Annotated in this window: 53 protein-coding genes and 2 tRNA genes (1 of these 55 running past the window's edge); 31 read left to right on the top strand and 24 right to left on the bottom strand. The window is 32.4% G+C overall.

Annotated features, from left to right (window positions below; genetic code table 11):
• Positions 1 to 228 precede the first annotated feature (228 nt).
• The 5 genes from thrS to E5167_RS14420 all read left to right on the top strand — a co-directional run bounded on the left by thrS (position 229) and on the right by E5167_RS14420 (position 6842).
• On the top strand, positions 229 to 2175 hold the full coding sequence (thrS, locus tag E5167_RS14400; protein ID WP_136844870.1) for a threonine--tRNA ligase: 1947 nt from the start codon (positions 229 to 231) through the stop codon (positions 2173 to 2175).
• 58 nt (positions 2176 to 2233) lie between these two features.
• Positions 2234 to 2749 carry a translation initiation factor IF-3 gene (infC, locus tag E5167_RS14405; protein WP_136844871.1) on the top strand — a complete coding sequence of 172 codons (516 nt, stop codon included), beginning with the start codon at positions 2234 to 2236 and terminating at the stop codon, positions 2747 to 2749.
• A 51-nt stretch (positions 2750 to 2800) separates the two neighbouring features.
• Complete coding sequence (gene rpmI / locus E5167_RS14410) at positions 2801 to 2998, top strand: 50S ribosomal protein L35 (RefSeq protein ID WP_136844872.1); 198 nt, start codon at positions 2801 to 2803, stop codon at positions 2996 to 2998.
• Positions 2999 to 3090: 92 nt separating this feature from the next.
• Complete coding sequence (gene rplT / locus E5167_RS14415) at positions 3091 to 3435, top strand: 50S ribosomal protein L20 (RefSeq protein WP_136844873.1); 345 nt, start codon at positions 3091 to 3093, stop codon at positions 3433 to 3435.
• Between the two features lie 152 nt (positions 3436 to 3587).
• Positions 3588 to 6842 carry an amidohydrolase family protein gene (locus tag E5167_RS14420; RefSeq protein WP_136844874.1) on the top strand — a complete coding sequence of 1085 codons (3255 nt, stop codon included), beginning with the start codon at positions 3588 to 3590 and terminating at the stop codon, positions 6840 to 6842.
• A 110-nt stretch (positions 6843 to 6952) separates the two neighbouring features.
• On the opposite strand, the gene E5167_RS14425 is transcribed toward E5167_RS14420, so the two are convergent.
• Positions 6953 to 7180 carry a hypothetical protein gene (locus E5167_RS14425; RefSeq protein WP_211242158.1) on the bottom strand — a complete coding sequence of 76 codons (228 nt, stop codon included), beginning with the start codon at positions 7178 to 7180 and terminating at the stop codon, positions 6953 to 6955.
• 106 nt (positions 7181 to 7286) lie between these two features.
• On the opposite strand from E5167_RS14425, the gene E5167_RS14430 reads away from it, so the two are divergent.
• Genes E5167_RS14430 through E5167_RS15580 form a run of 8 tightly spaced genes read left to right on the top strand, consistent with a single transcriptional unit; the run spans position 7287 to position 14828 of the window.
• Positions 7287 to 9299 carry a tetratricopeptide repeat protein gene (locus tag E5167_RS14430; RefSeq protein ID WP_136844875.1) on the top strand — a complete coding sequence of 671 codons (2013 nt, stop codon included), beginning with the start codon at positions 7287 to 7289 and terminating at the stop codon, positions 9297 to 9299.
• Complete coding sequence (locus tag E5167_RS14435; RefSeq protein WP_136844876.1) at positions 9296 to 9946, top strand: hypothetical protein; 651 nt, start codon at positions 9296 to 9298, stop codon at positions 9944 to 9946. Before E5167_RS14430 ends, E5167_RS14435 begins: the two co-directional genes overlap by 4 nt.
• A 2-nt stretch (positions 9947 to 9948) precedes the next feature.
• Complete coding sequence (locus tag E5167_RS14440) at positions 9949 to 12186, top strand: caspase family protein (RefSeq protein ID WP_136844877.1); 2238 nt, start codon at positions 9949 to 9951, stop codon at positions 12184 to 12186.
• Position 12187: 1 nt separating this feature from the next.
• Positions 12188 to 12409 carry a hypothetical protein gene (locus E5167_RS14445; protein ID WP_136844878.1) on the top strand — a complete coding sequence of 74 codons (222 nt, stop codon included), beginning with the start codon at positions 12188 to 12190 and terminating at the stop codon, positions 12407 to 12409.
• 52 nt (positions 12410 to 12461) lie between these two features.
• A complete protein-coding gene (locus tag E5167_RS14450) occupies positions 12462 to 13322 on the top strand; it encodes a toll/interleukin-1 receptor domain-containing protein (RefSeq protein WP_136844879.1) in 861 nt (286 codons plus the stop codon).
• 12 nt (positions 13323 to 13334) lie between these two features.
• Positions 13335 to 14015, top strand: a complete 681-nt coding sequence (locus tag E5167_RS14455; protein ID WP_136844880.1) for a hypothetical protein — start codon at positions 13335 to 13337, stop codon at positions 14013 to 14015.
• Positions 14016 to 14055: 40 nt separating this feature from the next.
• Positions 14056 to 14496: a sulfite exporter TauE/SafE family protein gene (locus tag E5167_RS15575; RefSeq protein WP_262709590.1), complete on the top strand. Its 441-nt coding sequence runs from the start codon at positions 14056 to 14058 to the stop codon at positions 14494 to 14496.
• Positions 14475 to 14828: a TSUP family transporter gene (locus E5167_RS15580; RefSeq protein ID WP_262709591.1), complete on the top strand. Its 354-nt coding sequence runs from the start codon at positions 14475 to 14477 to the stop codon at positions 14826 to 14828. Before E5167_RS15575 ends, E5167_RS15580 begins: the two co-directional genes overlap by 22 nt.
• Here E5167_RS15580 and E5167_RS14465 read toward each other — a convergent pair.
• From E5167_RS14465 to tgt, 6 genes are all read right to left on the bottom strand, one after another.
• A complete protein-coding gene (locus tag E5167_RS14465) occupies positions 14825 to 16084 on the bottom strand; it encodes an asparagine synthetase B (RefSeq protein WP_211242159.1) in 1260 nt (419 codons plus the stop codon). The two genes, E5167_RS15580 and E5167_RS14465, sit on opposite strands and share 4 nt — an antisense overlap.
• 128 nt (positions 16085 to 16212) lie before the next feature.
• Positions 16213 to 17751 carry a replicative DNA helicase gene (dnaB, locus tag E5167_RS14470; RefSeq protein WP_136844881.1) on the bottom strand — a complete coding sequence of 513 codons (1539 nt, stop codon included), beginning with the start codon at positions 17749 to 17751 and terminating at the stop codon, positions 16213 to 16215.
• A 232-nt stretch (positions 17752 to 17983) separates the two neighbouring features.
• Positions 17984 to 18937, bottom strand: coding sequence for an acetyl-CoA carboxylase carboxyltransferase subunit alpha (locus tag E5167_RS14475; RefSeq protein ID WP_136844882.1), 954 nt, complete (start codon positions 18935 to 18937; stop codon positions 17984 to 17986).
• 157 nt (positions 18938 to 19094) lie between these two features.
• Positions 19095 to 19985, bottom strand: coding sequence for a DMT family transporter (locus E5167_RS14480; RefSeq protein WP_136844883.1), 891 nt, complete (start codon positions 19983 to 19985; stop codon positions 19095 to 19097).
• Positions 19972 to 21048, bottom strand: coding sequence for an LptF/LptG family permease (locus E5167_RS14485; RefSeq protein WP_136844884.1), 1077 nt, complete (start codon positions 21046 to 21048; stop codon positions 19972 to 19974). Before E5167_RS14485 ends, E5167_RS14480 begins: the two co-directional genes overlap by 14 nt.
• A 3-nt stretch (positions 21049 to 21051) precedes the next feature.
• Complete coding sequence (tgt, locus tag E5167_RS14490; protein ID WP_136844885.1) at positions 21052 to 22182, bottom strand: tRNA guanosine(34) transglycosylase Tgt; 1131 nt, start codon at positions 22180 to 22182, stop codon at positions 21052 to 21054.
• A 169-nt stretch (positions 22183 to 22351) separates the two neighbouring features.
• Here tgt and E5167_RS14495 point away from each other — a divergent pair, with 169 nt between their 5' ends.
• The 3 genes from E5167_RS14495 to E5167_RS14505 all read left to right on the top strand — a co-directional run bounded on the left by E5167_RS14495 (position 22352) and on the right by E5167_RS14505 (position 24892).
• Positions 22352 to 23197: a transketolase gene (locus tag E5167_RS14495; protein ID WP_136844886.1), complete on the top strand. Its 846-nt coding sequence runs from the start codon at positions 22352 to 22354 to the stop codon at positions 23195 to 23197.
• Positions 23198 to 23213: 16 nt separating this feature from the next.
• Positions 23214 to 24167: a transketolase family protein gene (locus E5167_RS14500; RefSeq protein WP_136844887.1), complete on the top strand. Its 954-nt coding sequence runs from the start codon at positions 23214 to 23216 to the stop codon at positions 24165 to 24167.
• Positions 24168 to 24307: 140 nt separating this feature from the next.
• Positions 24308 to 24892, top strand: coding sequence for a porin family protein (locus E5167_RS14505; protein ID WP_136844888.1), 585 nt, complete (start codon positions 24308 to 24310; stop codon positions 24890 to 24892).
• An 86-nt stretch (positions 24893 to 24978) separates the two neighbouring features.
• Here the strand turns inward: E5167_RS14505 and E5167_RS14510 are convergent, their stop codons facing one another.
• On the bottom strand, positions 24979 to 26004 hold the full coding sequence (locus E5167_RS14510; protein ID WP_136844889.1) for an FKBP-type peptidyl-prolyl cis-trans isomerase: 1026 nt from the start codon (positions 26002 to 26004) through the stop codon (positions 24979 to 24981).
• Positions 26005 to 26082: 78 nt separating this feature from the next.
• Between E5167_RS14510 and E5167_RS14515 the strand changes: the two genes are divergently transcribed.
• From E5167_RS14515 to E5167_RS14525, 3 genes are read left to right on the top strand one after another with little or no spacing between them, the layout of a single operon-like run.
• Positions 26083 to 26466 carry an RNA-binding S4 domain-containing protein gene (locus E5167_RS14515; RefSeq protein ID WP_136844890.1) on the top strand — a complete coding sequence of 128 codons (384 nt, stop codon included), beginning with the start codon at positions 26083 to 26085 and terminating at the stop codon, positions 26464 to 26466.
• Positions 26450 to 27040, top strand: a complete 591-nt coding sequence (locus E5167_RS14520; RefSeq protein WP_136844891.1) for a methyltransferase domain-containing protein — start codon at positions 26450 to 26452, stop codon at positions 27038 to 27040. The genes E5167_RS14515 and E5167_RS14520 overlap by 17 nt, the downstream gene beginning before the upstream one ends.
• Positions 27040 to 27543, top strand: a complete 504-nt coding sequence (locus E5167_RS14525; RefSeq protein ID WP_136844892.1) for a phosphoribosyltransferase family protein — start codon at positions 27040 to 27042, stop codon at positions 27541 to 27543. Before E5167_RS14520 ends, E5167_RS14525 begins: the two co-directional genes overlap by 1 nt.
• Here the strand turns inward: E5167_RS14525 and E5167_RS14530 are convergent.
• Complete coding sequence (locus E5167_RS14530) at positions 27535 to 28056, bottom strand: shikimate kinase (RefSeq protein WP_136844893.1); 522 nt, start codon at positions 28054 to 28056, stop codon at positions 27535 to 27537. The two genes, E5167_RS14525 and E5167_RS14530, sit on opposite strands and share 9 nt — an antisense overlap.
• A gap of 130 nt (positions 28057 to 28186) precedes the next feature.
• Between E5167_RS14530 and E5167_RS14535 the strand changes: the two genes are divergently transcribed.
• The 7 genes from E5167_RS14535 to E5167_RS14565 all read left to right on the top strand — a co-directional run bounded on the left by E5167_RS14535 (position 28187) and on the right by E5167_RS14565 (position 33394).
• Positions 28187 to 28259: transfer RNA gene (locus E5167_RS14535), tRNA-Lys, on the top strand.
• Between the two features lie 57 nt (positions 28260 to 28316).
• Positions 28317 to 28400 (top strand) — tRNA-Leu (locus E5167_RS14540).
• 81 nt (positions 28401 to 28481) lie between these two features.
• On the top strand, positions 28482 to 29381 hold the full coding sequence (locus E5167_RS14545; RefSeq protein WP_136844894.1) for a MerR family transcriptional regulator: 900 nt from the start codon (positions 28482 to 28484) through the stop codon (positions 29379 to 29381).
• 54 nt (positions 29382 to 29435) lie between these two features.
• Positions 29436 to 30953 (top strand): phytoene desaturase family protein, encoded by a 1518-nt coding sequence (locus E5167_RS14550; RefSeq protein ID WP_136844895.1) that lies wholly within the window; start codon positions 29436 to 29438, stop codon positions 30951 to 30953.
• The gene (locus E5167_RS14555) at positions 30937 to 31776 is read left to right on the top strand and encodes a phytoene/squalene synthase family protein (RefSeq protein WP_136844896.1); all 840 of its coding nucleotides are present in this window, start codon (positions 30937 to 30939) and stop codon (positions 31774 to 31776) included. Before E5167_RS14550 ends, E5167_RS14555 begins: the two co-directional genes overlap by 17 nt.
• An 8-nt stretch (positions 31777 to 31784) precedes the next feature.
• On the top strand, positions 31785 to 32234 hold the full coding sequence (locus E5167_RS14560) for a sterol desaturase family protein (protein WP_136844897.1): 450 nt from the start codon (positions 31785 to 31787) through the stop codon (positions 32232 to 32234).
• 14 nt (positions 32235 to 32248) lie between these two features.
• Positions 32249 to 33394 (top strand): lycopene cyclase family protein, encoded by a 1146-nt coding sequence (locus E5167_RS14565; protein ID WP_136844898.1) that lies wholly within the window; start codon positions 32249 to 32251, stop codon positions 33392 to 33394.
• On the opposite strand, the gene E5167_RS14570 is transcribed toward E5167_RS14565, so the two are convergent.
• The 10 genes from E5167_RS14570 to E5167_RS14615 form a co-directional block, all read right to left on the bottom strand.
• Positions 33381 to 33947 (bottom strand): TlpA family protein disulfide reductase, encoded by a 567-nt coding sequence (locus E5167_RS14570; protein ID WP_136844899.1) that lies wholly within the window; start codon positions 33945 to 33947, stop codon positions 33381 to 33383. The genes E5167_RS14565 and E5167_RS14570 overlap by 14 nt on opposite strands.
• A gap of 104 nt (positions 33948 to 34051) precedes the next feature.
• Entirely contained in the window at positions 34052 to 35332 is a 1281-nt protein-coding gene (locus E5167_RS14575; protein ID WP_136844900.1) for an OmpA family protein, read from the bottom strand.
• Between the two features lie 87 nt (positions 35333 to 35419).
• Complete coding sequence (locus tag E5167_RS15490) at positions 35420 to 36709, bottom strand: thrombospondin type 3 repeat-containing protein (RefSeq protein ID WP_136844901.1); 1290 nt, start codon at positions 36707 to 36709, stop codon at positions 35420 to 35422.
• A gap of 287 nt (positions 36710 to 36996) precedes the next feature.
• Positions 36997 to 38244, bottom strand: coding sequence for a spondin domain-containing protein (locus E5167_RS14585; RefSeq protein WP_136844902.1), 1248 nt, complete (start codon positions 38242 to 38244; stop codon positions 36997 to 36999).
• A 91-nt stretch (positions 38245 to 38335) separates the two neighbouring features.
• A complete protein-coding gene (locus E5167_RS14590; RefSeq protein WP_136844903.1) occupies positions 38336 to 39007 on the bottom strand; it encodes a Crp/Fnr family transcriptional regulator in 672 nt (223 codons plus the stop codon).
• A 120-nt stretch (positions 39008 to 39127) separates the two neighbouring features.
• Positions 39128 to 41398, bottom strand: a complete 2271-nt coding sequence (locus E5167_RS14595) for an aconitate hydratase (protein ID WP_136844904.1) — start codon at positions 41396 to 41398, stop codon at positions 39128 to 39130.
• Positions 41399 to 41614: 216 nt separating this feature from the next.
• Positions 41615 to 42568 carry an AAA family ATPase gene (locus E5167_RS14600; RefSeq protein ID WP_136844905.1) on the bottom strand — a complete coding sequence of 318 codons (954 nt, stop codon included), beginning with the start codon at positions 42566 to 42568 and terminating at the stop codon, positions 41615 to 41617.
• A gap of 3 nt (positions 42569 to 42571) precedes the next feature.
• Positions 42572 to 44002: a peptidylprolyl isomerase gene (locus tag E5167_RS14605; RefSeq protein ID WP_317130394.1), complete on the bottom strand. Its 1431-nt coding sequence runs from the start codon at positions 44000 to 44002 to the stop codon at positions 42572 to 42574.
• Positions 43986 to 44843: a peptidyl-prolyl cis-trans isomerase gene (locus E5167_RS14610; protein ID WP_136844907.1), complete on the bottom strand. Its 858-nt coding sequence runs from the start codon at positions 44841 to 44843 to the stop codon at positions 43986 to 43988. The genes E5167_RS14605 and E5167_RS14610 overlap by 17 nt, the downstream gene beginning before the upstream one ends.
• Positions 44844 to 46787: a peptidylprolyl isomerase gene (locus tag E5167_RS14615; RefSeq protein WP_136844908.1), complete on the bottom strand. Its 1944-nt coding sequence runs from the start codon at positions 46785 to 46787 to the stop codon at positions 44844 to 44846.
• Between the two features lie 159 nt (positions 46788 to 46946).
• On the opposite strand from E5167_RS14615, the gene E5167_RS14620 reads away from it, so the two are divergent.
• The 4 genes from E5167_RS14620 to E5167_RS14635 all read left to right on the top strand — a co-directional run bounded on the left by E5167_RS14620 (position 46947) and on the right by E5167_RS14635 (position 51778).
• Positions 46947 to 47405, top strand: a complete 459-nt coding sequence (locus tag E5167_RS14620; protein ID WP_136844909.1) for an SRPBCC family protein — start codon at positions 46947 to 46949, stop codon at positions 47403 to 47405.
• 14 nt (positions 47406 to 47419) lie between these two features.
• Entirely contained in the window at positions 47420 to 48754 is a 1335-nt protein-coding gene (locus E5167_RS14625; RefSeq protein WP_136844910.1) for an alpha-L-fucosidase, read from the top strand.
• Positions 48755 to 48791: 37 nt separating this feature from the next.
• The gene (locus tag E5167_RS14630) at positions 48792 to 50333 is read left to right on the top strand and encodes a serine hydrolase (protein ID WP_136844911.1); all 1542 of its coding nucleotides are present in this window, start codon (positions 48792 to 48794) and stop codon (positions 50331 to 50333) included.
• 176 nt (positions 50334 to 50509) lie between these two features.
• The gene (locus E5167_RS14635) at positions 50510 to 51778 is read left to right on the top strand and encodes an aminotransferase class V-fold PLP-dependent enzyme (protein WP_136844912.1); all 1269 of its coding nucleotides are present in this window, start codon (positions 50510 to 50512) and stop codon (positions 51776 to 51778) included.
• 175 nt (positions 51779 to 51953) lie between these two features.
• Here the strand turns inward: E5167_RS14635 and guaB are convergent, their stop codons facing one another.
• On the bottom strand, positions 51954 to 53426 hold the full coding sequence (gene guaB / locus E5167_RS14640) for an IMP dehydrogenase (protein WP_136844913.1): 1473 nt from the start codon (positions 53424 to 53426) through the stop codon (positions 51954 to 51956).
• 149 nt (positions 53427 to 53575) lie between these two features.
• Between guaB and E5167_RS14645 the strand changes: the two genes are divergently transcribed.
• Entirely contained in the window at positions 53576 to 54829 is a 1254-nt protein-coding gene (locus tag E5167_RS14645) for a sterol desaturase family protein (protein WP_136844914.1), read from the top strand.
• 145 nt (positions 54830 to 54974) lie between these two features.
• On the opposite strand, the gene E5167_RS14650 is transcribed toward E5167_RS14645, so the two are convergent.
• The 4 genes from E5167_RS14650 to E5167_RS14665 all read right to left on the bottom strand — a co-directional run.
• A complete protein-coding gene (locus E5167_RS14650; RefSeq protein WP_136844915.1) occupies positions 54975 to 55481 on the bottom strand; it encodes a ferritin in 507 nt (168 codons plus the stop codon).
• Between the two features lie 61 nt (positions 55482 to 55542).
• Positions 55543 to 56043: a hypothetical protein gene (locus E5167_RS14655; protein ID WP_136844916.1), complete on the bottom strand. Its 501-nt coding sequence runs from the start codon at positions 56041 to 56043 to the stop codon at positions 55543 to 55545.
• The gene (locus E5167_RS14660; protein ID WP_136844917.1) at positions 56043 to 56570 is read right to left on the bottom strand and encodes an FMN-binding protein; all 528 of its coding nucleotides are present in this window, start codon (positions 56568 to 56570) and stop codon (positions 56043 to 56045) included. The genes E5167_RS14655 and E5167_RS14660 overlap by 1 nt, the downstream gene beginning before the upstream one ends.
• 84 nt (positions 56571 to 56654) lie before the next feature.
• Positions 56655 to 57671, bottom strand: the 3' portion of a protein-coding gene (locus tag E5167_RS14665) for a hypothetical protein (RefSeq protein WP_136844918.1). It continues 147 nt past the right edge of the window; 1017 of the gene's 1164 nt are visible here — the last part of the coding sequence; its start codon lies beyond the right edge, outside the window — the gene reads right to left on this strand; its stop codon occupies positions 56655 to 56657.

The raw sequence follows: 57671 nt of genomic DNA on the forward strand, positions 1-57671 counted from the left end.
TACACCGCATTTTTATCCTCACAAGTCTTTTCTTATTCTTTTTTATAACTCAATACTATAAACACTATAACTCAACTAATTATCACATGAAAAAATTCCATACCAAACCAAAGCGAAGGGAAAGGTCATAACGAATAAACTTAAATACACTAAAAAATATACCTTATATATATATTGTATGTCATTTATTATCCTATTATCTTTGCGCTTATAAATTTATAACCACCTATGATCGAGATTACTTTACCAGATGGCAGCGTAAGAAGTTATGACAATAACATTACTGCAATGGATGTTGCAAAAGATATTAGCGAAGGTTTTGCAAGAAATGTTATTTCTGCAAAGTTTAATGATGTAACTATCGAAACTTCTACTACTTTAACCACCAATGGTAACCTTGTTTTATATACATGGAGAGAGGACGAAGGCAAAAAAGCTTTTTGGCATTCATCGGCACATATTTTGGCTCAAGCTTTAGAAGAACTTTACCCTGGTGTAAAACTATCTATAGGACCAGCTATTGAAAATGGTTTTTATTATGATATCGACTTAGGAAATAGAAGTATTTCTGATAAAGATTTTAAAGCTATTGAAGATAAAATGTTAGAAATTGCTCGTGGCAAGCATGAGTTTAAAATGAAATCGGTTTCTAAAGCAGATGCACTATCATTATATAAAGAACAAGGAAATGAATATAAAGTAGAACTTATTGAGAATCTTGTGGATGGTGAGATTACATTTTGTGATCATTCTACATTTACTGATTTGTGTCGTGGTGGACATATTCCAAATACAGGAATTGTTAAAGCTGTAAAAATATTGAGTGTTGCTGGTGCCTATTGGAGAGGTGATGAAAACAATAAGCAACTTACTCGTGTTTATGGCACTTCATTTCCTAAACAAAAAGAACTAAAAGAATATTTAGAGCTTTTAGAAGAAGCAAAAAAGCGCGACCATAGAAAGCTTGGAAAACAACTTGAGCTGTTTACTTTTTCGCAAAAAGTTGGTCAAGGGCTACCTTTGTGGTTACCTAAAGGTGCTGCTTTACGTGCTCGTTTAGAAGATTTTCTAAAAAAAGCACAACAAAAAGCTGGTTACGAAATGGTAGTAACACCTCATATTGGTCAAAAGGAATTATATGTAACTTCTGGTCATTATGCTAAATATGGAGAAGATAGTTTTCAGCCAATTAAAACGCCAAAAGAAGATGAGGAGTTTTTACTAAAACCAATGAACTGTCCACATCATTGTGAAATTTATAATGCTAAACCTTTTAGCTATAAAGAACTTCCAAAGCGTTATGCCGAATTTGGAACCGTATATAGATATGAACAAAGTGGAGAATTACATGGATTAACAAGAGTTAGAGGTTTTACTCAAGATGATGCTCATATTTTTTGCACTACTGACCAATTAGATAAAGAGTTTAAAGAAGTGATTGATCTTGTGCTTTATGTATTTGGCTCATTAGGTTTTGAAAATTTTACTGCACAGGTTTCGGTAAGAGATTTAGATACTCCAGAAAAATACATTGGTGATCCAGAAAATTGGGAGAAAGCAGAACAAGCTATCATCAATGCGGCGAAGGACAAAGGATTAAATTATGTAATTGAAAGTGGAGAAGCGGCTTTTTATGGCCCTAAATTAGATTTTATGGTAAAAGATGCCTTAGGTAGAAGTTGGCAACTTGGTACAATTCAAGTTGACTATAATTTACCTGAACGTTTTGATTTATCTTATAAAGGCAGTGATAATGAACTACATAGACCTGTAATGATCCATAGAGCTCCGTTTGGAAGTATGGAACGCTTCGTAGCTATTTTACTAGAACATACAGGTGGGAATTTCCCTTTATGGCTAATGCCTGAGCAAGTTATTATTCTGTCTATTAGTGAGAAATATGAAAAATACGCCGAAAAAGTTTTAAATTTGTTAGAAAATAACGAAATTCGCGCCCTCATTGACAATAGAAATGAAACCATGGGAAAAAAAATTCGGGAAGCCGAAATGAATAAAATCCCATATATGATTATTGTTGGTGAAAATGAAGAAAACGAAAATAAGATTAGTGTTCGTCAACATGGTGGAGAAGACTTAGGCATGATAAGTGTAGAAGATTTCTCAAAAATTGTTGAAACAGAAATACATAAAACATTAAAACAATTTAAAGTATAACTAAAATTTTTAAGCCATAGCAATACGTAGAAGAAGAAATAGAGGTCCAGCTAGAATAATTAAGGAAGACCAACACAGGATTAATAGAAAAATAACATCACCAGAAGTTCGCTTGGTTGGTGATAATGTTGAAATAGGTGTTTATAAAACATCACAAGCATTAGCAATAGCTGATGAACAAGGTTTAGATCTTGTTGAAATATCACCAAAGGCAAGCCCTCCTGTGTGTAAAGTTATGGATTATAAAAAGTTTCTTTATGAACAAAAGAAACGTGATAAGGCTTTAAAATCTAAAGCTACGAAAGTAGTTGTAAAAGAAATTCGTTTTGGTCCAAATACAGATGACCATGATTACGAATTTAAAAAGAAGCATGCAGAAAAGTTCTTAAAAGATGGCGCAAAGCTTAAAGCATTTGTGTTTTTTAAAGGACGTTCAATTGTATTTAAAGAACAAGGTCAAATCTTATTATTGCGTCTAGCACAAGATTTGGAGGAGTTTGGAAAAGTTGAACAGATGCCAAAATTAGAAGGAAAAAGAATGATTATGTTTATTGCTCCAAAAAAGGTAAAGTAAACAAAATCAATAATAGTATAAGCGAAGTGAATTTAAATAAAGAGGAGAACAATGCCTAAAATGAAAACCAAATCTAGTGCCAAAAAACGTTTTAAGTTAACTGGAACTGGAAAAATCAAAAGAAAGCACGCTTTTAAGAGTCATATATTGACAAAAAAATCTAAAAAGCGTAAGCTAGCTTTAACTCACAGTACATTAGTACATGAGAGCGATGAAGCAAACATTAAGCAACAATTACGTTTAAAGTAATTAACGCTTAGGTTAAAATTATTTATAAACCATGGAGTTAGGCTTTTACAAGAGTTGATTTTCAACCGCCTACTACAAAAAAATTTAAAATTATGCCAAGATCAGTAAATTCAGTTGCAAAAAGAGCCAGAAGAAAAAAGGTTCTTAAGCAAGCAAAAGGTTACTTTGGAAGACGTAAAAACGTTTGGACAGTAGCAAAAAATGCGGTTGATAAAGCGATGCAATACTCGTATAGAGACCGTAGGAACAAAAAAAGAACATTCCGTGCATTATGGATTATGCGTATTAACGCAGGAGCTAGACAACACGGATTGTCATATTCACAATTTATGGGAAAATTAAAAGCTAACAACATCGAATTAAACCGTAAGGTTTTAGCCGATTTAGCTATGAATAATCCTGAAGCTTTTAAAGCAATTGTAAATAAAGTAAAATAAGGCGTTTTGCCTATTGTATAATATATTTCGCTTATTAAAGTCCGATTCAAATGAATCGGACTTTTTATTTTATAAAACTTTTGTGAATAACTAATTTCAAAATCAAGATTCATTTTTAGTATCTTTCAAATTCATAAAAATTTTCTCATAAAATGAATCGAATTCAACAATTACTAATTGCCCTGTTTTTAATTTCTACAACCATTTCTGCTCAAGAAAAAGATAAGAAATGGGATGTATCAAATCCAGAAGGTGAATGGAATTTTAAAGAAGTACCTCTAAACACTAATGAAGGCACTTGGATGAACGTAGATGTTAGTCCTGATGGAAAAAAAATTGTTTTTGACCTCCTTGGAGATATTTTTATTATGAACTCCAATGGTGGAAAAGCTACAGCCTTAAGAACAGGTTTAGCCTTTGAAATACAACCACGCTTTAGTCCCGACGGTAAAACCATTTCATTTACCAGTGATGCTGGCGGCGGCGATAATATTTGGACTATGAATATAGATGGTAGTGATGCCAAACAAATCACCAAAGAAAATTTTAGACTTCTAAATAATGCCGTTTGGATTCCAGACGGAGAATATATAGTCGCAAGAAAGCACTTCTCTTCCACTCGTTCGTTAGGTGCTGGTGAAATGTGGATGTATCACTTATCTGGTAAAAGTGGTATTCAAATCACTAAACGTAAAAACGACCAACAAGACGTAAACGAACCTAGTATCTCAAAAGATGGACGCTATATGTATTATAGTGAAGATGTCTATCCTGGAGGATTTTTTCAATATAACAAAGATCCCAATAGTCAAATTTATGTCATCAATCGTTATGATTTTGAAACAGGAAAAACCGAAAGAATTACTGGAGGTCCAGGAGGAGCTGCAAGACCTCAAATATCTAATGATGGAAAAAAACTAGCATTTGTGAAGCGTGTGCGTACAAAAACAGTCCTTTATATTCATGATTTAGAAACAGGTGAAGAATGGCCAATTTTTGATGGACTCAATAAAGACCAACAAGAGGCTTGGGCAATTTTTGGAGTGTATAGCAATTATAGTTGGACACCAAATGACGATAGTATTGTGTTTTGGTCTGGTGGAAAAATCAATAAAGTAAATGTGAATACGCTGCAAGTAACCAACATTCCTTTTGAAGTTAACACAAAAATAAAGATTGCTAAAGCAATAGAGTTTGACACACCAGTTGCGCCAAATGAATTTAATGCAAAAGTAATTAGAGATGTAAAAACATCGCCTGATGGCAAAGCTATTGTATTTAATGCTTTAGGTTATTTATATACAATGAAATTACCTAAAGGTAAACCAAAACGTTTAACACAAGGAACAGATTTTGAATTTGAACCTTCTTATTCTTCTGATGGCTCACAAATAGTTTATGTGACTTGGAATGACGAAAATCTAGGAGCCATTTATTCTGTTTCTTCAAATGGAGGTACGCCTAAAAAATTAAACTCTGAAAAAGGAATATATAGAAACCCATCATATTCAAACAACGATTCTAAAATTGTTTACAGAAAAGAAGGTGGTAATGGTGACCAAGGGAGAACTTTTACTAAAAAAACAGGACTATATGTTATGAGTGCAGATGGTTCCAATAATAAGTTCTTAACACGTCAAGGAGATTATCCTATGTTTTCTCAAAATGATAAAAGGATAATCTTTCAGAATGGAGGCACCTTTGGTGGTGCATTAACCAAGCAATTAAAGAGTGTAGATTTAAATGGAAAAGATGAAAGAACACATATAACATCTAAAAACGGAAACAGGTTATTACCAAGTCCAGATGGAAAATGGGTGGCATTTATTCATTTATTTAAAGTATATATGGCTCCAATGCCACAAGCAGGAAAATCACTTGATTTAACTGATAAAACAAGCTTTGTTCCAGTCACTCAATTAACAAAAGATGCTGGAATTAATCTACATTGGTCTAATGATAGCAAAACCATTCATTGGACTTTAGGCAACGAGTACTACTCTGCTCCTGCTTCATTAGACACAAAACTGGTTACAAAACCAAAAGTGACCATAAATCTTGAAGTTGAAACAGATAAACCTAGTGGTAGAATCGCATTTAAAAATGCTCGAATTATTACAATGGAAGGTGATAAAGTTATTGAAAATGGAACAATTGTCATTAACCAAAATAAAATTGAAGCTATAGGAATCGCTTCGGAAGTTTCAATCCCTTCAAATGCTAAAGTCTATGATATTTCTGGAAAAACGATTATGCCAGGAATTGTAGATGCACATGCACACATAGGAGGTTTTAGAGATGGTTTAACAACTCAAAAGCATTGGCAATTTTATGCAAATTTAGCTTTTGGTGTTACTACTGCACATGACCCTTCAGCAAATACACAAGCTGTTTTTGCTTTATCGGAATTACAAAAAAACGGAACCTTAGTAGGTCCTAGATTGTATTCAACTGGTCATATTTTATATGGTGCCGAAGGTGATTTTAAAGCTGTAATTAATAGTTTAGATGATGCTCGTTCTTCAATTAAACGCACCAAAGCATTTGGTGCATTATCAGTTAAAAGTTATAATCAACCACGTCGTGAACAGCGTCAACAAGTACTGCAAGCTGCGCGCGAAGAAGGTATTTTTGTAGTACCTGAAGGAGGCTCAACCTTTTATCATAATATGACTATGATTATGGACGGTCATACTGGTGTGGAACATAACATCCCGATTGCGCCTGTTTATAAAGATGTCATGACGCTTTGGGGAAATAGCAATACAGGTTACACACCTACTCTTGTTGTTAATTACGCAGGTATGAGTGGTGAATATTATTGGTATCAAAACACCAATGTTTGGGAAAACGAAAAATTATTAAAGTATATACCTAGAAGCATTGTTGATGCGCGCTCAAGACATCGTGTGATGGTGCCTCAAGAAGAATATGACAACGGTTATGTGGCTACCTCCAAAGTATGTAAAGCACTTACAGATGTTGGTGTAAAAGTAAATTTAGGGGCTCATGGCCAGTTACAAGGCTTAGGTGCACATTGGGAACTTTGGATGTTACAACAAGGAGGAATGACCAATATGGAAGCACTAAGAGCTGCTACACTTAATGGTGCAGAATATATTGGAGCTGGAAATGATATTGGATCTCTAGAAACTGGAAAACTTGCTGATTTAATTGTATTAGATAAAAACCCTCTAGACAATATCAGAAACACTGAAAGTGTCATTTACACAATGATTAACGGTCGTTTATATGACACTAAAACTATGAACGAAATAGGTAACCATCAAAATAAGCGAGGTAAATTCTATTGGGAAAACAATAAATACAATGTGGCTTTTCCTTGGCATGAAGAAAGTCAAAGTTTCACAAGAGAAACTTGTGGTTGTATCATAGGAACTCATTAAAATTTAATAGAAAAGCCAATTCAGATAGAATTGGCTTTTCTATTTTAAGTAATATTACAAATGTATTAGGGCAATAACTTAAGCATTAAATAGTACTACTTCAATAACTTTTACTTAGGGTTAATACCTCCTCCGTCTTTAGGGTTTATTCCACCACCATCTTTTGGGTTGATGCCTCCTCCGTCTTTAGGGTTTATTCCACCACCATCTTTTGGGTTGATGCCTCCTCCGTCTTTAGGGTTGATACCTCCTCCATCTTTTGGATTGATTCCTCCTCCATCTTTTGGGTTGATTCCTCCTCCGTCTTTTGGGTTGATTCCTCCTCCGTCTTGTGCCATAATACAGTTTTTTAAAATTAATTATTCACTATATTACTGAAAAAATGTAACTTTAACAAGCTATTAATCCCCTTTCTACTCAACTAACCACTTTAATCAACTGAATATGAACCTAAAAGGTTTTATTAGAGAGTGTCATAAAAAGCATGTGTTTAAAATGCTTTCAATTTATATCGTGTCAAGTTGGGTGATTTTGCAAGTACTAGCCCTCATTGCTGACCCACTTGGTTTACCAGAAAAAAGTGTAGCCTATCTTATAATTATTTTACTAATTGGTTTCCCTATTTATATCTACTATGTATGGAAGTTCAGGTTACTTAAATACGAAATTCAACAAACTGAAGACCCAACTACACCTTATAATAAAAGTGCATTTCAAAAGATGTACTTTTCTTCTTTATTTGTTATTGGCTTACTTTCTGGAATTGCCACAACTCTAATTATTAAAAACAATTTTGGGGAAAATTTTTCATTGGAAGAGTTAAAAGGAAACGACAAAATTGCAGTATTGGATTTTGAAAATACAACAGGTGATGAAAGTTTGGATAAGGTTGGTAAAATTGCAGCAAGATATATAAGTCATGGTATTACTGAAAAAGAAGTTGGTCAAGTGTTTTCATCTAAAATTGTGAACGATTACTCTAATGTTTTAAAATCTCAAGCTGGTAGTATTGATCTTAACAATTTATTGAAAAACTATTTAAAACCGGGTAAAGTTATAGATGGTGTTTTTTATGAGGAAAAGGGAAAACTTTTACTACAAGCATCCATTAAAACTGGGTCAATGGATAGAACCCTTATTTCATTTGAAACAATTACGTGCGACCAAGATAACCCTTTAGGCTGTGCCGAAAAATTAAAACAAGAAATACTTGGTTATTTGCTCACAGAAGATCGACAGGATGACTCAGGCTATATTAAAAAAGATAATAATCAAAAAGCTTCATATTATGAAGAAACACCTCCAAACTCCGAGGCCTATATATACTTAATTGATGCTTTAGATAATACAGGTAATAATAAGTTACACTTAGAGTATCTAAATAAATCAATAGAAAAAGACCCTGATTTTTTTGAACCAAAAGTCCATAAGCTATCTTATTATTATAACAATGGGCTTTTTAAAGAGTTAGACTCCTTAAGAAAAACAGTAGTTGTTAACTCCAAACTAAGTAATCGACAAAAAAACTGGATGTTATTTTTTGAATCTATCGTAAATGGAAAAAACGATAAAGCATATAGAGCATTAAAAAATGAATATGAACTTGCTTATCTAGATCTTAACACCAATCAATCGTTAATGACTATTGCTTTACAATTTGTAAATCGTCCAAAAGATATTCAAGCTATTTACGATGAAATTCCAATGGATGATTATGTTTTGGAGAATTGTTCACGTTGTGGCTATAGGTATTATCTAAAAGGGTTGGCAGATGTTGAAATAGGCAACTATGATGAAGTCATTAAAACACTTGTTCCTATTACTAATACTATTGAAGCTAATTACTTAAAACGTCCGCTAATTAATGCTTATGTTAAATCAGGTAAATTTGTTGAGTTAAAAAATTACATATCTCAATATGCTTTAACAGCTTCTACAAACGATATTAATTATCTATATAGTTTTACTGGAATACAGTTAATTAATGCAAATAAAATTGATGAAGCCAATAACTATTTTAATGAAATTATTATCAAACAGAATTCTGAATCTAACCCTTATTATTTAGCTCAAGCATATTACTACAAAGGTAATTATTTAAATGCCCAAAATATATTTGAGACTTTACACCAGCAATATCCAAGTGATATAGACTACTTAGTGTATTTAGCTGTATCAAATTTCAACAACGGAAATTTTGAAACAGCTAAAACTACTATTGAAAAACTAGATAGATTAAAAACTGATTATCAATTTGGTGCTGTTGATTATGGTTGGGCTCAATATTATGCATCTATTGGAGATAAGACAAAGGCATTAGAGTATATGTTAAAAGCGATTGTTCAAGGATATAATTTCACTCCATCTACATTTCACCATGATCCACATTTTAAAACATTAAAAGATACCCAAGAATTTAAAAATCATTTAAACTATTGGAAAAATAAAGCATTATGATAAATTTTAAAAAAGTAGGACAAGTTGCTAAAGAAATCGAAAAAACCGCCGAGAAAGCAGCTGGCGAACCTGATACATTAGACCAAATAATAAATTTATTGGATGTAATAATTTGGCCAATTGCAATGATTGTTGGACTCTACATGTTCAAAAAACATATTGGAAAAGTAATTAACAGCCTAGGTTCTATTAAAGCAGGAGCTCAAGGGTTTGAAATGAACTTTATTGAAGATAAGCTTCAAGAAGCAACCAAGTTAATAGGAATTGGTTCTGCTGGTATTCACGCTAAAGATGGTGGAGGTATTAATCCTAAAGACGGAGGAGGCATCAACCCTAAAAACGGTGAAGGAATTACGCCTAAAAGGAGTCATGCTGAAACACCTTATCAAGAACTGTTAGTGTTACAGGATTCTATTAATCAGAAATTAAAAAGTATCACCTCTGAAAATGGAATTACTACTACAGCTTCCTCAAACTTTGCTTTAACAAGTGAGTTAGTTGATAGAAATATAATTAAGAGAGATTTATCAAGTCAATTAAAAACCCTAATAGAACTTAACAATTTGGCCTTAAATTCTCCAAAAATTACTTTTGAACAAGTTTCTCAAATGAAAACATTATTCAAAAATTTATCAGCTAAACTCTAACTATGAATCATCTTGAAAATGCATATGCACTAATCATTGGTGTTGATTATAAGCAAAAAACAGAAAGTGTTCTTAAGGATGCTCAAAGTATATACGATATTCTTACAAACGAAGAACTTTGTGGCTATAAAAAAGAGAATATTTCGTTACTACTAGATGGAGATGCTACTATGAATAGAATACTTTCGGAGTTAGATGATATAGTAGAAAAAACAAATGAGAACTCGTCGTTTTTAATGTACTACTCTGGTCATGGTGGTTATGAACAAGGTATATCGTACTTATGTCCTCATGATAAAATTATTTCAAATTCAAATTATGTGTCTGGACAAGAAATAAGAGAAAGATTAAGTAAAATGAAGTCAAAAAAGATATTTATGCTTTTTGACTGTTGTCATTCTGGATCCTTTTTTGATGGAAAAGATGACATTATTTCTCAAACTATTTCAAAAAACGTTAAACAACAAGTATTACATAAAGATTCTACGTTAGAAGGTCTAGCACAAGAAATAGACGACGAACGAGGCATGGTTATACTAGCTTCTTCGCAAGCCTCTGAGTTGTCATGGGGAGATGAGAATGACAGTGTTTTTACAACATGTTTAAAAGAAGCTTTTAAAGCAACTCATAAGCACTTTTTTGCTGATGAATTTGTTAGAACTGTAGAAACTGTTAATTACGTATTTGAAAGAACTCCAGAATTAATTGAAAAGCTAAAGCAAAGAAGCGATATTGTAAAAGATCAAACACCTTATGCCAACTTGCAAATGAGTAGTGATTTTGCCATTTGCTATATCCCGAAAGATAAGAGAGATAAAATTGTTACTAATAAATTTAAAAATCATATTCAGCAATTAGAAACTGTATCATCAAAGAGTGATGATTCAGCGGTATCTTGGGAAAGAGATGAAGGCAATAACTTATTGCTCTTTGTTCATGGGCTTTCAGGAGAATCAAAAGACACTTTTGGAAACATTCCATCAATGCTGCAATCCGACTCAAATTTTAATGGTTGGGCCATGAAACCGTTAGGTTATGCTCCTATAGTACAACCAAAACTTGGGAAAGATATTTGGGGAGCTATTCGTGATGTAGATAAAATAGCTGGTTTTTTAAAAACATCCATTAAATATAAATTTAAAGACTATGATCGCATTGCCATTGTAGCACACAGCCTGGGTGGGTTAGTCGCTCAAAAAGCTATTCTAGGCTTAGATGAAGATAATAGAAATAGAATTTCTCATCTCATTATGTTTGGTACACCTAGTAATGGTATTGCTCCTGAAGTTTTAACAAAACAATGGAACAAAAAATATAGTGAAATGAGTAGTGAAGGCAGCTTTATAAAATCTTTACGCACTAATTGGAAGAATACTTTCAACGGCAACTATCCTTTTAAATTAAAAATTGCTGCCTCATCTGAAGATGAATATGTATCGATTGATTCCTCACACAAACCATTTGCTCAAGAGCATTGTGAATTTGTTGATGGTAAACATTTAATGATGGTAAAACCCAAAGATGAAAAAGATGATGCATACGCTTTAATTTTAAACACATTAACAGGAAGCAAATTTTTTAATCAATTCACTAATAAAGAAGAAATTAATTTAACTCTTGGTAAATATGATGCTGTGATTAAGGAACTTCTTCCTAAAAAAGATGATTTGGATAAAAGAGGTTTAACCCAACTTATTTTTGCTTTAGAAGGTCTAGAACGAAAGGATGACGTTTACGATATATTAAACAACCATCCTATTGCACAAAGTAATACCGATTTAATGGGAATAATTGGTGGACGACATAAACGCGACTACTTAAAAACCTATTCTTTTAAATCCAGTCAATTGGCTCGTGACTATTATAATAAAGCATTGGAAATTTCAGTTGAAAATGAAGTTCATTCACAAATTTATTATCACGCTATCAATTTAGCGTTTTTAAGTATAGTAACCGATCCTGAAACAGGGAAAGGCGAAATGAAAAAATATGCTAATCAAGCACTAGAAGCAACTCAACATTGCGATGATGATCTTTGGAAGTTCGCAACCGTAGCCGAAGCAAATATGTATTTAGGCAATTGGGAAACAGCAAAAGAATTTTACATTAAAGCTTCTAAGGATATTCCTGTAAGAGAAAAAGTATCTATGCATACCAATGCTTATGCAGGTTATGTTGCTCTAACAAACAAAGAAAATGATGAGTTTACGCAGTTTTTAAAAGCGCAATTACTAAGTTAATATGTTAACTTTTAAGCAAACCATACCTAATTTAAAGTTTCAAAAAGCCGTTAAAAAACCCATTCCTATAAAATGTATTCAAATAGATGAGCCTTTTGTAGTCGAAACTTTAGAAGGCACAATGAAAGGCAATAAAGGAGATTGGTTAATGGTAGGTGTTAGCGGTGAAATGTACCCTTGTGATAAGGAGATATTTAAAAAAACGTACAATTTAGTGAAATAATGACTATATTAACAATCCCTTAATTAATCCTAACAAACTAAAAACTAATAACATGAGTGCAGAAACTATTTTTGTAAGTTACTCTAGTAAAGACAGGCCATTTGCTTTGGGACTTGTAAAAGAATTGCAAAGTTTAGGGGCTAATGTTTGGATAGATCAATTAGGTATTGGCCTTGGTGAAAACTGGGATAATGCCATTGAAGAGGCCTTGGAAAAATCAGGAACCTTTATGCTGATTTTATCGCAAACTTCGGTTGAATCACCAAATGTTCAAGATGAAGTTTCCATAGCTATCAATACAAAGAAAAAAATGGTACCTATTCTTATTGAAGAATGTAAGTTGCCCATGCGCTGGCAACGCAGGCAATATGCCGACTTAGCAAATAATCCAGATAAGGCAATTCACGATATTTTATCTTTTCTTGGGCTTCAAGAAAAAGCGGCTGCCAATCTAAAAAAAATACTCAACCTAATAGGTGTGTCTGAAGCTCCACAAAAAGAATCAGTTAATACTGATCATACTAAATCTGACGAAATTCAATACCAAGAATCCAATTTAGAAGACCTACTGGTTTCTAAAGAAGAAATAGACAAAGCTTCTGAAATGCATAAAAAAGCAATTAGCAAGAACAAACAGCTAATTATTTTTGTTATTGCTTTGAGTGTTATTCTACTGGGTGTACTTTTAAGTTTTAATCTTGATGTTCAGACTTGGATGATCGTTGTAGGTTGTCTTTCAATTAGTTTTTTGGCTGTTAGACCAATAGGAGCCAATAAAAAAAGAGCTCGAAACATAGAACTCATGGGATTACTCAAATTAAAACGCGAGCGTTTAACTCGTGTCATGAATAGACTTTCCAACAAAGAAATTGAAGATTTCAATAATGAGTTTTACAATTATATTACCCTTTAACCCACTAATCTTATGAAACGCATTGACGACAAAATAAAAGAAATTGAAAAAAAAGATAAAAACAGTCGTGTACTCTACATTATTATTGTTTTACTAATTGCTGGCTTTATGGCTTATGCACTAAGCAGTGAAAAGACTAAAAAAGAACAAGGAGAAACGATTGTAGGGCAAGAAAAAACCATTGAACAACAATTGGTTGATTTAGAAAACAAGAACATAGAGTTAAAGGCAACTATTACTAGATTAGAAAAAAGTCAAACACCAATTGGGTTTTGGAATCAAACAGATGAAGCAAAGAACACTTCTGCCTACATAAATTACATATTGCATACTGGCAAACCAGAAGCCAAAGATGAGTATAGAGCAATGGCGCTAGAAAACATAAAACTAAATGAGACTACTGGAAAAACTGTTTGGTTATTTTGTGGAAGAAAAAGTGGTGATAAAATATCTAGTGATCGTGTTATGGAAGTCATTTACAGAAAAGATGAGACTCCTTCTGGTGATGCATTACCAATAGTGGGAGATCTTGTTGAAAACAATACTTCGAACAGAATTACATATAGAAACTTTTCGGGAGGTAATGTGACTGGACAAAATAATGACAGTGATGCATGGAAAAGAGGTAGCAAAGCTCAAGTTTTAGATGTGGAAACTGCTGGTAATGCAGTTTTTATTCAAATTAAATTTTAACTTGTTATTTTCATCATAAAGCGTTTCTCTATCTTACATTATGGAATATGTAATTATTTGCCTAGTTGCTTTTTTAACAGCAATTCTTACTTTTTTTTCAGGGTTTGGTTTAGGCACAATTTTAATGCCAGTTTTCGCACTATTCTTCCCAATAGAATTAGCTATTGCACTCACAGGAGTTGTACATTTTTTTAACAATGTTTTTAAACTCATTCTTGTTGGTAATAAGGCTAACAAAAGTGTTTTACTACGCTTTGGCATTCCAGCAATTATTGCAGCTTTTATAGGTGCTTGGGTGCTTTTAAACATAACCGATTTACAATCTATATATAGTTACAACATTGGTGAGAGATTATTTGAAATTACTCCTGTTAAACTAATTATAGCTATTTTACTTATTATCTTTTCGGTTATTGAACTATTACCATTTTTTGACAAGCTACAATTCATAAAAAACAATTGCCTTTTGGTGGCTTTTTAAGTGGTTTTTTTGGTGGGCTTTCAGGGCACCAAGGTGCGCTAAGAACTGCTTTTTTGATTAAAGCTGGTTTAACAAAAGAAGCCTTTATTGGTACCGCAGTTGTTATTTCATGTTTAGTAGATTTTACACGAATATCGATGTATTCAACAAGGATGCTAGAATCTGGGTTGTATGAAAATATTCCATTAATAATAAGTGCAACACTAGCTGCTATTATTGGTGCTATTGTTGGTCATAAATTATTAAGGAAAGTCACTTTAAAGTTTATTCAAAAGTTTGTGGCTGTGTTCCTAATATTAGTGTCTATTGCTTTAGGAATTGGTTTAATTTAAGTTTTCTGTTTCTTCTTTCTGGCAGCCGGAAACAAGACATTATTTAAAATAAGCCTGTAACCAGGAGAAGTTGGATGTAGATCTAATTCGGTTTTTGGGTCTCCTACTCTATGTGTATAATCTTCAGGGTCATGCCCTCCATAAAAGGTAAAAAAGCCTTTTCCTTTTATACCATGAATATATTTAGCTTCACCGTTGGTTTTATTTTCACCTAATACTAATACTTTAGATTTTATTTCGTCTCTTGAAAACGAAGTGGTTTGTCCCATAAACCCTTTTACTAAAGCTGTATGGTTTTGATTTAACATTGTTGGAATAGGATCCCATTTAGCAGAAAAATCCATCAAGGTAAAATAATCGGTTGTTTTAGGGATGCGACGTTTTTGAGTCATATCGATAGATGAAAACTCATATACATTTGGACTACGCTCTAAAATAAAATCGGTAAACGCAAACGTTTTACTATAATCTATTTTACTTTGGTAATTAGCATCACTTCCATCTCCATCAAACATTGGTTCGCAAATATCGATACCTTCGGCAGATAAGGCAATATCAAAACTATCAGTAGCACTGCACATGGCAAACATAAACCCTCCTCCAACTACATAATCTCTAATTTTTAAAGCTACATCCAACTTCGCTTCCGATACTTTACTATATCCTAATTTTTCAGCTAATTCTTCAGCTGCTTTCTTTTCTTTTATATACCAAGGTGCACTTCGGTAACTTCTGTAAAATTTTCCATACTGTCCTGTAAAATCCTCATGGTGCAAATGCAGCCAATCATATAACAACAAGGCATCATTTAAAACCTCTTCGTCATAAATCGTGTCATAAGGAATTTCGGCATAGGTTAATACCATTGTTACTGCATCATCCCAAGGCTGTTTTCCATAAGGTGTATATACTGCTATTTTAGGTGCTTTCTCCAAAACTACAGCTTCCATGTTTTGACTAGGACTGCTTATTTCTTGCAAAATACTTTCGGCTTTTGCATCGCTAATCACTTCAAAGGATACACCTCTAATTTGACATTCTTTTCGTATTTCTTCAAAATCTGGCAATAAAAACGAGCCTCCTTTATAATTAAGCAACCATTTTACTTTTTGTTGCTTTTCTAATGTCCAAAAAGTAATCCCATAAGCTTTTAAATGATTTTTTTGTCCTTCGGCATCCATAGGGATAAGGATGTAGGAAGCATAAACATTAATGCTTAAAAAGAATAACAATACTATAATTAAGTTCTTTCTCATCTACTTTGGGAGCTTTTTTATGTAATTTCTCGCTATGCTTCAAAATGACGAATAACTAGATTTATAACGGAAAGATACTTAAAAATTATTCCGAGCAGAAAAAATTAAGATAATTTTAGATTAATCACTTAGAATGGAACATCATCGTCTTCCTGCTCTGGAGCACCAAAAGCTTCGTTTGCACTTGGGAAATTATCTGTCTTAAATGTATCATCATTTGCTGCTGCATTCATTTTAGAATGAAATTCATTTCCAAAAGGTGAATCGAAATCATCTAAATTATCGAACTTACCTAAATGGCCAATAAACTTTAATCGTATGTTTTCTAAGCCACCATTTCTGTGCTTTGCTACAATAAATTCTGCTTGTCCATCGGTTGGAGTACGTTCCTCATCATCCCATTCATCAATTTTATAATATTCTGGACGGTAAATAAATGATACAATATCGGCATCTTGCTCTATCGCTCCAGATTCACGAAGATCTGATAGCAACGGTCGCTTACTGCCACCACGAGTTTCAACCGCACGTGATAATTGTGACAAAGCTATTACTGGCACACTTAATTCTTTAGCCAATGCTTTAAGGTTACGAGAAATCATTGATATTTCTTGCTCTCTGTTTCCTCCATGCGAGCCTCCTCCTGTCATTAACTGCAAGTAATCAATTACAATTAATTTTATACCATGTTGTGACGATAAACGTCTTGCTTTGGCACGAAGATCGAAAATAGACAATGATGGTGTATCGTCAATAAACAAAGGTGCTTTTTCTAGCGCTTTTACTTTTACATTAAGTTGTTCCCATTCGTGTTTTTCTAGACGACCAGTTCTTAATTTCTCTGAAGATAATCCTGTTTCTGAGGAAATTAATCTGGTAATTAATTGTACTGATGCCATCTCTAGGGAGAAAAACGCTACTGGAATATTTTGATTTACAGCAATATTTCTTGCCATAGTTAGTGTTAATGCTGTTTTACCCATACCAGGTCTAGCAGCCACAATAATTAAATCGCTTTCTTGCCAACCAGAAGTTAATTTATCAAGCTTATCGAAACCAGATGGAATACCACTTAAGCCCTCTTTATTAGAGATTTCTTCAATTTTCTTTTTTGCTTGAATTACTAACTCTTGAGCGGTTTCTGATGATTTTTTAATGTTTCCTTGAGTAACCTCGTAAAGTTTTGATTCGGCTTTGTCTAAAAGATCGAATACGTCTTTAGTTTCATCATAAGATTCTTCAATAATTTCACTTGAAATTTTAATCAAACTACGTTGAATAAATTTTTGCAAAATAATACGAGCATGAAATTCAATATGTGCTGAAGAAGATACTTTTTGAGTTAGAGAAATTAAATAAAAATCGCCTCCAACCATTTCTAACTTACTATCTTTTTTAAGCTGACTGGAAACAGTTAACAAATCAATAGGCTCACTATTTTCAAATAATTTAAAAATAGCTTCAAAAATATATTGATGTGCTTCTTTATAAAAAGCATCTGGACTTAAAATATCAATAACCTCATCAACTCCCTTTTTATCAATCATCATTGCGCCTAAAACGACTTCTTCTAAGTCAATAGCTTGTGGAGGGATTTTACCTTTTTCTAGACTAATTAAAGTGCTTTTATCTACTTTAAAGCCTTGTAATTGATTAGGTTGTTTCATTAGTTCTTTAGTTTATTGAGGTATTAAAATACTCTTTTTTAGGATTAATCATGCTATTAATAGCAAAAGCGAAAGTAACTAAATTAAGAGTTTATTCAAGGTATATAAGTTACAACATTGTTCACTATAAGTCAACATTCTAATTGTTAATAAGTTGCAAATATTGTTAATAGTGATAAAAAAATCCGAAGTTACAAACCTCGGATCTTTCTAATATATGATTAATAGGTGTTTAGTCTTTATAAACTCCCATTTGAGAATATTTTTCCATACGTTGTTTTACCAATTCCTTTGGTGATAAGTTTTTAAATTGGTCATAAGATTTTACAATTGCATTACTAACTGCTACAAATGTTGCTTCTCTATCTTTATGTGCGCCTCCTAGAGGTTCTTTAATAATTTCGTCTATAACCTTAAGTCGCTTTCCATCTTTTGCTGTTAGCTTTAATGCTTCGGCTGCTTGTTCTTTAAACTCCCAACTTCTCCATAAGATAGATGAGCAGTTCTCTGGAGAAATAACCGAATACCAAGTATTTTCAAGCATTAATATTTTATCGCCTACACCAATTCCTAAAGCACCTCCTGATGCTCCTTCACCTATTACAACACATATAATTGGTACTTTTAAACGTGTCATTTCTAAAATATTTCTAGCAATGGCTTCACCTTGCCCACGTTCTTCGGCTTCTAAACCAGGGTAAGCTCCAGGAGTATCAATAAGTGTTACAACAGGGACTCCAAATTTCTCAGCAGATTTCATTAAGCGCAATGCTTTTCTATAACCTTCAGGATTTGCCATTCCAAAGTTTCTGTACTGCCTTGTTTTGGTATTGTATCCTTTTTGCTGACCTATAAACATAAAACTTTGGTCTCCAATTTTACCGAGCCCACCAACCATAGCTTTATCGTCCTTTACATTTCTGTCTCCATGTAGTTCTAAAAATGTATCACCACAAATTGCTTTAATATAATCTAAAGTGTATGGTCTGTTAGGGTGTCTTGATAATTGTACTCGTTGCCAAGCGGTTAGGTTTTTATAGATATCCTTTTTTGCCTCGTCTAATTTTTTTTCTATTTGTTTACAGGTTTCTGTAACATCTACTTCACTCTCTTCACCAATAAGTTGGCATTTTTGCAGTTGTTCTTCCAACTCTTTAATTGGGAGCTCAAATTCTAAATATTCCATAGAAATTTAAGTTTGTTAGTTAGCCTACAAAATTACATATTTTATTTTGTTTTAAAATTAGAAACAAAATGAAATGCTGTTTTAATTTATGAAATATTATATATCAAACAATTACGTACAGTAATGATAGATCTTTTTTTAAAAAGGAGTAACTAATTTATAGTGTTTTTTTCTTTTCTGAGTTTTTTAATATGCCATTGAGTATAACAACACTAAATATTATAAAGGCTCCTAAGTAAAATTCTAAACTCATTTTTTCTTTGATTGGAAACAAAATAATAGCTAATACTATTCCATAAATAGGCTCTAAATTATAAGTTAACACAACAGTATATGGACTTATATATTTCATAATATAAACTGCCGCAATAAAAGCATATGCTGTACAGATAGAGCCAAGTATGAAAAGGTATAACCAATCTAAATTACTTAAAATAAAAAAATCTTTACTAAATCCTTCTCCAAAAAAAATGATAAATAATGATATAAATAGTACGCCACTTATAAACTCGTAAAATGAAATAACAGATGCGCTATAGCGCTTTACAAATTTTCCATTTATTACTGCAAATAAGGACGAAAAAAAGGCTGAAGCTATTCCTAGTAAAATTCCGTTTAAGTATTTTAATTCGGTTTTTGTAATTAACCAAACACCAAAAACAACCATAATTCCAAATACTATTTCATACCATATTATGCTTCGCTTAAAGAATATAGGTTCAATAAAAGATGCAAAAAAAGCACCAGTAGAAAACATTGCTAATGCAATTGAGATATTGGATTGCTCTATGGACTCAAAAAATGTAATCCAATGTAGTGCGATAATAATTCCTGCTAAAAAGAATTTAAGAATTGCTTTTAAATTAATAGTTAGATTAATCTTCCTGAATTTTAAATAACCTATTAAAATTACTGAAGCTATTAGCATTCTAAACCACACTAAAGGTATGGATCCAATTGAAATAAGCTCTCCTAAAATTGCTGTAAATCCAGCAATAAAAACAAGTAAATGAAGATGTAAATAGTTTTTTAGTTTATCGCTTAGCATTATAAAGTAGATAGATAGCTAAGGTACCAAAAATGATATTAGGAAACCATACTGCTATTGCTGGCGAAAAATTTGACTGTTCTGCCATAACACCAAAAACCTTATCAAAAAACACATAAATCATAGCAATAAAAATTCCAAAGGCAAGGTTAACTCCCATTCCTCCTCTTCGTTTCCTTGAAGATACTGCCACAGCAATAATGGTAAGTATAAAAATAGAAACAGGTAAGCTCCATTTTTTGTAGAGCACCACTTTATATCTGCCAATGTTTGATGAGCCTCGGGACTCTTCCTTTTTTATAAATGCATTAAGGTCTACGTAACTAAGCGTTTCTGCAATGTATTTTACTGGCATTAAATCTTCTAAATCAAATACAAACAATGTATCTAATCTTCTTTTTTGAATAATTTCATCATCATTCTCTCCAATAATTCTCTTAACATATTGTCTCAATCTATATGTACTATCTCGTTCAACATAGTTAATATTGTCTGCCTCAATTTTATAAATAAGCTTGTTATCTTCAAAGTGTTCTAAAGTAAATTGTCTTCCAGAATTATTTTCTGCATCAAACTCTTTTACATAAATAACATCGTTCTCATTTATTTGCCTATAGAGTTGTTCGCTATCTATAGCTTTTTTATTACCACTTAGATAATTATAGTAAAACTGATTAAACCCTCTACTTGCATTTGGTGCCAAATACATACCCAATATAAGTGCAAACAAAGCTACTATTACTGACCCAATTATATAAGGTCTTAAAAATCTTGAAAAAGAAACACCCGAACTTAAAAAGGCAATAACCTCGGTGTTATTAGCTAATTTAGATGTAAAAAAGATAACTGATAAAAATAAAAATAAGGGAAATAAAAGGTTCGCAAAATAAATTGTAAAATCTAAAAAGTACTGAGCTACTTCTGGAAAAGGCACATTATTAGCAAGTATTTTATCGATTTTTTCAGATAGATGTACTGTAATCCCTATGGGAATAAACAATAGTAACATCATTAAAAATGTTACTAGATATCGCTTTAATATGTACCAATCAAGTATTTTCACTAACTACAAACGCTTATCCATTTGTTTAACCATATTGTCTTTCCAAGTTCTAAAATCTCCTGCTAATATATGTTTTCTAGCTTCACGTACCAACCATAAATAAAATCCTAAATTATGAATGGTTGCTATTTGCGCACCTAACCTTTCGTTAACACTAAAAAGATGACGCAAATAAGCTTTGGTATAATCTGTATCTACATAAGTTATTCCCATTTCATCGACTGGCGAAAAATCGTCTTCCCACTTTTTATTTTTAATATTTATAGTTCCATGAGCGGTAAACAACATACCATTACGTGCATTACGAGTTGGCATCACGCAATCGAACATATCTACACCTAAAGCAATATTTTCTAAAATATTTATTGGTGTTCCAACTCCCATTAAATAACGTGGTTTATCTTCGGGAAGTATATTACAAACCACATCAGTCATCGTATACATTTCTTCTGCTGGTTCACCAACAGAAAGTCCTCCAATGGCATTACCAACAGCTCCAGAATTTGCAATATATTCAGCAGACTGCATTCTTAAGTCTTTATAAGTACTTCCTTGTACAATCGGAAAAAATGCCTGATTATAATCATATTTTAAAGGTGTTTTCTCTAGATGGTTTATACACCTATCTAACCAACGATGCGTCATGTGCATAGAGCGTTTTGCGTAATTATAATCGCAAGGATAAGGAGTACATTCATCAAAAGCCATGATAATATCAGCTCCTATAGCTCGCTGTATTTCCATCACATTTTCAGGTGTAAAAGTGTGATAACTTCCATCTATGTGGCTTTTAAATTTCACACCTTCTTCCTTTATTTTTCTATTTGCAGATAAAGAATATACCTGGTAGCCACCAGAATCGGTTAAAATATTTCTACCCCAATTCATAAATTTATGTAAGCCTCCTGCTTTCTCTAAAATAGTTGTTTGTGGTCTTAAGTATAAATGATAGGTATTACCAAGAATAATGTCTGGGTTAATATCATTTTTTAACTCCCGCTGATGCACGCCTTTAACCGAAGCTACAGTACCAACAGGCATAAATATTGGTGTTTCAATTTTACCATGATCTGTAGTAATACTTCCAGCTCTAGCTTTACTTTGAGAATCCTTCCCTTCTAGTTTAAAAATCATTCATTTATTTTATCGCCAGCAAAGATAATTAACTCAAATTTCTAACCATTAGAATTCTAATTAAATTAACTTATTAACAATACTAAAAGCTTTTTAACAATGCTATGATTTTCCTTTTTTTAAACCCTCTAAAAACCTATTTTTGCGCCTTAAAAGTAACTCACTTAACATGCCAAACACACAACAACTAAAGGACTTAACTATACAAGTTCGAAGAGACATTTTAAGAATGGTACATAAAGTAAATTCTGGTCACCCAGGTGGTTCACTTGGTTGTGCCGAATTTTTTGTAGCACTCTACAATGAAATCATGGATAGAAACGAAGGTTTTAATATGGACGGAATTGAAGAAGATCTTTTCTTCTTATCAAATGGTCATATTTCTCCAGTTTATTATAGCGTTTTAGCTAGATCTGGATATTTCCCAGTAAAAGAACTTAACACCTTTAGACTTATTAATTCTAGATTACAAGGCCATCCAACAACTCACGAAGGTTTACCAGGAATAAGAATTGCTTCTGGCTCTTTAGGTCAAGGAATGTCTGTCGCTATTGGAGCAGCTCAAGCAAAAAAATTAAATAATGACAGTCATTTAATTTATAGTTTACATGGTGACGGTGAGCTACAAGAAGGTCAAAACTGGGAAGCCATTATGTATGCTTCAGCAAAAAAAGTAGATAATTTAATTGCTACCGTTGATTTAAACGGAAAGCAGATTGATGGCGCTACTGATGATGTATTAGCCATGGGAAATATAAAAGCTAAATTTGAAGCTTTTGATTGGACAGTTGTAGAAATAAAAGAAGGAAATGATATAGATGCTATTTTAAAAGGAATGGCTGAAGCTAAATCTAAAACAGGACAAGGAAAACCAGTTTGCGTTTTATTAGAAACAATGATGGGTAATGGCGTAGATTTTATGATGCATACTCATGCTTGGCATGGTAAAGCGCCAAACGATGAGCAATTAGCGTCTGCTTTAAGTCAAAACCCAGAAACTTTAGGTGATTACTAATTCAATAAACAAGAGAATGAAAACTTATACATATACAGAAAAAAAAGATACACGCTCTGGTTTTGGAGCTGGTTTAGCAGAATTAGGAAGAACTAACCCTAACGTTGTAGCATTATGTGCTGATTTAGTTGGGTCACTTAAAATGGATACATTCATTGAAGAAAATCCTGAGCGTTTTTTCCAAGTAGGAATTGCCGAAGCAAATATGATGGGAATTGCAGCTGGTTTAACTATTGGTGGTAAAATTCCTTTCACTGGAACATTTGCAAATTTCTCAACGGGTCGTGTTTACGACCAAATTCGTCAGTCTATTGCTTATTCAGGAAAAAATGTAAAAATTTGTGCTTCGCATGCTGGCTTAACACTTGGAGAGGATGGTGCTACACACCAAATTCTTGAGGATATAGGACTAATGAAAATGCTACCAGGAATGGTCGTTATTAACCCTTGTGATTATAACCAAACAAAAGCAGCTACACTTGCTATAGCAGAACATAATGGACCTGTGTATTTACGTTTTGGAAGACCTTCTGTACCTATTTTTACTTCAGTTGACCAAAAATTTGAAATTGGAAAAGCAGTTAAAATGACTGAAGGTAATGATGTAACTATAGTTGCCACAGGACATTTGGTTTGGGAAGCTCTTGAAGCGTCAAAGGCACTATTTGAAGAAGGTATATCTGCTGAAGTAATTAACATACACACCATTAAACCTTTGGATGAAGAAGCTATACTAAATTCTGTAGCAAAAACAAGATGCATTGTTACTGCCGAAGAGCATAACTACCTTGGAGGCTTAGGAGAAAGTGTATCGCGAGTATTAGCACTAAACAACCCAACACCACAGGAGTTTGTTGCAACTAACGATACATTTGGTGAGTCTGGAACACCTGCACAGCTTATGGAAAAATACGGACTTAACAGTACTGCTATCATTAAAAAAGCAAAAACTGTTATAGGTAGAAAATAACAGCAAATAATATATTTTATTAAAGGTTCTTTTATTGATTTAAAAGAACCTTTTTTTATAAATTAATTTTACTCGTAAAAAATAATATAGACTTGGCAACGTTTTTGATACATAAACATTTAAATCTTAAAACGAATATTATGAGAAAACTAATTTTATTAGTAGCACTAACAACCACTTGCACATTTGCTTTTGCGCAAAATGGATCATCCTTTGGAATAAAAGGTGGGTTAAACTATAACGCAAACGGTGATTATTTTGAGTCTATAGGTGATAACGCAAAACATCCTGATAGAAATATTGGCTATCATATTGGTCTGTTTGGTAAAATAGGTAATCAAGTATATTTTAGACCAGAAATAATGTACACTAAAACTAAAAGTGATTATGACAGTGATGATTTTACAATGGAAAAAATTGATGCTCCTTTATTGGTAGGAGTTAAAGTTTTAGGACCAATATCAGTTTTTGGAGGTCCTTCATTACAATACATTTTAGATACCGAATTTGATGGTATTTCTATTAATGATGTTAATAAAGATTTTACTGTTGGACTTAATTTTGGGATTGGTTTAAATCTCAATAAAATTGGTGTAGATTTACGTTATGAAAGAGGTTTTAATGATAACGAAGCAACCTTTATTAATAACAATGGGCTTGCAAGCACTAGTAGGATTGATACAAGGCCAGATCAATTAATATTGAGTTTTGCTGTAGCATTATAAATATAAATAAAAGAGCCGCTTCTTTAATTGAAGCGGCTCTTTTATTTTATTTTGTCACTGTCAAGATTAGGTGACATAAAATCGACTTAATTGTCAGAATAATCAATCTTTACTCCTTCGTCTAGATAATCAGGGACACCATTATTATCAGTATCTACTATAGTTCCTGTTTTGATAACAATTTTACCTTCACTATTAGGTTCAGTTCGGCTAATTTCAAATTCATTAAGTCCAAACGTAGGATCAGAATCTCCTTCATTTATTTCATACTCCTTAGGTTCCAATTCGTTAATAGTTAAAATACCATCGCCATCATCGTCAGGGTCTATATAATTGGCTACCGTATTATCATTAGTATCGTCATCTGCTACGTTTTTATTATCATTTAAATCTTCAACATAAGATGGAACACCATCGCCATCATGATCATTTACCGTATTTTGGAATACTTCAAACCTAAAAATTAAAGGTGAGTACTCAGGAATACCAGGGCTTATTCCAGAAAAATATCCTAAACCAGAAGGTAAGAACATAACACCTACACCTGAGTTATAATAGCTTACGGTACCATCGCCATTTTCTGTAAATGATTCTGCAACACCAAACTCTGGAATTGCTAAAGCCCATCCTCTAATTAGACCTGTTAAGTCAAAATCTACAGGGTTAACAGAACCATCAAACACACTTTCATCTAATAAATTACCCGAATAATTTAATCTAACAGTATCTGTAAAGTTTGGTTTTTCTCCTGCTCCTGGGTTTAATTCTAAAACGTAAAATTCGTAATCTGTATCAGAAAAAATAGTAGTTTTTCTCATATGGCTCAAACTATCTTTTAGTAGTACATGACCCTCTGGAACTGTTTCACCTTCTTCTAACTTAGTAATAACCAAATCGTTCATGGAAGCGTTTGGATTATTAACAAAAAACCCAGAATTATAATAATGCGTTTCAAAATAACCCAATAAAGAGTCGTTATCTATAATTTGTTGTTCTGCTCGATCAACTGTATTATCAGGAGGCGTTGGGTCGTCGTCATCTTCCGATTTGTTACAGGCATTAAACATTAATGATACACTAAAAAGTGCTAACAAATAATATCTAAATTTCATATTGCTAATTTTTTGTGCTGCAAGATACAATTTTATAATATTTTTGCATCATTACATTAACGTAGTTTTTACATTTTTATGCGAATTGATAAATACCTTTGGTGTGTTAGATATTACAAGACTAGAAACATTGCCACAACTGCTTGTAAAAAAGGGCATATAAAAGTAAACGAACAAGTAGTCAAGCCCAGTAGAGAGGTTTATCCAACCGATATCATAGAGCTTAGAAAAAACCAAATTAACTATAAGCTTGTTGTTAATGATATTCCTCCCAATAGGGTTGGTGCCAAACTTGTGGACATTTATAGAACCGATATTACACCTAAAGAAGCTTTTGAAGCCCAAGAACTATTAAAATACTCAAAAGATTATTACCGTAAAAAAGGCACTGGAAGACCTACCAAAAAAGATAGAAGAAATATAGAAGATTATTTAGACGACACTAATGACGATATTGAATAAAGCATTTTGGGAACAGAAGTATCTTGAAAATAAAACTGGCTGGGATATTGGAGACATATCTACACCATTAAAAAGCTATATAGATCAACTAACCAATAAAAATTTAAAAATACTAATTCCTGGTGCTGGCAATAGTTATGAAGCAGAATATTTATGGAAAAAAGGATTTAAAAATGTGTATGTCGTTGACATTGCAAAACAACCGCTCAAGAATTTAAAACAAAGACTACCTGACATTCCAAAGCAACAGCTCCTGAATAAAGACTTTTTTGATTTAAATGATTCGTTTGACTTAATAATAGAGCAAACCTTTTTTTGTGCCTTACAACCCAGCTTAAGAAAAAAATACGCAAAGAAAATGTACGAATTACTAAACTTAAACGGAAAAATAGCTGGACTTTTATTTGATTTTGAACTCAACAACGAAGGTCCTCCTTTTGGCGGAAGCAAAGCAGAGTATTTAAACCTATTTACACCTACTTTTTATATAAAAACTTTAAGAGAGTCTTATAATTCAATAAAACCAAGGCAAGGTAAAGAACTGTTTTTTATCTTTGAAAAAAATAATCAATAATGGCATTAGAGCAAAACAGTATTTTGTCGCATGACGAAATTAACCATAAAATTAAACGTATTGCATATCAAATTTACGAGTGCAACGTAGATGAAAAAGAAGTGATTTTAGCAGGAATTGAAAGCAATGGATATATTCTAGCTAAAAAACTAAAAACTGCTCTTAAAAAAATATCAAATATTGAGCCTTTGCTTTGCAAAGTAATCATTGATAAAAAAAATCCATTATCTGAAATTAAAACATCAATAACACCCAACGATTACACAAATAAATCCATAGTACTTATTGACGATGTTTTAAACTCAGGAACCACACTTGTATATGGTGTAAAGCATTTTTTAAATGTTCCTTTAAAACAGTTTAAAACGGCTGTTTTAGTTAATAGAAATCATAAAAAATATCCAGTAAAAGCAGATTTTAAAGGTATTTCATTATCAACTTCATTACATGAACATATAGAAATTAAACTTACAGGAAAAGTGTTTGAAGCAGTTTTAAAATAGCTTTGCAACAATGTCTTCGACTATGCTATCAACTGTAGCATTGTTAGTTTCAATAGTATAATTTGCTTGGTTATAAAATTGATTTCTTTCAAATAAGTGTTTACCTATAAATTCTTGTAATTCCTCATTTGATTTAACTCTGGTTAATAATGGTCGCTTTGATGGTTCATTTTCAAGGCGAGAAATAATTGTTTTTATACTAGCATTTAAATAGAAAGACACTACCCCTTTAGTGTTTTTAATTAAATCAAGGTTAGTTCCGTAACAGGGTGTACCCCCTCCTAGCGATAATACAATATCTTTGTTAGATGTTAATATTTCTTTTAGGTAATTTGTTTCAATTTTTCTAAAGTAAATCTCTCCAGAAGAATTAAAAATTTCAGTTATAGACTTTTCTTCCTTTTTTTCTATATAATCATCTAAATCAAAGAAATTATAATTTAATTTCTTTGCCAAAGACTTACCAATAAAAGACTTACCTGAAGCCATATATCCCATTAAAACTATAATCATTTTTTCTTTTTTAAATTGATTTTTAATGCTCTAGACATTACTGTTACAAAAAAACGAAATTTATCTAAAAAAGTATTGTATTATTAATTAAACATTTTATATTTGCACCCTCGTTAGAGAAAAACATCATGACCAGTTAGCTCAGTTGGTAGAGCATCTCCCTTTTAAGGAGAGGGTCCTGGGTTCGAGCCCCAGACTGGTCACAAAAAAGTTAAGCAATTTGCTTAACTTTTTTTATTTTTAAATACTTCAAAAAATTTGCGCACGTGGCGGAATTGGTAGACGCGCTAGCTTGAGGGGCTAGTAACCATTAGGTTGTGGAAGTTCGAGTCTTCTCGTGCGCACAAAATTTTCTTAAATTTTTATACTTTTTTTTATTTATACGATTTTTATACTTAATTTTGTTTAAGATAAATTAATTATCAATGAACAATATTAAAAATGATTTCAGTATAAAGGATCTTGAAAACCTATCAGGTATTAAAGCCCACACTATTAGAATTTGGGAAAAGCGATATAACCTTTTAAAGCCTGAAAGGACAGATACTAATATTAGGCATTACAGTATAGACAGCCTCCAAAAGCTATTAAATGTTGCCTATTTAAACAAAAATGGATATAAAATATCAAAAATTGCCAAACTAAAGAGCGACGAAATTCCTGCAAATGTGAGAGAAATTGCGTCAAGAGGCAGCGTAGAGCATCATGCTATTAATGCATTTAAAATGTCTATGTTAAATTTTGATCAAGTTCTTTTTTACAACACATACATGAATCTACTTGAAGCTCACACTTTTAGAGATATTTTTTATAATGTATTTATTCCTCTGTTAGAAGAAATAGGTTTACTATGGCAAACAAATACCATAACTCCAGCACACGAGCACTTTTTATCTATTCACATTAAGCAAAAAATATTACTAAATATAGAAAAGCTCCAAAACTTAGAACCTAAACCCTCAACAAAGACTTTTGTTTTGTATTTACCAGAAAATGAAATTCATGATATTGGGTTGCTTTTTGTAAATTACGAATTAAGAAGCAGAGGTTACCATACCATTTTTTTAGGAGAAAGTGTACCTATGAATAGCTTAAGCGATTTACTAACCTTTTTTGATGAAGTCACTTTTATTTCTTATTTTACTGTTAAGCCAGAAGATGATGATGTAATTAAGTACATTGAAGACTTTAAAAATAAAATTCTAAAAAAGGAACCAACTAAGTTATGGTTGTTAGGAAAAAAGCTGGCTTCAGTTGATATTACAAGTTATTCAGAAGATGTAATAGGATTTAAATCTATTAAAGATTTAGTTAAAGAATTGTAAAAAATTATAATTAAATTTCATTTTGTTTAACTTTTTTATATATTTGTTAAACAAATGAAAACAACTATACATATTATCGGTTCAGGTTTCTCTTCATTAGCCGCTTCTTGCTACTTGGCAAAAGCTGGTTATGATGTTACCATTTTTGAAAAAAACAGTACTATTGGTGGTCGTGCAAGACAACTAAAACGTGATGGTTTTACATTCGATATTGGACCAACTTGGTATTGGATGCCTGATGTTTTTGAACGCTTCTTTTCAGATTTTGACAAAAGACCATCAGACTATTATACTTTAGAAAAGCTTAATCCAGCTTATAGTGTCTATTTTGGTAAAGATGATTTCATCACCATAGAAGACACACTTGAAAAGATTTGTATAGCATTTGAAAAAGAAGAAAAAGGCAGTTCAAAAAAACTATTAAAGTTTATAAATCAAGCAAAAAGCAATTATGATATTGCTATTAAAGATTTGGTTTATAATCCAGGATTATCTCCTTTTGAACTTGTAACACCAAAAACCATTGGTAAATTAAATCAGTTTTTTAGCACTATAAAAAAAGATGTACGCAAAGAGTTTAACAACAATCGTTTGGCACAAATTTTAGAGTTCCCTGTACTCTTTCTTGGTGCAAAACCAAGCGCAACACCTTCTTTTTACAGTTTTATGAATTACGCTGATTTTGGCTTGGGAACGTTTCATCCAAAAAAAGGAATGTACCAAGTAATTCTTGCCATGGAAGCCTTGGCTTTATCATTAGGTGTTAAAATAAAAACTAACTCATCTATTGATAAAATATTAGTAAATAAAGCTGGGGAAGCAAAAGGTTTAAATTCAAATGGTGTTAACTACTATAGTGATTATGTGCTAAGTGGAGCAGATTATCACCATACAGAAACTTTACTTGACAAAGAATTTAGGCAGTATTCTGAATCTTATTGGGAAGCCAAGACCTTTGCACCTTCTTCACTCCTTTTTTATGTTGGCTTTGATAAAAAATTAAGAAATGTAAATCACCACACGCTATTTTTTGATGTCGATTTCGGATTGCATGCACAAGACATTTACGACAATGCAAAGTGGCCTGAAGATCCATTGTTTTATGCAAGTTTTCCAAGTATAACAGATGGTTCTTCAGCTCCAGAAGGAAAAGAAGCAGGTATTTTTCTTATTCCACTTGCACCAGGATTAGAAGACACACCTAAACTGAGAGAAACCTATTTCAATAAAATTATTAAACGATTTGAAACATTAACCTCGCAAAAGGTAAGTGACAGCATTTTGTTTAAAGAATCATATTGTGTGAACGATTTTATAAAAGACTATAACTCCTACAAAGGCAATGCTTACGGGATGGCCAACACACTATTGCAAACAGCATTTTTAAGACCTAAATTGAAAAGTAAAAAAGTAAAAAATCTATTTTTTACAGGACAACTTACAGTTCCTGGACCTGGAGTTCCACCTTCTTTAATTTCTGGAAAACTAGCCTCAGAACTAATCGTAAAAGACATTTCGACCAATAAAAAAATCACTACTAGAACACTAAAACAAAATGAAAACAATTTTTGATAACGTATCTTACGATTGTAGCAAAACTGTTACTAGAACTTACAGTACTTCTTTTTCATTAGCTACAAAAATGTTGTCTAAATCAATAAGGCAAGACATATATAACATCTACGGTTTTGTAAGATTTGCAGATGAAATTGTTGACTCTTTTCATGATTTCGACAAAGAAGAATTATTCGAAAAATTTGAAGCAGATTTAGAGCTAGCATTGGAACATAAGATTAGCTTAAACCCTATTTTAAATGCTTTTCAACACACATTCCATAATTATAACATTGATAAATCGATAGTAGATGCGTTTATGAATTCTATGCGAATGGATTTACATAAATCTACATACTTAACTGAAGAAGAATACAAAGCTTACATTTACGGTTCTGCCGATGTTGTTGGCTTAATGTGCCTAAAAGTGTTTGTGAAAGGTGATGAAGAAAAATATGATGAGCTTAAAGATACAGCCATGTCACTTGGTTCGGCATTTCAAAAGGTGAATTTTTTAAGAGACTTAAAAGCAGACCATGATGAGTTAAATAGAACTTACTTCCCCAATACCGACTTAATGAACCTTGATGAAGAGTCAAAACAGTTTATTATAGATGATATTGAGAATGACTTTGCTAAAGGCTTAGAAGGCATAAAAAAACTACCAATTGAAGCTAAATTTGGGGTTTTTATGGCTTATAGATATTATAGACAATTACTTAAAAAGCTAAAACGCACACCTGCTCTAGATATTAAAAGTTCAAGAATAAGAGTTCCTAATTACAAAAAATTAGAGCTTTTAACGAGGAGTTATGTAAAATTTCAATTAAATTTATTGTGAACTAAATTATGCAAACATTTTTCTGGATATTAATATTTTTTGGCACATTCTCCATAATGGAGTTTATGGCTTGGTTTACTCATAAATATGTGATGCATGGGTTTTTATGGCATTTACACAAAGACCATCATAAAAAAGACCATGATAGCTGGTTTGAGCGTAATGACTTTTTCTTTATTTTCTACGCTTTAGTGAGTATTACTTGCTTTTATTTATGGAATTATGAGAATATTTGGTATTGCTTACCTATAGGACTTGGTATTTTATCTTATGGAATTGCCTATTTTACTGTTCACGACATTTTTATTCACCAACGTTTTAAATTATTTAGAAATGCCAACAACTGGTATGCTCGTGGAGTAAGACGTGCACATAAAATTCATCATAAGCATCTTGGCAAAGACAAAGGTGAAAACTTTGGGATGCTCATAGTACCTTTTAAATACTTTAAAAAATAGGCTTAATTACTTCAATGACAAACAATCCCCATTTCGATTATATTATTATTGGAAATGGTTTAGCTGGTTTACAACTAGCACTAAAATTAACATCAGACACTTACTTTAGTGATAAACAAATTGCTTTGATCGATTCTTCAACGAAAAGTGATAATGATAAAACCTGGAGTTTTTGGGAAACTGAGAGTTCTTATTGGGACAACATTGTGCACAAATCATGGAATGAAGCTTCGGTTATTACTTCAAAAAAAAGAATTGATTTAAAACTTCAACCTTATACTTATAAAACCATTCGTGCTATAGATTTTTATAACGAGGTCATAACAAAACTAAAGCAGTACAACAATATTCATTTTATAATCGATAGAGTAGAATCTGTTAGTGAAAAAGACACTGTTACAGTAAGAACCAAAAAGCAAACATACGTTGCCAAACATGTTTTTGACAGTAGAGTTCATGAAGCCTTTTTAAACTCACCAAAGCATTGCATAATAATCACGCAACACTTTAAAGGTTGGGTTATTAAAACTCCTACTAACACTTTTAATGAGAATAAAATTACCATGATGGATTATCGGTTAAAAGATGGTAAGCAAACTACGTTTATGTATGTGTTACCATTTTCTAAAACTGAAGCCTTAGTTGAATTTACTTATTTTACTAAGCATTTAGTTGAAGACGGCACCTATGATTGTTTCTTAAAAAAATACATTAGCGACTATTTAAAAATTGATGATTACACCATTATTGAAACCGAAAGAGGCCAAATACCAATGACCAATTTTCCTTTTAACACTTATAACACAAAAGGAATAACAAAGATTGGCACAGGTGGTGGTTGGGTAAAGGGATCTACAGGATATTCGTTTAAACATACTGAGAAAAAAGTAGATAAAATAATTTCAAATATTAAGCAACATAAAACACCTTCAAGTAATTTATTTAAAAGAAAATATAGATTTTATGACAAAGTATTTTTAAAAGTCCTTAAAGATGAGAATGATAAAGGCGAATGGATTTTTCAACAATTTTACAGTAAAAATTCTATCCAAACTATGTTTCGCTTTTTAGATGAAGACTCTTCTCTTTATGAAGATATAAAAATAATGTGGTCGCTCTTTTCATGGAGCTTCATTAAAGCTTTTATCAAGACCCTTTAAGCATTTTATCTAATTGTTTTCTTATTGCATTGCTATTCCAGTTAGCTGCGCCTTTTTTATCAACCACAATGTAACCTTCTTTATCGATTATATAAGTTCTAGGGATGCTTCTTGGGTTAAAATCGTCAGGATACTTTGTCAATGGGTTAAAAACCTGAATATCATACCCTTTTTTATTAAGGAATTTTTTTATGGTTGCAGGAGATTCATCAGATACTAATAAAAACACAACATCATTTTTATAATCATTGTATAAATCTTGAATAGTACTAAACTCTGCTATACAAGGAGGACACCAAGTAGCCCATAAGTTTATAAATACCACCTTGCCTTTAGTATTGGTAAAATTTAGCTCTTTTCCATTTAAATCTCTTAACCTCCATGCTGAATAAGACACTTCTTTCCGATCTTCTTTTTTTACAACTGAAGGCCCTAATTTTGATAATACAGAATGTAATGCAATTTGAATAGGCTGTCTTGTTTGAGGCACGATAAGTAAGACTATAATTACTAAGAATATTATATCGCTTTTCTTGGGGGTTTTAAATTTCATAGATTTTTCACTAATGCCAATAAGTTCGCAAAATTAATTAAACCTTACAAAAAAGCGTTACCATATGTAAATGATAACGCTTTAAATTTATATAGTTAAGTAGCTTAATTCGAGACTACCTTTATAGTTAACATAGCTCTTCTATTTAAAGCTCTTCCTGCCTCAGTATCATTAGATGCTATTGGCTTGGTCTCACCTTCTCCTTTTACAGCTATTAATTCACGAGATAATCCTTTGGATACTAAGTAATCTTTAACCGCTTCAGCTCTTTCAACCGAAAGTTTATAATTATATTCTTTTGTACCAATATGGTCTCCATGGCCTTCTATTAAAATAGTATAGCTGGAGTTGGCAGTAATGGTAGAAACCTCGTCTAATACTCTTTGTGCTTGACTACTAATGTTAGAATTATCGAAAGCGAAATACACTAGTTTTTCAGTAACTACTGGCTCTATTACTTTCTTCTCTTCTGGGCACCCTTTATTTGTACCTTTTACATCTGGGCATTCATCAATGTTATCGGCATACCCATCACCATCAGAATCTTTACAACCCTTAAACTGTTTTAATCCAAAAACAGTAGGACAATCATCGTCTTTATCTGCTACACCATCGCCATCGGAATCTGGGCAACCTTTTAATGATACTAAACCTGGTACATCTGGACAATCATCTGTTTTATCTGGAACTCCATCGCCATCTCTATCTTTTTCTTTCTCTTCTACTTTTTTCTTAACATCTGCTTTGGTAAGATTAATGACCACACCAAAACTATGCTGCCAATGTTTTACAAGATACTCTTTAAACGAATGTTTATAGGTTGTTTGAAGGTTTAACCCAAAGTTTTTAGTAATCCAGTAATTAGCACCTACTGTTCCATTAAGGGTTGCTGCTCCTACTAATGCATCTTTATTTATTCCATTTGTAAAAATGTTGAACTGTCCTTGTTCAATCCAAGTATAGCCAGCTCCAGCACCAATAAAAGGTTTTAACTTACTTCGTTTAGACAAGCCTGAAAAATAATAATTAAACATTCCATCTATACCTAAATAAGTAAGTTTATCTACTTCAACTTTTGGAGATCCAGGAAATTCTCCCCATTTTTTTATTTTATTATAAGAACCTGCAACACTTACTGCCATATTATCTGATAAGTATTTTGATATTGTGATTTTTGGAAAGCTAATATTCCAATGATCTGTTAAATTAAAAAACTCATCAAAATAAGGTCCTTGTGGATTATTGTCTTCTCCTACTGGATAAACATCAACCGCATTGGCTTCAACATTTAATATCCAAGGTTTTTTCTTGGTTTGAGCAATTAAAGAATGTGTTCCTACAATTAAAAAGAGGGTAATTGTAAAAACTTTGTAATATTTTTTCATAGTAATTTAGTTTAATATTGATTAATTAGGCTCTAAAATAGCATAATATTACTACAATATTTATTTTTTATAAACTAAATAACATTTTTACTCTTTACCACAAAGCATCTCAATAGCTTGTCGCATAGGCACTTGAGCGCCATTAAAAAAAGCAATAACAAAAGCATCTTTAACCCCTTTCTCTATTACGCTTAAGCGAATAATTTCGGTCTCTACAAGTGTTTTGTAATCGCCTAGCCTAAATTTTGTGAGTTCATTTTCCTTTATCATATTAATCTCTCCTATATCTTGTAGAAAATCAAAATATGATAACTTAGGTGGGGTTTTATAGGCTCCTACCTGAACTTTAAACTCCAACCCTTTTACTTCTATTTGCCCATCTCGCTCCAATGCGGCAAAGTAGGCGTTAATCTCATCCAAGTCTTCAAAGCAATATGCAGAAACAACTTCTAATTCTTCTTCTTCTGGGCAACCTTTGAGCGTTCCTTTTACTTCAGGGCAGTCATCAATATTATCAGCATACCCATCGCCATCAGTATCTTTACAGCCATCAAATTCTTTAAATCCGTAAATATCTGGACAAGCATCATCTTTATCGGCAATACCATCACCATCAGCATCTGGGCATCCTTTTAATGTTTCTAAACCAGGTTGATCTGGGCATACATCGGTTTCATCTGGAATTCCATCTCCATCCCTATCTTTTATTTCTTCTTCCTTTTTCTTACTTTCTTTTTTGGCAAGATTAATTACCACACCAAGACTATGTTGCCAATGCTTAGCTAAATATTCTTTAAATGAATGTTTATAAGTCGTTTGAATATTTAAACCTATTCTATTATCAATCCAATAATTTGCACCAATAGCACCATTAACAGTTCCAGCTCCTACTAATTCATCTTTATTTATTCCATTGGAAAAAGTATTAAACCTACCTTGTTCTATCCATGTGTAACCAAATCCAACACCTATAAATGGTTTTAATTTACTAGGCTTAGACAATCCTGACAAAAAATAATTAAGCATTCCATCAACACCTATATAAGTAAGATTGTTTACCTTAACTTTTGGTGAATTAGGAAACTCTCCCCATTTTGTTAACTTGTTGTAAGATCCTGATAAATTGACAGAAAAATTATCTGATAAATATTTAGAAATTGTAAGCTTAGGAAAACTAATGTTCCAATGATCTGATACGTTAAAAAACTCATCAAAATATGGCCCTTGTGGATTCATATCTTCACCTACTGGATAAACATCAATGGCATTTATTTCAACACCTAACACCCAAGGTTTATTTTTTTCTTGAGCTAATAAAGATTGTGTTCCAATAATTAATAAAAAAATAATTGTGAGGGATTTGTAATAGTTTTTCATATAGATTAGCCTATTGTTGATTAATTAATTTTTATGAATATAGTAAAAACTATTAATTATTGGTCGTTAGTCTATCTAATTCATCTATAAACCTAAACTAAAACACCCAAGAAAAAAAGCATAGTCCCTAAAAATAGAAACTATGCTTTAATAACACAAAATAAATAAAAACCTAAATTTATCTTGCTGAAGTACCTAAAAACAGTACAACTAACTACAAAGTGAAAAAATAATTCACATTTTTTTTATAGTTTTTAAGCTTTCTTTATTTTTTAATTATAATAACATTAGTTGTTATCAACCATAATTGTAATCTTAATCATATCTGATATACTTGGAATACTAGCTGTATTATTCTCAACAACTACGTTTCCGTTTTCATCAGCACCTGTATCTGGACCTGATTGTCTAGGTGCTTGATTGTTTCCTGCGCCTACATACTCATCTGTTTCTGTACCAACATCTAATAATTGAGCTAAATTTGTAACATTGCCTGACACAGGAATTCCATTGTTAAATAATGAAATTTCGTCCAAAGCAATTACCCAGTCATTAGATTGAACTAGCATAAGTGCGATTGAAAGTGCATCTCCATTAGCAGCGTTAAAACTAAAAGAATAAGATTGACCTGGGAATATTGGACCAGGAGCTGATGCTCCATCTGGTGTATTATAAACATTAGTGAAACCAGAAACGTTCCCATCTTCTCCTAAGGCTTCCATTTCGGCTGAAGCACTACTACCAATTGTAAATAAAGTATTTTGACCAATATTATAAGCACCAGGTGCAAATGGCGACACTAAACCAGTATTTAAATCTAGATTATCAACTAACTCTGTATTAGCCCCATCTTCTGCTAGTCCTTCTAAACCTGAAGTCGCTACAGTATTTTCTTCAAAAATTGGTTTTTCACCATTACCGTGTATTGCCCATGCACCTGGAGCTAATGGCGTTGGTAAGACCGAAGACCCAGAAATATTTGAAAGAGTAAGTGTGAACTCTGTTCCGCCATCGTGAGCCAAACTTATGTTAATAACAGATTCGTTACTTGGATATACAAAACCATCACCAACATTAGAAACCAATCTTACGGTTCCATTTTCATCTATACCAGTGTTTGCTCCTGATTGTCTTGGAGCTTGATTTTCGCCTATACCAGGCTCTTCATTAACTTCGGTACCAGCATCCCAAAGATTAAACATGCTTGTAATATCTCCTGTTAAAGCTACTCCTTCTTGATCGTATAATGGAATTCCCATATCTGATGGAGCATAAAATAAATCGTTGGATTGTACAAACATTGTTGCTAATTGAAGAAAATGCCCTTTACCTGCATTGAAGGTAATAGTTTCGCTTTCGCCTGGTGATATAAATCCGGTACTTCCAGAATTAAAATTTCCTTTAGGCTGGAAAACATTTTCGATTAAAACGGTAAAATTAGATTCGTTAATTACAAATCCCGAATCATTATCATCATCGCTACAGGAAGCGAATAAAAGTACTGTGGCCAAAAGACCAAAAATTAATTTTTTCATAGTTTTTTTATTTTATTTTATTCTGCAAATGTCTTTATACAAAACCTAACATAATGTTAGCTACCTAACATTATGAAAAAAAATAAAAAAATTAAGCCGATGTTTTTAAAATACGAATCTCTTTTCGGTTAAAATCTATATACTTTTCCTCTTTTAATTCGTTTAAAAGTATATTAAGAGTGGGTCTTGAAGTACCTATTAATGACGCAATATCCTTTTGTGTATAAGGGTGTTTAATAACATGATCTCCTGTTTCTTGACAGTCGTAACCATAATCTGTACATAATTCATCTAAAAATTCTAAAAGCCTAGTTTTTGTGTCCTTAAACATCAACAACTGTAATCTACGTTCTAATTTTTTAAATTTCAGACCTATAAACTTATAAACTTTAAAGCTAAAGGTTTGGTTATTTCTCATCAAATCGTGCATTGTTGTTACACCAATTGGACATATAGATGTTGAATTATCAATTGATTGTGCAAACTCATCTCTAACACTATCTCCTAAAATTGCCTTTTCGCCAAATAGATCGCCCCTTGATAAAATGGCTTTAACAATTTCGTCCCCATTTTCATTGTAATACCCTATTTTGACTTTTCCTTTTTCAATAAGATATACTTTGTTAGCCGAATCTGTTTCAAAATAGATATAATCTTTTTTTTTATAGGCATCAAAATCGTGACCTTTTTTATATGTTTTAAATTTATGAGGACAAAGCACCTTAAACAGATCCACATCGTCAAAGAACCATAATGATTTCACTAGAAAATATTTTAAATTAGACTACGCCTAAAAAGTCGATTTAAATGGATGTTACTTACATTATTAACACAAAAAAGCTCTTAATTTCTTAAGAGCTTTTTTATATAATTTAGCTATAATTTAGCTTGCGTTTTCTTTCTTTATTAAGTTTAATGCCGACCCTTCGTTATACCAATCGATTTGAGATTGATTATACGTATGGTTTAATTTGATAACATCTTTACTGCCATTAGCATGTACTATTTCTAACGTTAGTTGTTTGTTAGGCGCAAATTCGTTTAAATCTAAAAAGTTAAATGTATCGTCTTCTTGTATTAAATCGTAGTCATTCTCGTTAGCAAAAGTCAATCCTAACATACCTTGCTTTTTAAGATTTGTTTCGTGGATACGTGCAAACGATTTTACTATAACAGCAGCAACACCTAGATGGCGAGGTTGCATAGCAGCATGTTCACGAGAAGATCCTTCACCGTAGTTATGGTCTCCTACAACTATAGATTTTATCCCAGCAGCTTTATAAGCCCTAGCAGTATCAGGAACTCCACCGTACTCTCCTGTTAATTGATTTTTAACAAAGTTTGTCTTTTTATTAAATGCGTTTACTGCACCAATTAAAGTATTATTAGCAATATTATCTAAATGTCCACGGAAACGTAACCAAGGCCCAGCCATTGAAATATGGTCGGTAGTACACTTTCCAAATGCTTTAATTAATAGTTTAGCTCCGTTTATTGAGTCACCAATTGGTGTAAAAGGCGTTAATAACTGTAACCTTTCTGAGTCTGTAGCTACATTAACTTCTACATTGCTTCCATCTTCCATTGGTGCCAAATAACCATTATCATCAACGTCGAAACCTTTAGGTGGTAATTCCCAACCTGTTGGTTCATCTAACATTACTTCTTCCCCATTTTCATTAATTAGGGTATCTGTCATAGGGTTAAAATCTAGACGACCTGCAATTGCAATAGCAGCTGTTATTTCTGGTGATGCCACAAATGCATGGGTATTTGGATTACCATCTGCACGTTTAGCAAAGTTTCTGTTAAATGAATGAACAATACTGTTTTTAGGTGCATTTTTAGGGTCTTCATAACGTGCCCATTGGCCTATACATGGTCCACATGCATTCGTGAAGATTTTAGCGTCTAATTTTTCAAATATCTCTAAGATTCCATCTCTTTCTGTTGTATATCTTACCATTTCAGAACCTGGATTAATTCCAAATTCTGCTTTAGTTTTTAAACCTTTATCCAAAGCTTGTTGTGCTACAGATGAAGCACGAGATAAATCTTCATAAGATGAATTTGTACAAGATCCTATCAATCCCCATTCTACTTTTAATGGCCAATCATTAGCTTTTGCCTTTTCATTCATTCTAGAACCAACTTGAGTAGATAAATCTGGAGTAAATGGTCCGTTTAATAATGGTCCTAGTTCAGATAAGTTAATGTCAATCACTTGATCGAAATACTGCTCAGGGTTAGCGTACACTTCTGCATCTGCAGTTAGATATTCTTTAACAGCATTTGCTGCATCAGCAACATCAGGTCTGTCAGTTGCACGTAAATAACGTTCCATAGATTCGTCATATCCAAACGTAGATGTTGTTGCTCCAATTTCGGCTCCCATATTACAAATAGTGCCTTTACCAGTACAAGACATAGCTGTTGCACCTGGTCCAAAATATTCTACAATTGCTCCAGTTCCTCCTTTAACAGTTAAAATATCTGCAACTTTCAAAATCACATCTTTAGGTGCAGTCCATCCAGATAATTTTCCTGTTAATCTTACACCAATTAATTTAGGAAATTTCAATTCCCATGCCATTCCAGCCATAACATCAACAGCATCTGCTCCTCCAACGCCTATAGCAACCATTCCTAGTCCACCAGCATTTACTGTATGTGAATCGGTTCCAATCATCATTCCTCCTGGAAATGCATAATTTTCTAATACTACTTGATGAATAATTCCTGCTCCTGGTTTCCAGAAACCAATACCATATTTATTTGATACAGACTCCAAAAAATTAAACACCTCATTACTAGTATTCATTGCATGTTGCAAATCTGAAGATGCTCCGTTTTTTGCTTGAATTAGATGGTCACAATGAACTGTAGTAGGCACAGAAACTTTGTTTTTTCCTGCCTGCATAAATTGTAATAATGCCATTTGAGCTGTTGCGTCTTGACATGCAACTCTATCTGGTGCAAAATTGACATAATCTTTTCCTCTTTCAAATGCTTTTGTAGGATTTCCATCCCATAGATGAGAGTATAATATTTTTTCAGAAAGGGTTAATGGTTTACCAACTATTTCACGAGCTTTATCAACACGTTCTGCTATTTGGCTATACACCTTTTTTATCATATCAATATCAAATGCCATATAATTTGTATTTTAATTTTTAATCTATTTTACAATGACGCAAAAGTACAAAATATTAGTATATTTTAAAATATACACAACGAAATAGAGTAATTACTAAATATAATTCAAAAAAATAGATTTTTTTAATTAAATTTTTATTGAATCAATAATTTTGGTATTGAAAAAATAATAAATTAACAAAATTAAGGTGAGTGCTTAGGATAATAATTTGAGTTAAAACAGGCTTTTAATAATCTGTTCTTCGGTAATTCCTTCTGCCTCTGCTTTATAGTTTTTTATAATTCTATGGCGCAGAATACTATTTGCCACAGCCTGAACATTCTCTATATCTGGCGAAAATTTTCCATTAATAGCAGCATGAGTTTTGGCTGCTAATATTAAATTTTGAGACGCTCTTGGTCCAGCTCCCCAATCAATATATTGTTTAACTAAATCTGGAGCAGTGTTGCTGTCTGGTCTTGTTTTACCTACCATACGTACAGCATATTCAATAACATTATCTGCTACAGGAATGCGTCTTATAACATGTTGGAAGTCTATAATTTCCTTAGCTGAGAATAGCGAATTTACTGTAGCCATCTCATCAGTAGTGGTAGATTTTACTACTTGAACTTCTTCTTCAAATGAAGGGTATTTTAGGTTTACTGCAAACATAAAACGGTCTAATTGCGCTTCTGGTAATGGATATGTTCCTTCTTGCTCAATTGGGTTTTGTGTAGCTAGTACAAAATATGGTAGGTCTAATTTATAATGGTGTCCTGCAACTGTAACCGCACGTTCTTGCATGGCTTCTAATAATGCTGCTTGGGTTTTAGGAGGTGTTCGGTTAATTTCATCTGCTAAAATAATATTAGCAAAAATTGGTCCTTTAATAAATTTAAAATGTCTGTCTTCATCTAGTATTTCACTACCAAGAATATCACTTGGCATTAAATCTGGTGTGAATTGAATACGTTTAAAATCTAAACCTAAAGCCTGTGCAATAGTATTTACCATTAAGGTCTTAGCTAGTCCTGGAACACCTATTAATAAGGAATGACCTCCAGAAAAAACCGATATTAATATTTGATCTACAACATCTTGTTGACCAACAATTACTTTAGCAATTTCATTTTTTAAATCCTTGTATCTAACTACAAGTTGTTCAATAGCAGCAACATCAGACATAAATTAATTTTCTTCTTTTTTTAACCAATTAGCTTCAAAATTGCACTCACGATGTTCGCCATTAATTTTTATGTAAGTCTCCATAATTTTTTCTTTTTGCCACTTACCTATAACTTTTAATTGCTTATCGTATAAAGCCAATTCTTTAATTTTAAGGTAATCTTTAGCAAAATCTGCTTCGTGCTCATCAATCCTATCGGTAACTGTTAGTATTTTAAACTTTACTTGATTTACTAAATCACTCTCAGAATATACTGGGCTAACTTCTCCATTTTTTAAATCTTGTACTTGCACATAAAGCTCAGGATCTATTTTTGTGAGTGGAAATACATAATCGCGTGTTTCAGGGTTTATTAACTGGCCCCCTTCAAACTTGGTTTCTTCTTCATCACTTACTTCTAAAGCAGCATCGGCAAACGCTATGTCTCCTGCTATAATTTTTTCTCTTACTTTTTCAATTTCTTCTTTTGCTTTTGCAATAGCATCGTTTGTTACTTTAGGTTTTAACAAAATGTGTCTTACATCGTATTCTTGACCTCTAATTTTTTCTAGTTGAATAATATGGTAACCATATTCTGTTTTAAATGGCTTTGAGATTTCACCTTCCTCTAGCGAAAATGCTACTTCTCTAAACTCTTTAACCATTTGCGGGCGCTTCTTATTTAAGCTATATTTACCTCCATTACGTTTAGAGCCTTCATCTTCTGAATACAATACAGCCTTGGTCGTAAAGCTAGCTCCATTTTCTAACACGTCTGTTCTAAACTCATTTAATTGGTCAATTACTTTTTGTTCTTCTTCTGGTGTAGTTTCTGGTATTACCACTATTTGTGCTAAACGCAACTCAGTACCAATCATTGGTGGTTCTGCTTTTAACTCTCGGTTATAGAATTGTCTTACCTCTTCTGGTGTCACCTCAACTTCTTCAATTACTTTTTGCTGCATCATTTGCACCATTCTCTGGTCTCTATTAGCTGCAAACATTTCATCACGTAATTCTTGTTCAGAATCTTTTTTATAAAATGCCAGTAATTTTTCCATACTACCAATTTGTTGAACAAATGCATTTAATTGCTGATCTACATTTAAACTTATTTCGGCATCATTAATTACAATACTATCTTGTATAGAGTGATGCATGTATAGTTTTTCTTCGAGTAATGATCCAAAAATTTCACATCTGGTTTGACCTTCTAACGATTGTCCTGCAGCTCTTGCTTGTTCTATACGCTTATCAATATCAGAATCTAATACAACATAATCGCCTATTACAGCAGCTACTCCATCTAATTTGATACGCTGTGAAGGATCAATATTTTTTTCAACTTTTTTCTCCTCCTGCTTTTCTTCAATAATTTCTTGCGCCATTGTTGTAAACGACGATAGCATTAATATGCTTAATACAAAATATTTCACTTTAGTTAAAAATTTCAAATTGTTTGTTTTTAATTGCATCCTTTGTGATGTCTTTTTCTAATTCTTTAATAAACTCTAACTTTCGTTTATTGATAACGATTTGCTTAATTGTTGGCATTACAAATTCTATTGGTGCGTTTTCGTTACGCAACAGCACATTATTTGTATGCATCAAATATAAACCTAATGAATCTTTGAGCTGTATAAAATTAGATTTTTTTAACAGTTCTTTTTTATTTTCTGCATTTATTGCAGGAATTTTTAAAATTGCTTGATTTGCTCTTATCCAGATGGAGTCGTTTAACGAATAGGATTTAAACTGAATAGCTATAGAATCTAACACTTTTTTGTCTTCATCGTTAAATCGTTTAAATCGTTTTTCAATATCGCTAAGATTAGCAATGTTTTCGTTTATATTTATGTATCTAAACTTGATGAGTTCTTCATTAAGCTTAAAGGTTTCTTGGTTTCTTTGGTAAACATCTTTAGCTTCTTGTTGAGATACAGTGGTATCTATACTACGAGCTACTAAAGCTTCTAAATATGCTTTAATAAACAAATCGTTTTTATACTGCTCAATTAAATCATTAAATTCTTCTTGCTTGTCCTGAGATAAATTTAATCGTGCTCCATCCATTAACAATTGTTGAGTTGCCCAATTATTTATATAGTTGTTTACACGCAGTGTACTGTCTGCCTTAGATGTTGTTTCTGTTATAAGGTTTTCTATATCACTTTTATACAAGTAAGTATCATTAACTCTTGCTACTGCATCTTCTTCTTGAGGTTTTTTTAAAAAGTCGCAAGAAGCTAAAAATACAATCAATAAAAAGGGTAATATGATAGTTTTACTTCGCAATTAATTGATAATTTGTTCTTTAATATTTTGTAATGCTTGTTGGTTGATAGTGACTTTATACTTACGTTTTAAATTATCAATCCAGTTTTTTTCTAATTCTTGTTGATAATCATTAATGATTACACCTCTTACCTCATCTAAGGGTTTATAAGATTCTGGAATTAATTTAGAAACTTTCACCAAATAATAAGCATTGTTTTGATAGTAAACTTTAGAAACTCCTTCTTTAAACTCAAAATTAGTAGGTAATGCTTGATGGTTTGCTGCAAAAATTCCAGAAGTAACTATCACGTTTTGCTCTCCATTACCATTTAATGCTTGTTTAATCTCCTCAACAGGTTTATCATCTTTAAACATTTGTCGCACTTTTTCGATGTCTTTTTCTTTAGATGTTGTTGCAACAGCAGCCTCTACTCTAGTTTTCCATTTATAGTTTTCTTTGTTTTTATTGTAAAACGATTCAATTCCTAGGGTGTCACTTTTTGCTGCATCCCAAATTTTAGTTTCCATTAAATCGAATAATAACAAACCTTCTCTATATTCATTTAAAATTTGAGCAAATTCTTCGTTTACGTTTTCAAGGTTATCTTCATGATAACTTAAAACACATGTATTTAAAAAACTTTCGTAAGCATCATCAACTATTTGCTCGAAGGATTTTCCTTTAACATCTCCTTTTTGTTGTGAACGCAATACACTCGCAAAATCTTTATAGTTCCAATTTTTGTTACCTATTGTTAAAATAGTTTTTTCCTTACTAAAGCCTTCTGGAAGTTGCCATTTTCTATTGTAAAAATCATCATTTAAAATAGAAATAAAATAGGCTCTAGCAGTATTTTCATTACTTACATTATACTGTTTTTTAAGTTTATTTTGCATAGACGTATTAATAAGTTTTGAACGCGAATCTCTACTTACTTTATTTTCTAACTCGTAACGCATATCTTCAAAACTTCCAACAGGTTTAATGCTATAACGTTTTACAATATGCCAACCATATTCCGATTGAAAAGGCTTAGAGATTGCTCCATCTTCTTGTATACCAAAAGCGGTGTCTTCAAAAACCGTCGAACTTAGTTGTCCACTAGTAAAAGGTGCCAGCTTACCTCCTTTGCTTGCTGAACTTCTATCTTCTGAAAATTGTTTTGCTAACGATTCAAATTCTTGGCCTTGTTCTAAAAGCTTATATATTTCTTTAATTCTAGTTTCTGGATCTTCGGTTGTTTCCTTGTTATTATTTGAAATCATGATATGTCCAGCTGTTATTTCACCTCTAGATTTACGTTTATCAAACACTTTAACGATATGATAACCAAATTGCGTTCTAAAGGGCATTGACACTTCTCCAACAGACGTTTTATATGCTTCGTTTTCAAAATCATATACCATTTTAAAAACAGAAAAATAACCTAAATCTTCAACCAAAATAGTATTACCATTATGAAGCTCTTTTTGCAGGCTATTAAAATCTTCGTTTTTAAAACGTTCTCTTAAATCTATAAGTCTATTGTAAACTTCTACAGTATCCTTATTTGAAGGTTCTAGTCGAAATAAAATATGTTTAGCATTAATATCGTAATTAGCTCTACTATAAGCCTCTTTTACTAAGGCTTCAGTAACCTCATTATCGACAAGGTAATTTTTAGCTAGCTGCTTCTTATACCCTTCTAGTTCTCTAATATATTGAGGTTTTTTATGAAAATCTAAAGCTCTAGCTTCAACAAGCTTTAATTTATAGTTAATGAATAGTGTTAAGTACTGATCGATGTCTTTTTGTGACTCATCTTTAACTAAATCCAAATTTTTTTTATAAACTCTCACAAATTCTGATGCAGGCACAGGGTTATTGTCCACTGTAAACAACACATCTTTATTGTTTGATTGAGCAGAAATAAAAAAAGAAAAAAAGAAAAAAACACATGTCGAATATATATATGTTTTCATAAGATATGGGCTTTTATTGAATTGTAGCAAAAATAATATATTTAAAGGATTAAACAAGTACTACCTTAACGACAACAAACTAGTATTAGTGCTTATAAACTATATTATTTTTATTTATAAAAAATGTAGTCTATCTTTAAAAGCATAAACTTTATAAAAATGAAATATTCAGTAGAAGTTACAATAGAGAAACCCCGAAATGAAGTCATAAAAAAATTGGATAATGTAGATAATATGAAGCATTGGCAAAAGGGTTTAGCTTCTAGCGAGCATATTTCAGGTACTCCTGGTGAAGTTGGCGCAAAAATGCGATTAAACTACAAAATGGGGAAACGTAACTTAACACTCATTGAAACTATCACCAAACGCAACCTACCAAACGAATTTAATGGTACTTACACTGCAAAAGGTATGCACAACATTCAAGAAAACTATTTTGAAGAAACCTCTGAAGGGAATACCAAATGGATATCCAATTGCGAATTTCAGCCATCTAGCTTCATGATGAAAGTCATGGTGTTTTTAATGCCTGGAGCGTTTAAAAAACAGTCTAAGCAATACATGATAGATTTCAAAAATTTTGTCGAAAAAGGTGTTTCTGTTGCAGAAGAAAAATGAACTGTAATTTTAATATGAATCATTCTATCAAAAAGATATTTATCTTAATATCTATTTTAAGTTTTTCCATTGCTTGTTATTCTCAAACTACTGAAATCCAAAAAGAAGAACGTCTAGCTTGGTTTAAAGATGCTAAACTTGGTATTTTTATACATTGGGGAATTTATAGCGTTAATGGCATTGACGAATCGTGGTCCTTCTACAATGGTTATATTCCGTATAACGAATACATGAAGCAGTTAAAGGGCTTTACAGCCAAGAAATACAATCCAGAGCATTGGGCTAAACTCATTAAAGAAAGTGGTGCAAAATACGCTGTAATTACAACCAAGCACCACGATGGTGTTGCATTATGGGATACTAAACATAGTGATTTGAATGTTGTAGATAAAACCAAAGCTATGCGTGACCTTATAAAACCTTTTGCTGAAGCTGTTAGAAACGAAGGTCTTAAATTAGGTCTGTATTACTCACTGCTAGATTGGTCACACGACGATTACCCAAACTTTACAAGGGATAAAAAACGTTATGAAAACGATAGCTTAAAATGGAATCGTTTCACCAAATTTAATTTTAGTCAGTTAGAAGAACTTACCAAATTCAACCCAGATTTATATTGGTTTGATGGCGATTGGGAACAAAGCGCCGAAACATGGAAAGCAAAAGAGATTAGAGATTTATTACTCAGTAAAACACCACACACCATTATTAATTCGAGGCTTCAAGGCTATGGCGATTACGCCACACCAGAACAAGGTATTCCAGTATCTAAACCAAAAAGTGAGTTTTGGGAATTATGCATGACCATGAATAATTCTTGGGGATACCAACCTAATGATACCGCTTATAAAACCTCCAATCAAATTATTAGAATTTTAGTGGATTGCATTAGTATGGGAGGAAATTTACTCTTAGATATTGCGCCAAAACCAGATGGTACTATTCCAGGTGAACAAGTGACTATTTTAAAAGATTTAGGGCGTTGGACCAACAAACACAAAACTGCCATTTATGGTACTCGTGCTGGAATTCCTCATGGGCATTTTAATGGTTATACAGCCTTAAATAAAGAAGGCAATATCCTATATCTTTATGTCGATAACAATCCAAATGGCTCATTACTCATTAAAGGATTAAAAAATAAGGTCAACAGGATTTGGGTAGTTGGCAATGGGACTAAACTAGAACATAAGGTTGTTGGAAAACAGTATTGGAGTAATGTTCCTGGTTTGCTATACATTGATTTACCAGAGCATGTACAAGATAAAGACGTGACTGTAATTGCTGTACTTTTAGATGGTAAAATTGATTTATATCGTGAAGCTGGCCATACTATAGAAGATAATTAATTACCTTGAAATAATAAATAAAAACAATTAATAAATAATGAAACGTATTCTTTCCCTCATTGCAATTTGTATTCTTTTTACTTCTGAAATACAAGCACAACAAACAAATGTTGACTTAAAAGCACTTGACACTTACTATGAAAAAATGGTGAAAGATTGGGATGTTCCAAGTGCTACCATTGGCATTGTAAAAGATGGTAAACTCATTTTTACAGGAAATTATGGCACCATGGAAGTAGGTACCAATCAAAAACCTAATGAGCATACTCTATATGCCATTGCATCTAACTCTAAAGCATTCACCTCAGCAATGATTGGTATGTTAGTACAAGAAGGCAAACTCAACTGGAACGATAAAGTAGTAAAATATTTACCATATTTTGAAGTATATGATACTTGGGTGAGCAATAATGTAACTATTAGAGATATTCTAAGTCATCGTGTTGGTTTGGGTACTTTTAGTGGTGATAACATTTGGTATAAATCCAATCTTCCTGCCGAAGACATTATTAAGCGTATAAAACATGTGCCACAAGCTTACGATTTTAGAGCTGGTTATGGCTATTCTAACCTAATGTTTATAACTGCTGGTGAAATTATAGAGAAAGTTACTGGAAAAAGTTGGGCAGAAAATGTACAAGAACGCATTTTAAATCCTTTAGGTATGACTCGCACAATTGCATCTGTTTATGATTTAGAAAAAAAAGGAAACTATGCCACGCCTCATGCGAGAAAAGATGATAAAAACTATCCTATTCCTTGGGCAAAATGGGATAATGTCGCTGCTACTGGTGGTTTGATTTCAAGTGTGTCAGATATTTCAAAATGGATGATTTTTAATTTAAATAATGGTATTCATGAAAAAGACACGTTGTTGTCTAAAAGAACTAGAAATATGGTGTGGACACCTCATAACAATCATTATATAGACCACACCACCAAAAATGATTTCAATCAACATTTCAATGCCTATGGTCTAGGTTGGGGATTGAGCGATTATCATGGCCGATTAAAAGTTGGACACACTGGAGGTTACGATGGTATGATTACCGCTGTGACCCTAATACCTGATGAAAATTTGGGTGTAGTTGTATTAACCAATGGACCAAAAAGCCCTATTATGGCTGCAACCTATTATGCGTTGGATAAATTTTTAGGTGTTGAAAACGGTAAAGATTGGTCAACCGATTATTTAACCAATACTAATAGAAACGCTAAAAATGATACTCGCATTTCTGATAGAGTTAATAGTCGTGTTCTAAGTACTAAACCATCTGTACAACCAAAAGATTTTGTTGGAAATTATTATGCAGATATTTATGGCAAAATAAGTATCGTAGAAAAAAATAATGAACTAAAACTTCAATTTTCACATTCACCATTATTATCTGCTACCTTAACACATTGGCATTACGATGTGTGGAAAATTAACTGGGATCACCCTCATGCTTGGTTTAGTTTTGGTACTATAAAAATTAATACTGATAATAATTTAAAAGTAACTGGTTTTAATTTTGATGTCCCTAATGATGATTTCTTTTTTGAAGAAATTAAACCAAAGAAGATTAAATCCAACTAGCCTAAAATATTTCGTCAGTTTGAGTGCTAAATCTATGATTTAGTGTATCGAAAACAGAAATATTTTAGACATAAATTCACTTCTAGATACTAAATTCTTTTCAGAATTTCACTCGAAGTGACACTTTTAAAATGAAACATTACTATATTTAATAAGGTCTTTTAAAAACTTCTTAAATGAAAAAACTATATCGTAGAAATTTTGTAAAGCAGCTTTTTACAGGTGTTGCAGGAACTGTTTTGCTGTCTTCATATAAACTAAGTGATATAGATTATCCTTTATACTCGTTTGATGAAAATGATAATAGTGAAGCCTTTTGGGAAAACATAAAGGCGCAGTTCAAGTTTGCACCAAATTTACGGTATTTTAATAATGGATCGTTAGGATCCTGTCCAATAGCTGTACAAAAAGCAACGAATGAATTTAGAGCAACATTAGATGCATTTCCATCAAAATATATGTGGGGAGGTTGGTATAATGAAAAGGAAGATGTACGACAAAAAGTAGCCGATTTATTCTCTGTAGATAAAGAAGAAATTGCCTTAACGCACAATACTACCGAAGGTATGAACCTCATCGCTAGAAGTTTTAATCTCAAAGAAGGTGATGAAGTAATTTTAATAGATCACGAACACAAAAGTAGTGTTGTTCCTTTTACCGTTTGGCAAGAAGAACGAGGTATAAAATTAGTTCGCCCTGTAATTCCAATACTTCCAGAAAAAGTTGAAGATATTGTAAAAGTATATGAAGATGCCATTACTCCTCGTACCAAAATTATATCGATGTGCCATGTAGTCAATACCAATGGTATGATATTGCCTGTAAAAGAAGTCTCAGAAATGGCACATAAAAAAGGCATTCTAGTTGCTGTTGATGGCGCACAAGCCGCAGGCATGTTCGATATTAACTTAAAAGATTTGGGCTGTGATTTTTATACCGTTAGCGCCCACAAATGGTTATTTGCCCCTAAAGGTATTGCTATGTTTTATGCTAAGAAAGAAAGTCAGCATCACCTAAAACCACTAATTGTTGCTAATGGACATACCGATAAAAGTATAAGACGTTTAGAGAATTACAACACCAGAAACTTACCAGAATTATTGGGTTTTGGTAGTGCTGTTGATTTTATAAATAGTATTGGAAAAGAAAAAATATCGAAACGCTCCTACGAGTTAAAACATTACTTTAGAAACAAAGTAAAAAACAACCCAAAGTTTAAATTAAAAACACCCGAACATGATGGATTGTCGTGTGCGATTCAAACATTAGAAGTTGTTAGTAAAAATGTACGTGATGTAAAAAACAAATTGAGTAACGATTATGGTATCGATACACGACCAATGAGCAGCTATGGCTTAAATGGCGTACGTATTTCCTTCGCCATATTTATTACCAAAAAAGATATTGATTATTTAGTGGATGCTTTGGAAGCCATTGCAAGCTAATCCATTTGACTTTGTAAGAAAAAACACCTAACTTCGTTTAACAGTCGATAAACTTCAATTGAAACTGAATTTATCTTAACATTAAACGAAATTCAAAAAAAAAAAAAAAAAAAAAAACAGCACCAAAGGTGCTGTTAAATCAATATAAATAAGATTCCTGTTTCCACAGGAATTATTACCTCGAATAATTAGGAGCTTCCTTAGTAATCGTTACGTTATGCGGATGACTTTCACCAATTCCAGCGGCTGTAATTTTCACAAACTTACCTTTGTCTTGAAGCGAAGCGATATCTATAGCACCGCAGTAACCCATTCCTGCACGTAAACCTCCAACAAATTGGTGAATGCTTTCATACAGTTCTCCTTTATAAGGTACACGACCAACAATGCCTTCTGGTACTAGTTTTTTAATATCGTCTTCTACATCTTGGAAATAACGGTCTTTACTGCCTTGTTTCATGGCTTCCACAGAACCCATTCCTCTATAAGACTTAAACTTTCTGCCTTCGTAAATAATGGTCTCTCCTGGAGATTCTTGTGTTCCTGCTAATAACGATCCCAACATCACACAATCGGCTCCAGCAGCAATAGCTTTTGGGATATCGCCTGTATAACGAATACCTCCATCTGCAATTACTGGCACACCACTACCCTTTAAAGCAGCAGCTACTTCTAGTACTGCTGAAAATTGTGGAAAACCAACACCTGCAACCACTCTAGTAGTACAAATAGACCCTGGACCAATACCAACTTTTACAGCATCTGCTCCAGCTTCCACTAAATATTTAGCAGCTTCGGCTGTTGCTATGTTTCCAACTATAACTTCTAGTTTAGGGAAACTTGCTTTTACTTCTTTTAACACATTTACAACACCTTTGGTGTGTCCATGGGCTGTATCGATTATTACAGCGTCAACACCTGCTTTTACCAACGCAGCAGCTCTATCAACCGCATCACCTGTTACGCCTATAGCCGCAGCAACACGTAAACGACCATAACTATCCTTATTAGCTATTGGTTTTTGTGTTACTTTAGTAATATCTCTAAAGGTTATTAAGCCTTCTAGTTTATAATTATCGTCAACAATTAAAAGCTTTTCAATTTTATTTTTTTGTAAAATGATTTCAGCATCTTTTAGCGAAGTTCCAACAGAAGCTGTTACCAAGTTCTCACCTGTCATTACCTCAACTATTGGTCTGTCATTGTTGTGTTCAAAACGTAAATCACGATTAGTTACAATACCTTTTAGTATTCCATCTTCATCAACAATTGGAATACCTCCAATACTATACTCTTTCATAAATTGCTTAGCATCCAACACATTTGCTGTTAGAGGCAAGGTTACAGGATCTATAATCATTCCGCTTTCGGCACGTTTTACCTTACGTACTTTAGCAGCTTGCTCCTCAATAGTCATGTTTTTATGTAACACACCTATTCCTCCCTCACGAGCCATGGCTATGGCCATTCTGCTTTCGGTAACCGTGTCCATTGCAGCAGATATAATAGGTACATTTATAGTAATGTTCCTGGTAAATTTTGATTGAATACTAACCTCGCGTGGTAAAATTTCGGAATATGCTGGAACCAAGAGTACGTCGTCATAAGTAAGACCTTCTCCAACAATTTTGTTTTGATGTGCAATCATTGCTTTAGCTTTTAATTGCGTGCAAATTTACACTTTTTATTTCATTTATTGTGAATGTATTTTATTAAAGTATCTATTTGCAACGTCCTAAACAAACAGATTTTTTTAATGTGATACGAAATAGTTAATTTTAGTCTTTAATTTTATATATGGAAGCCTACGCAAATGCCTTATTATATGCAATTCCTTTCTTTATTGTATTAGTTTTAGTTGAAATAGCTTATGGCTATTTTATAAAGAATCAAACGCATAATGTTATGGATACTATTTCTAGCTTGAGTTCTGGTTTAACAAATATTATTAAAGATTCTTTAGGATTGGTTATAATAATTATTTCTTATCCATACTTGTTAGAACATTTAGCTCTATTTAAAATTGAAGCTACATGGCTAGTGTACGTTATTGCTTTTATAGCAATTGATTTTGCTAGTTATTGGAATCATAGATTGAGTCATAAAATTAACTTTTTTTGGAATCAACACGTCATACATCACAGTAGTGAAGAGTTTAATTTAGCATGTGCTTTAAGACAATCTATTTCTAACCTTTTAGGCTACTTCCCTATTTTATTAATTCCAGCCGCTTTGATTGGAGTTCCTCATAAGGTAATCGTATTATTAGCTCCCATACATTTATTTGCGCAATTTTGGTATCATACCAAACATATAGGGAAATTAGGTGTGTTTGAATACATTATTGTTACACCATCACAACACCGTGTGCATCATGCCATTAATGAAGAATATATAGACAAAAATTTAGCTGCTATTTTTTGTGTTTGGGATAGACTATTTGGTACGTTTCAAGAAGAATTAGACGATGTTCCTCCAGTGTATGGCGTTTTAAAACCTGCGCATACTTGGAATCCTATACTCATTAATTTTCAACATATTTGGCGACTTATTAAAGACGCTTGGAGAACTAACAACTGGCTTGATAAATTGCGTATTTGGTTTATGCCAACAGGTTGGAGACCAAAAGATGTCGCTAAAAAATTTCCTATTACAACTGTAACCGAACCTTATTCACTAAAAAAATATAATACCAACCCGTCAAGGTTTTTAATTTGGTGGTCTATTTCCCAGTTAGTGGCCACAACCTTACTTATGCTATTTATGTTTTATAATTATGCTAATATTGAGTTTAACAATCTGTTGCTTTACGGATTAATTGTTTTTATAGGCATCTATGGCTATACCTCAATAATGGATAAAATGAAATTTGCCTGGGTAATAGAAATTGTTTTTAGTTGCTTAGGATTATTTGTACTATATAGAACAGGAAGTTGGTTTGGGTTAGATGCATATAGTTACTTTGGAAACTATATAGTTGCCTTATACTTTGTAAGTACTATTTTTGGAGCTATTTACTTTGCATCAAAACAGTTTATTAAAAAACCCTAACGCTTAGGACAACGCTTACAATTAGTTTTACCCTTTTTCTTAAACTTTTTACAGCATTTCTTTTTTACATCACCACAACCATTAACAACACAAGGTGTCATTATAAACACTGGTGATGCACAACTACTGGGATTAGGCATAACGGTTAAGCAGTGTTTTTATTTGCTTGTGCAATGGTATTAATATCCCTATCAAATAAATAGTGTCCAGATTTATCTTCTCCAATAATATTTAATTTATCGAGTAAAGTTCTAGCAACTGCTTCTTCTTCTAATTGCTCTGTAACATACCACTGCATAAAATTATGTACGTTATAATCTTTATGCTCTAGGCATTCAAAAATAATGTGGTTGATTTTTTGTGTTACAAACATTTCACTTTCAAGAAACAATTCAAACAATTCGTTTAAAGATTTGTAATCTGCTTTAGGCTTTTCAAGGTTTGGAACAATGGCATTTCCACTTCGTTCGTTAATAAACTTTACTAATTTAATCATGTGTACACGTTCTTCTTCCGATTGTGAATAAAAAAAATCGGCCACACCATTATAACCTTTAGCATCTGCCCAAGAGGCCATGGCTAAATATTGCATTGAAGCCTTTGCCTCAAACTTTACTTGATCGTTTAATAATTGTTCTATTACTTGATTCATACCATAAATTTTACATCCATAAAGATACTTAAACTTCCTTTTAATTGTAAATGAATTTAAACTATTTACTAACGTTGTTTTGTTTAAAAAGTTGATATAAAATTATTATAATAGCAACCGTGAACGTAAGCGTCATTAATACACCTGAAAACATCACTATGTATTTCACCCATAAAATACCTTTCCATAAAAAGTAAAGTCCTCCAAACGTAAGAATCACAGATATAAATGGTTCAAGAATCAAAAATAATTTTAACTTTTTTCCAAGTTGTGTGGTACTTAAAATACCACCTACTAAAAAGAAAATAATAGACATTGACAAAATATGATTATGCACCAACGTAAGCATTTCCTTTTCGCTTTTTTTAAATTTCATAACCTCAGCGTTTTCATCACTTTCGTTTCCCAAATATTGTTCTTCAATACCATTTGGATTTGCTGACGATGTTTCTCCTACAAATAGTAATCCAGTATAAAAACCAATACTGAGCACAATTATAAATGCACCTATTAATAATTTAATTTCTTTAGGAACTGTATAAATTAATCCGTTTAGCTGCATTACAATAATTCTTTTTGATGAAGGATCTTTATAGACTTTAATAAATTATTTACAGCATTAGTCATAGACTTAACCGAAATTGTTGCGCCAGAAATTGCTGCAATATTATCTCCATAAATAAGTTTATCGTTTAGCGTTTTACCAACCAGTTGTTTTAACCAACGCTTACTACCTATTTCATTCCCATAATCTTCTCTATAAATTAACACTTTTGATTTTTTGATAATGAAATCATTATCAAAAAGTACTAAATAATCAAACTCATCAGTTTTACTTGGTGCTTTTGAAACATAAGCAAAACCAACAACATTATTATTACTCAATATTTTAAATAAGCTGTTGTCTTCAAACTTACTTGGTAAAGCATCAGTAATAGATTTATCAAATGTCACAGGTATTAACTTGTGTGCTTCTATACTATAAACTTCTTTAATCTGCTTATCAACTTTTTTTTGAATGTTTTTAGGAAGATTAGAAACCACCAACACCAAACTAAAAATTGAAATCAGTATATATTTAAAATTCATTTTTTTACGTATTACTTAAAATACCAAATAGTTAAGATTAAAAATCAACCTTAACTATTTGATAAAAATTAACCAATTAAATTACTAGAACCAAACACCAAAGCCAATGTTTAATTGCCCTTTGGCATCGTTTCCTTGTATTGCGTTATCAAAAATTTGATAATCGGCTTTTACTACTGCTCCTGACGCTATATGGTAACTTAAACCAGTTGTCCACTCATTTCTATTATAACCTAAGTTACGTGTAATATTTGCGTCGGCTGTTGCAGCATGTGTATCGTATTTCTCATATCTTACAAAAGCATCTAGTTTTTGCTCTTTTCTAAGTGGTAATAAATTATAGGCAGCTTCGGCATACCATCCTCTAAGTTCTGATCCTAAATCTGCTGTATATAAATCGTTATAATCATCAGCATTTTTTATTAATGCATGTATGTATTGTCCTCTAGCAGAAAAACGTCTATTAATATAACGTGCATCTAAACCAAACATAGATACTCCTATGTCAGACCCATCCATCTCCTGAACATCGTCAGTTGCTTGTGTTCTACCAAAATATCCTGATAATCCTAAACGCAGTCCTTGAATACCATAATAATCTAACTTAGCTGAGAAATTTGGTGTATTAATAGTCGATTCGGCTCCTTTTTGGCGACCATTTCGTAATCCGTTAGCACCTCCTAAAACTTTGGTTCCGTTTACTGATGCAAAACCATTAAAAATATAGGCTTGGTAACGCAAACTGGCTTCATCAAACTTTCCAGTAACACCAACTCCTATTTCTCTCCACGTAGTTGGCACAATACTTTTATCCATACTCGGTCTTTCAACACCATTAAAAGTTGTTGGTTCGTGGTACTCATTTACAATTCCCATAGGTACCAACATTAAACCTCCGCGTATATTAAAATTATCGTTCATACTATAATTTAAAAAAGCTTGTTCTATATAAACTTCTTTAACGTGCTCGTATTCAATTTCTGTAACAAATTGCACTTTGTCATTAAATTTATAACCAAATAGCATCACTAATCTATGCACATCCATTTTACCATTTACACCTTCTGGTTGGTTATAGTCAACTTCTGCATAACCACCAAC

Source organism: Pontimicrobium aquaticum, assembly GCF_005047595.1.
Lineage (GTDB): Bacteria > Bacteroidota > Bacteroidia > Flavobacteriales > Flavobacteriaceae > Pontimicrobium > Pontimicrobium aquaticum.

Bases quoted from the DNA above. Each gene is read 5' to 3' on its own strand.
- thrS (WP_136844870.1), top strand. From the start codon at position 229: ATGATCGAGATTACTTTACCAGATGGCAGCGTAAGAAGTTATGACAAT.
- rpmI (WP_136844872.1), top strand. From the start codon at position 2,801: ATGCCTAAAATGAAAACCAAATCTAGTGCCAAAAAACGTTTTAAGTTA.
- rplT (WP_136844873.1), top strand. From the start codon at position 3,091: ATGCCAAGATCAGTAAATTCAGTTGCAAAAAGAGCCAGAAGAAAAAAG.
- E5167_RS14420 (WP_136844874.1), top strand. From the start codon at position 3,588: ATGAATCGAATTCAACAATTACTAATTGCCCTGTTTTTAATTTCTACA.
- E5167_RS14425 (WP_211242158.1), bottom strand. From the start codon at position 7,180: ATGGCACAAGACGGAGGAGGAATCAACCCAAAAGACGGAGGAGGAATC.
- E5167_RS14430 (WP_136844875.1), top strand. From the start codon at position 7,287: ATGAACCTAAAAGGTTTTATTAGAGAGTGTCATAAAAAGCATGTGTTT.
- E5167_RS14435 (WP_136844876.1), top strand. From the start codon at position 9,296: ATGATAAATTTTAAAAAAGTAGGACAAGTTGCTAAAGAAATCGAAAAA.
- E5167_RS14440 (WP_136844877.1), top strand. From the start codon at position 9,949: ATGAATCATCTTGAAAATGCATATGCACTAATCATTGGTGTTGATTAT.
- E5167_RS14445 (WP_136844878.1), top strand. From the start codon at position 12,188: ATGTTAACTTTTAAGCAAACCATACCTAATTTAAAGTTTCAAAAAGCC.
- E5167_RS14450 (WP_136844879.1), top strand. From the start codon at position 12,462: ATGAGTGCAGAAACTATTTTTGTAAGTTACTCTAGTAAAGACAGGCCA.
- E5167_RS14455 (WP_136844880.1), top strand. From the start codon at position 13,335: ATGAAACGCATTGACGACAAAATAAAAGAAATTGAAAAAAAAGATAAA.
- E5167_RS15575 (WP_262709590.1), top strand. From the start codon at position 14,056: ATGGAATATGTAATTATTTGCCTAGTTGCTTTTTTAACAGCAATTCTT.
- E5167_RS14465 (WP_211242159.1), bottom strand. From the start codon at position 16,084: ATGAGAAAGAACTTAATTATAGTATTGTTATTCTTTTTAAGCATTAAT.
- dnaB (WP_136844881.1), bottom strand. From the start codon at position 17,751: ATGAAACAACCTAATCAATTACAAGGCTTTAAAGTAGATAAAAGCACT.
- E5167_RS14475 (WP_136844882.1), bottom strand. From the start codon at position 18,937: ATGGAATATTTAGAATTTGAGCTCCCAATTAAAGAGTTGGAAGAACAA.
- E5167_RS14480 (WP_136844883.1), bottom strand. From the start codon at position 19,985: ATGCTAAGCGATAAACTAAAAAACTATTTACATCTTCATTTACTTGTT.
- tgt (WP_136844885.1), bottom strand. From the start codon at position 22,182: ATGATTTTTAAACTAGAAGGGAAGGATTCTCAAAGTAAAGCTAGAGCT.
- E5167_RS14495 (WP_136844886.1), top strand. From the start codon at position 22,352: ATGCCAAACACACAACAACTAAAGGACTTAACTATACAAGTTCGAAGA.
- E5167_RS14500 (WP_136844887.1), top strand. From the start codon at position 23,214: ATGAAAACTTATACATATACAGAAAAAAAAGATACACGCTCTGGTTTT.
- E5167_RS14505 (WP_136844888.1), top strand. From the start codon at position 24,308: ATGAGAAAACTAATTTTATTAGTAGCACTAACAACCACTTGCACATTT.
- E5167_RS14510 (WP_136844889.1), bottom strand. From the start codon at position 26,004: ATGAAATTTAGATATTATTTGTTAGCACTTTTTAGTGTATCATTAATG.
- E5167_RS14515 (WP_136844890.1), top strand. From the start codon at position 26,083: ATGCGAATTGATAAATACCTTTGGTGTGTTAGATATTACAAGACTAGA.
- E5167_RS14520 (WP_136844891.1), top strand. From the start codon at position 26,450: ATGACGATATTGAATAAAGCATTTTGGGAACAGAAGTATCTTGAAAAT.
- E5167_RS14525 (WP_136844892.1), top strand. From the start codon at position 27,040: ATGGCATTAGAGCAAAACAGTATTTTGTCGCATGACGAAATTAACCAT.
- E5167_RS14530 (WP_136844893.1), bottom strand. From the start codon at position 28,056: ATGATTATAGTTTTAATGGGATATATGGCTTCAGGTAAGTCTTTTATT.
- E5167_RS14545 (WP_136844894.1), top strand. From the start codon at position 28,482: ATGAACAATATTAAAAATGATTTCAGTATAAAGGATCTTGAAAACCTA.
- E5167_RS14550 (WP_136844895.1), top strand. From the start codon at position 29,436: ATGAAAACAACTATACATATTATCGGTTCAGGTTTCTCTTCATTAGCC.
- E5167_RS14555 (WP_136844896.1), top strand. From the start codon at position 30,937: ATGAAAACAATTTTTGATAACGTATCTTACGATTGTAGCAAAACTGTT.
- E5167_RS14560 (WP_136844897.1), top strand. From the start codon at position 31,785: ATGCAAACATTTTTCTGGATATTAATATTTTTTGGCACATTCTCCATA.
- E5167_RS14565 (WP_136844898.1), top strand. From the start codon at position 32,249: ATGACAAACAATCCCCATTTCGATTATATTATTATTGGAAATGGTTTA.
- E5167_RS14570 (WP_136844899.1), bottom strand. From the start codon at position 33,947: ATGAAATTTAAAACCCCCAAGAAAAGCGATATAATATTCTTAGTAATT.
- E5167_RS14575 (WP_136844900.1), bottom strand. From the start codon at position 35,332: ATGAAAAAATATTACAAAGTTTTTACAATTACCCTCTTTTTAATTGTA.
- E5167_RS15490 (WP_136844901.1), bottom strand. From the start codon at position 36,709: ATGAAAAACTATTACAAATCCCTCACAATTATTTTTTTATTAATTATT.
- E5167_RS14585 (WP_136844902.1), bottom strand. From the start codon at position 38,244: ATGAAAAAATTAATTTTTGGTCTTTTGGCCACAGTACTTTTATTCGCT.
- E5167_RS14595 (WP_136844904.1), bottom strand. From the start codon at position 41,398: ATGGCATTTGATATTGATATGATAAAAAAGGTGTATAGCCAAATAGCA.
- E5167_RS14600 (WP_136844905.1), bottom strand. From the start codon at position 42,568: ATGTCTGATGTTGCTGCTATTGAACAACTTGTAGTTAGATACAAGGAT.
- E5167_RS14615 (WP_136844908.1), bottom strand. From the start codon at position 46,787: ATGAAAACATATATATATTCGACATGTGTTTTTTTCTTTTTTTCTTTT.
- E5167_RS14620 (WP_136844909.1), top strand. From the start codon at position 46,947: ATGAAATATTCAGTAGAAGTTACAATAGAGAAACCCCGAAATGAAGTC.
- E5167_RS14625 (WP_136844910.1), top strand. From the start codon at position 47,420: ATGAATCATTCTATCAAAAAGATATTTATCTTAATATCTATTTTAAGT.
- E5167_RS14630 (WP_136844911.1), top strand. From the start codon at position 48,792: ATGAAACGTATTCTTTCCCTCATTGCAATTTGTATTCTTTTTACTTCT.
- E5167_RS14635 (WP_136844912.1), top strand. From the start codon at position 50,510: ATGAAAAAACTATATCGTAGAAATTTTGTAAAGCAGCTTTTTACAGGT.
- guaB (WP_136844913.1), bottom strand. From the start codon at position 53,426: ATGATTGCACATCAAAACAAAATTGTTGGAGAAGGTCTTACTTATGAC.
- E5167_RS14645 (WP_136844914.1), top strand. From the start codon at position 53,576: ATGGAAGCCTACGCAAATGCCTTATTATATGCAATTCCTTTCTTTATT.
- E5167_RS14650 (WP_136844915.1), bottom strand. From the start codon at position 55,481: ATGAATCAAGTAATAGAACAATTATTAAACGATCAAGTAAAGTTTGAG.
- E5167_RS14655 (WP_136844916.1), bottom strand. From the start codon at position 56,043: ATGCAGCTAAACGGATTAATTTATACAGTTCCTAAAGAAATTAAATTA.
- E5167_RS14660 (WP_136844917.1), bottom strand. From the start codon at position 56,570: ATGAATTTTAAATATATACTGATTTCAATTTTTAGTTTGGTGTTGGTG.